Annotated in this window: 55 protein-coding genes (2 of these 55 cut by a window edge); 32 read left to right on the top strand and 23 right to left on the bottom strand. The window is 72.4% G+C overall.

Annotated features, from left to right (window positions below; translation table 11 throughout):
* Positions 1–544: the 3' portion of a sensor histidine kinase gene (locus KZC56_RS01710; RefSeq protein WP_247637706.1), read on the top strand. It extends 506 nt beyond the left edge of the window; only the last 544 of its 1050 coding nucleotides appear in the window; its start codon lies off the left edge, out of view; the stop codon is at positions 542–544.
* Between the two features lie 239 nt (positions 545–783).
* On the opposite strand, the gene KZC56_RS01705 is transcribed toward KZC56_RS01710, so the two are convergent.
* A complete protein-coding gene (locus KZC56_RS01705) occupies positions 784–1527 on the bottom strand; it encodes a GntR family transcriptional regulator (RefSeq protein ID WP_240744676.1) in 744 nt (247 codons plus the stop codon).
* A gap of 169 nt (positions 1528–1696) precedes the next feature.
* On the opposite strand from KZC56_RS01705, the gene KZC56_RS01700 reads away from it, so the two are divergent.
* From KZC56_RS01700 to KZC56_RS01670, 6 genes are all read left to right on the top strand, one after another.
* Complete coding sequence (locus KZC56_RS01700) at positions 1697–2626, top strand: phosphate/phosphite/phosphonate ABC transporter substrate-binding protein (protein ID WP_136036454.1); 930 nt, start codon at positions 1697–1699, stop codon at positions 2624–2626.
* A 119-nt stretch (positions 2627–2745) separates the two neighbouring features.
* Positions 2746–3573, top strand: a complete 828-nt coding sequence (gene phnC / locus KZC56_RS01695) for a phosphonate ABC transporter ATP-binding protein (protein ID WP_247637705.1) — start codon at positions 2746–2748, stop codon at positions 3571–3573.
* Positions 3570–5339 (top strand): phosphonate ABC transporter, permease protein PhnE, encoded by a 1770-nt coding sequence (gene phnE / locus KZC56_RS01690; RefSeq protein WP_247637704.1) that lies wholly within the window; start codon positions 3570–3572, stop codon positions 5337–5339. Before phnC ends, phnE begins: the two co-directional genes overlap by 4 nt.
* Positions 5336–6475 (top strand): TIGR03364 family FAD-dependent oxidoreductase, encoded by a 1140-nt coding sequence (locus KZC56_RS01680; RefSeq protein ID WP_281733181.1) that lies wholly within the window; start codon positions 5336–5338, stop codon positions 6473–6475. Before phnE ends, KZC56_RS01680 begins: the two co-directional genes overlap by 4 nt.
* On the top strand, positions 6472–7179 hold the full coding sequence (locus tag KZC56_RS01675) for an HAD family hydrolase (RefSeq protein WP_247637703.1): 708 nt from the start codon (positions 6472–6474) through the stop codon (positions 7177–7179). The genes KZC56_RS01680 and KZC56_RS01675 overlap by 4 nt, the downstream gene beginning before the upstream one ends.
* A 10-nt stretch (positions 7180–7189) precedes the next feature.
* Entirely contained in the window at positions 7190–8278 is a 1089-nt protein-coding gene (locus KZC56_RS01670; protein WP_247637702.1) for an alcohol dehydrogenase catalytic domain-containing protein, read from the top strand.
* Here the strand turns inward: KZC56_RS01670 and KZC56_RS01665 are convergent.
* Positions 8275–8790 (bottom strand): CinA family protein, encoded by a 516-nt coding sequence (locus KZC56_RS01665; RefSeq protein ID WP_136033179.1) that lies wholly within the window; start codon positions 8788–8790, stop codon positions 8275–8277. The genes KZC56_RS01670 and KZC56_RS01665 overlap by 4 nt on opposite strands.
* A gap of 319 nt (positions 8791–9109) precedes the next feature.
* Here KZC56_RS01665 and KZC56_RS01660 point away from each other — a divergent pair, with 319 nt between their 5' ends.
* Complete coding sequence (locus KZC56_RS01660; RefSeq protein ID WP_168443062.1) at positions 9110–9793, top strand: DUF6766 family protein; 684 nt, start codon at positions 9110–9112, stop codon at positions 9791–9793.
* Here the strand turns inward: KZC56_RS01660 and KZC56_RS01655 are convergent.
* Positions 9766–10299: an FHA domain-containing protein gene (locus tag KZC56_RS01655; protein WP_240744624.1), complete on the bottom strand. Its 534-nt coding sequence runs from the start codon at positions 10297–10299 to the stop codon at positions 9766–9768. The two genes, KZC56_RS01660 and KZC56_RS01655, sit on opposite strands and share 28 nt — an antisense overlap.
* Before the next feature lie 184 nt (positions 10300–10483).
* Here KZC56_RS01655 and KZC56_RS01650 point away from each other — a divergent pair, with 184 nt between their 5' ends.
* The 3 genes from KZC56_RS01650 (at position 10484) to KZC56_RS17760 (ending at position 12793) form a co-directional block, all read left to right on the top strand.
* Positions 10484–10828: a DUF7882 family protein gene (locus KZC56_RS01650; RefSeq protein ID WP_136033177.1), complete on the top strand. Its 345-nt coding sequence runs from the start codon at positions 10484–10486 to the stop codon at positions 10826–10828.
* An 88-nt stretch (positions 10829–10916) separates the two neighbouring features.
* Complete coding sequence (locus KZC56_RS01645) at positions 10917–11816, top strand: SDR family oxidoreductase (RefSeq protein ID WP_136033175.1); 900 nt, start codon at positions 10917–10919, stop codon at positions 11814–11816.
* Positions 11817–11875: 59 nt separating this feature from the next.
* Positions 11876–12793: an EamA family transporter gene (locus KZC56_RS17760; protein WP_136033181.1), complete on the top strand. Its 918-nt coding sequence runs from the start codon at positions 11876–11878 to the stop codon at positions 12791–12793.
* A gap of 8 nt (positions 12794–12801) precedes the next feature.
* On the opposite strand, the gene KZC56_RS01635 is transcribed toward KZC56_RS17760, so the two are convergent.
* The gene (locus tag KZC56_RS01635) at positions 12802–13566 is read right to left on the bottom strand and encodes a YidC/Oxa1 family membrane protein insertase (RefSeq protein ID WP_247637701.1); all 765 of its coding nucleotides are present in this window, start codon (positions 13564–13566) and stop codon (positions 12802–12804) included.
* Between the two features lie 61 nt (positions 13567–13627).
* On the bottom strand, positions 13628–13900 hold the full coding sequence (locus KZC56_RS01630; protein ID WP_136033171.1) for a DUF6412 domain-containing protein: 273 nt from the start codon (positions 13898–13900) through the stop codon (positions 13628–13630).
* 84 nt (positions 13901–13984) lie between these two features.
* Between KZC56_RS01630 and KZC56_RS01625 the strand changes: the two genes are divergently transcribed.
* On the top strand, positions 13985–15133 hold the full coding sequence (locus KZC56_RS01625; RefSeq protein WP_247637700.1) for an NAD(P)H-dependent flavin oxidoreductase: 1149 nt from the start codon (positions 13985–13987) through the stop codon (positions 15131–15133).
* Positions 15134–15359: 226 nt separating this feature from the next.
* Here the strand turns inward: KZC56_RS01625 and KZC56_RS01620 are convergent, their stop codons facing one another.
* Both KZC56_RS01620 and purU read right to left on the bottom strand, forming a co-directional pair.
* Positions 15360–16226 carry a hypothetical protein gene (locus tag KZC56_RS01620; protein WP_136033167.1) on the bottom strand — a complete coding sequence of 289 codons (867 nt, stop codon included), beginning with the start codon at positions 16224–16226 and terminating at the stop codon, positions 15360–15362.
* Positions 16227–16540: 314 nt separating this feature from the next.
* Positions 16541–17392 (bottom strand): formyltetrahydrofolate deformylase, encoded by an 852-nt coding sequence (purU, locus tag KZC56_RS01615; RefSeq protein WP_136033165.1) that lies wholly within the window; start codon positions 17390–17392, stop codon positions 16541–16543.
* A gap of 84 nt (positions 17393–17476) precedes the next feature.
* On the opposite strand from purU, the gene KZC56_RS01610 reads away from it, so the two are divergent.
* A complete protein-coding gene (locus KZC56_RS01610; protein WP_240744622.1) occupies positions 17477–18691 on the top strand; it encodes a cation:proton antiporter in 1215 nt (404 codons plus the stop codon).
* Entirely contained in the window at positions 18688–19158 is a 471-nt protein-coding gene (locus tag KZC56_RS01605) for a glutaminase (RefSeq protein WP_136033161.1), read from the top strand. The genes KZC56_RS01610 and KZC56_RS01605 overlap by 4 nt, the downstream gene beginning before the upstream one ends.
* A 15-nt stretch (positions 19159–19173) precedes the next feature.
* Here KZC56_RS01605 and KZC56_RS01600 read toward each other — a convergent pair whose 3' ends face one another.
* Genes KZC56_RS01600 through KZC56_RS01585 form a run of 4 tightly spaced genes read right to left on the bottom strand, consistent with a single transcriptional unit; the run spans position 19174 to position 22585 of the window.
* Positions 19174–19890 (bottom strand): glutamine amidotransferase-related protein, encoded by a 717-nt coding sequence (locus KZC56_RS01600; protein WP_247637699.1) that lies wholly within the window; start codon positions 19888–19890, stop codon positions 19174–19176.
* Positions 19891–19930: 40 nt separating this feature from the next.
* A complete protein-coding gene (locus KZC56_RS01595; RefSeq protein ID WP_247637698.1) occupies positions 19931–20683 on the bottom strand; it encodes a LysR family substrate-binding domain-containing protein in 753 nt (250 codons plus the stop codon).
* 10 nt (positions 20684–20693) lie between these two features.
* Positions 20694–21005 carry a hypothetical protein gene (locus KZC56_RS01590; RefSeq protein WP_247637697.1) on the bottom strand — a complete coding sequence of 104 codons (312 nt, stop codon included), beginning with the start codon at positions 21003–21005 and terminating at the stop codon, positions 20694–20696.
* Positions 21002–22585, bottom strand: coding sequence for a PspC domain-containing protein (locus tag KZC56_RS01585; RefSeq protein WP_247637696.1), 1584 nt, complete (start codon positions 22583–22585; stop codon positions 21002–21004). The genes KZC56_RS01590 and KZC56_RS01585 overlap by 4 nt, the downstream gene beginning before the upstream one ends.
* Before the next feature lie 114 nt (positions 22586–22699).
* On the opposite strand from KZC56_RS01585, the gene KZC56_RS01580 reads away from it, so the two are divergent.
* From KZC56_RS01580 to KZC56_RS01570, 3 genes are all read left to right on the top strand, one after another.
* Entirely contained in the window at positions 22700–23932 is a 1233-nt protein-coding gene (locus tag KZC56_RS01580; protein WP_247637695.1) for an ATP-binding protein, read from the top strand.
* Positions 23925–24584 carry a LuxR C-terminal-related transcriptional regulator gene (locus KZC56_RS01575; protein ID WP_136033150.1) on the top strand — a complete coding sequence of 220 codons (660 nt, stop codon included), beginning with the start codon at positions 23925–23927 and terminating at the stop codon, positions 24582–24584. The genes KZC56_RS01580 and KZC56_RS01575 overlap by 8 nt, the downstream gene beginning before the upstream one ends.
* A gap of 143 nt (positions 24585–24727) precedes the next feature.
* Positions 24728–26296, top strand: coding sequence for a metallophosphoesterase (locus KZC56_RS01570; protein WP_247637694.1), 1569 nt, complete (start codon positions 24728–24730; stop codon positions 26294–26296).
* Positions 26297–26348: 52 nt separating this feature from the next.
* On the opposite strand, the gene KZC56_RS01565 is transcribed toward KZC56_RS01570, so the two are convergent.
* The 4 genes from KZC56_RS01565 to KZC56_RS01550 all read right to left on the bottom strand — a co-directional run bounded on the left by KZC56_RS01565 (position 26349) and on the right by KZC56_RS01550 (position 33054).
* Positions 26349–26756 (bottom strand): DapH/DapD/GlmU-related protein, encoded by a 408-nt coding sequence (locus KZC56_RS01565; RefSeq protein WP_136033147.1) that lies wholly within the window; start codon positions 26754–26756, stop codon positions 26349–26351.
* A gap of 81 nt (positions 26757–26837) precedes the next feature.
* Positions 26838–27611 carry a DNA-formamidopyrimidine glycosylase family protein gene (locus KZC56_RS01560; protein ID WP_136033144.1) on the bottom strand — a complete coding sequence of 258 codons (774 nt, stop codon included), beginning with the start codon at positions 27609–27611 and terminating at the stop codon, positions 26838–26840.
* Positions 27611–28420: an EI24 domain-containing protein gene (locus KZC56_RS01555; protein ID WP_247637693.1), complete on the bottom strand. Its 810-nt coding sequence runs from the start codon at positions 28418–28420 to the stop codon at positions 27611–27613. Before KZC56_RS01555 ends, KZC56_RS01560 begins: the two co-directional genes overlap by 1 nt.
* 56 nt (positions 28421–28476) lie before the next feature.
* The gene (locus KZC56_RS01550) at positions 28477–33054 is read right to left on the bottom strand and encodes an ATP-dependent helicase (protein ID WP_247637692.1); all 4578 of its coding nucleotides are present in this window, start codon (positions 33052–33054) and stop codon (positions 28477–28479) included.
* 126 nt (positions 33055–33180) lie between these two features.
* Here KZC56_RS01550 and KZC56_RS01545 point away from each other — a divergent pair, with 126 nt between their 5' ends.
* Together KZC56_RS01545 and KZC56_RS01540 are read left to right on the top strand one after the other, a co-directional pair.
* Positions 33181–35169 (top strand): acyltransferase family protein, encoded by a 1989-nt coding sequence (locus KZC56_RS01545; protein ID WP_247637691.1) that lies wholly within the window; start codon positions 33181–33183, stop codon positions 35167–35169.
* Positions 35166–35861, top strand: coding sequence for a DUF1361 domain-containing protein (locus KZC56_RS01540; protein WP_136033136.1), 696 nt, complete (start codon positions 35166–35168; stop codon positions 35859–35861). The genes KZC56_RS01545 and KZC56_RS01540 overlap by 4 nt, the downstream gene beginning before the upstream one ends.
* Positions 35862–35910: 49 nt before the next feature.
* On the opposite strand, the gene KZC56_RS01535 is transcribed toward KZC56_RS01540, so the two are convergent.
* Positions 35911–37605, bottom strand: coding sequence for an ABC-F family ATP-binding cassette domain-containing protein (locus tag KZC56_RS01535; RefSeq protein WP_247637690.1), 1695 nt, complete (start codon positions 37603–37605; stop codon positions 35911–35913).
* Positions 37606–37889: 284 nt separating this feature from the next.
* Here KZC56_RS01535 and KZC56_RS01530 point away from each other — a divergent pair, with 284 nt between their 5' ends.
* Complete coding sequence (locus tag KZC56_RS01530; RefSeq protein WP_247637689.1) at positions 37890–38291, top strand: glycine zipper domain-containing protein; 402 nt, start codon at positions 37890–37892, stop codon at positions 38289–38291.
* On the opposite strand, the gene KZC56_RS01525 is transcribed toward KZC56_RS01530, so the two are convergent.
* On the bottom strand, positions 38264–38944 hold the full coding sequence (locus tag KZC56_RS01525) for an alpha/beta hydrolase (RefSeq protein WP_247637688.1): 681 nt from the start codon (positions 38942–38944) through the stop codon (positions 38264–38266). The two genes, KZC56_RS01530 and KZC56_RS01525, sit on opposite strands and share 28 nt — an antisense overlap.
* 72 nt (positions 38945–39016) lie before the next feature.
* Here KZC56_RS01525 and KZC56_RS01520 point away from each other — a divergent pair, with 72 nt between their 5' ends.
* The 7 genes from KZC56_RS01520 to KZC56_RS01490 all read left to right on the top strand — a co-directional run bounded on the left by KZC56_RS01520 (position 39017) and on the right by KZC56_RS01490 (position 46397).
* On the top strand, positions 39017–39622 hold the full coding sequence (locus KZC56_RS01520; RefSeq protein WP_136044474.1) for a DUF4916 domain-containing protein: 606 nt from the start codon (positions 39017–39019) through the stop codon (positions 39620–39622).
* A 154-nt stretch (positions 39623–39776) separates the two neighbouring features.
* A complete protein-coding gene (locus KZC56_RS01515) occupies positions 39777–41261 on the top strand; it encodes an APC family permease (protein ID WP_136035651.1) in 1485 nt (494 codons plus the stop codon).
* 14 nt (positions 41262–41275) lie between these two features.
* Positions 41276–42049 (top strand): gamma-glutamyl-gamma-aminobutyrate hydrolase family protein, encoded by a 774-nt coding sequence (locus KZC56_RS01510; protein ID WP_247637687.1) that lies wholly within the window; start codon positions 41276–41278, stop codon positions 42047–42049.
* Between the two features lie 32 nt (positions 42050–42081).
* Positions 42082–42846, top strand: a complete 765-nt coding sequence (locus KZC56_RS01505; protein WP_136033124.1) for an SDR family NAD(P)-dependent oxidoreductase — start codon at positions 42082–42084, stop codon at positions 42844–42846.
* Entirely contained in the window at positions 42831–44216 is a 1386-nt protein-coding gene (locus KZC56_RS01500) for a glutamine synthetase family protein (RefSeq protein ID WP_247637686.1), read from the top strand. The genes KZC56_RS01505 and KZC56_RS01500 overlap by 16 nt, the downstream gene beginning before the upstream one ends.
* 1 nt (position 44217) lies before the next feature.
* Positions 44218–45660 carry an aldehyde dehydrogenase family protein gene (locus KZC56_RS01495; RefSeq protein WP_247637685.1) on the top strand — a complete coding sequence of 481 codons (1443 nt, stop codon included), beginning with the start codon at positions 44218–44220 and terminating at the stop codon, positions 45658–45660.
* 14 nt (positions 45661–45674) lie between these two features.
* Entirely contained in the window at positions 45675–46397 is a 723-nt protein-coding gene (locus KZC56_RS01490; protein ID WP_136036287.1) for a FadR/GntR family transcriptional regulator, read from the top strand.
* Between the two features lie 6 nt (positions 46398–46403).
* Here the strand turns inward: KZC56_RS01490 and KZC56_RS01485 are convergent, their stop codons facing one another.
* Positions 46404–47471: a threonine aldolase family protein gene (locus tag KZC56_RS01485; protein ID WP_206252836.1), complete on the bottom strand. Its 1068-nt coding sequence runs from the start codon at positions 47469–47471 to the stop codon at positions 46404–46406.
* A 61-nt stretch (positions 47472–47532) separates the two neighbouring features.
* Between KZC56_RS01485 and KZC56_RS01480 the strand changes: the two genes are divergently transcribed.
* Positions 47533–49002 (top strand): MFS transporter, encoded by a 1470-nt coding sequence (locus KZC56_RS01480; RefSeq protein ID WP_247637684.1) that lies wholly within the window; start codon positions 47533–47535, stop codon positions 49000–49002.
* A 164-nt stretch (positions 49003–49166) separates the two neighbouring features.
* On the opposite strand, the gene KZC56_RS01475 is transcribed toward KZC56_RS01480, so the two are convergent.
* Both KZC56_RS01475 and KZC56_RS01470 read right to left on the bottom strand, forming a co-directional pair.
* Entirely contained in the window at positions 49167–49826 is a 660-nt protein-coding gene (locus tag KZC56_RS01475; protein WP_247637683.1) for an SDR family oxidoreductase, read from the bottom strand.
* Between the two features lie 105 nt (positions 49827–49931).
* Positions 49932–51371: a DUF6421 family protein gene (locus tag KZC56_RS01470; RefSeq protein ID WP_136028651.1), complete on the bottom strand. Its 1440-nt coding sequence runs from the start codon at positions 51369–51371 to the stop codon at positions 49932–49934.
* Between the two features lie 72 nt (positions 51372–51443).
* Here KZC56_RS01470 and KZC56_RS01465 point away from each other — a divergent pair, with 72 nt between their 5' ends.
* Positions 51444–51902 carry an Lrp/AsnC family transcriptional regulator gene (locus KZC56_RS01465; RefSeq protein WP_136037198.1) on the top strand — a complete coding sequence of 153 codons (459 nt, stop codon included), beginning with the start codon at positions 51444–51446 and terminating at the stop codon, positions 51900–51902.
* A gap of 90 nt (positions 51903–51992) precedes the next feature.
* Here the strand turns inward: KZC56_RS01465 and KZC56_RS01460 are convergent, their stop codons facing one another.
* Positions 51993–53018 carry an ArsR/SmtB family transcription factor gene (locus KZC56_RS01460; protein WP_247637682.1) on the bottom strand — a complete coding sequence of 342 codons (1026 nt, stop codon included), beginning with the start codon at positions 53016–53018 and terminating at the stop codon, positions 51993–51995.
* Positions 53019–53063: 45 nt separating this feature from the next.
* Here KZC56_RS01460 and KZC56_RS01455 point away from each other — a divergent pair, with 45 nt between their 5' ends.
* The 3 genes from KZC56_RS01455 to KZC56_RS01445 are packed head-to-tail and all read left to right on the top strand — an operon-like array spanning position 53064 to position 54732.
* Positions 53064–53426, top strand: coding sequence for a cupin domain-containing protein (locus KZC56_RS01455; RefSeq protein WP_247637681.1), 363 nt, complete (start codon positions 53064–53066; stop codon positions 53424–53426).
* Positions 53427–53438: 12 nt separating this feature from the next.
* Complete coding sequence (locus tag KZC56_RS01450; RefSeq protein ID WP_247637680.1) at positions 53439–53729, top strand: DUF4287 domain-containing protein; 291 nt, start codon at positions 53439–53441, stop codon at positions 53727–53729.
* A 34-nt stretch (positions 53730–53763) separates the two neighbouring features.
* Positions 53764–54732: a 1,4-dihydroxy-2-naphthoate polyprenyltransferase gene (locus KZC56_RS01445; protein ID WP_247637679.1), complete on the top strand. Its 969-nt coding sequence runs from the start codon at positions 53764–53766 to the stop codon at positions 54730–54732.
* 88 nt (positions 54733–54820) lie between these two features.
* Here the strand turns inward: KZC56_RS01445 and KZC56_RS01440 are convergent, their stop codons facing one another.
* Positions 54821–55117: a DUF4229 domain-containing protein gene (locus KZC56_RS01440; protein WP_136028656.1), complete on the bottom strand. Its 297-nt coding sequence runs from the start codon at positions 55115–55117 to the stop codon at positions 54821–54823.
* Positions 55118–55161: 44 nt separating this feature from the next.
* Positions 55162–55551: the 3' end of a hypothetical protein gene (locus KZC56_RS01435; RefSeq protein WP_136028657.1), read on the bottom strand. 510 nt of this gene lie beyond the right edge of the window; the window shows 390 of its 900 coding nt (coding positions 511–900); its start codon lies off the right edge, out of view; its stop codon occupies positions 55162–55164.

Below are 55551 nucleotides of genomic sequence, written 5' to 3'. Positions count from 1 at the left end.
CCACCTCACGGTGGTGTCGCTGCACGTGCAGATGCTCGAGGACCCCGGAACCAGTGACGATTCGCGTGAGGCCATCCGGGTGGCCGCGCGCAAGGCCATGACCGATCTCCGGTTCGTGATCGAGCTGGCCGACGACGGGCCCCGGTCGGCAGGCATGCCGACGGGCGACCTCGTCGCGGCGATCGACGAAGCACGCACCGAGTTCGCGGCCGCCGGGCACACGGTGGTGTGCGAAGGCGACCCGGGCGACGAGCGCATCCCGCGCGCCGTGGAGATCGTGCTGGCGCGCATCGTGCGCGAGTCCGCCACCAACATCTTGAAGTACGCCGGCGAGGGCACGGTCGAGATCCGTCTCGCCGTGGACGACGACACCGCGCACCTGACCCTGCGCAGTCCCCTTCCGACCACGCCCCGCCGCGAGCTCTCGTCGAGTCGCACGGGCCTCGGCCGCATGGCCGAGCGCGTCATGGGCGCGAGCGGTGAGTTCAGCGCGGGGGAGGTCGACGGGCACTGGCTCGTGTCGGCCGCACTGCCGGTGGCCTGAGGCGCTACAGTGGCAGAGTGCGCTGCGTGTGCACGAACAGACCTAGACGAAAGTCTAAAAAGGTCTCGACTTTCGGCACTTCAGAGCCCAATTCGTACCGGCATATGCTGAAAGCTCCCCAGATAAAGCGTCCCCAGCGCTGCGATCGCGGGCGCGATCTTTCTGGCTTCTGAACACTCCCGTGCCCGCGATCGCGAATCTGTTTCCGGGCCCTTTCCCCTGCGGCCGAATCCCTCTCCTCACGCACCCACAGCGCGCATGAAGTGCCCATCGGTCGAGATGCCGGACGCCGCCACCGTGAACCGGACCACCTCGCTGAGGTAGCGGTCCTCCGAGGCCTCGAAGACGCGTCCGTCGGCGTCGCGCGACGTGCGCGTGAGTCGCAGGATCGGTGCGCCCCGCGGAACCCGCAGCAGGCTCGCGTCCTGCTCGTCGGCTGCGACCGCATCGATCTCGTGCCGCAGCGTGACGATCGGATGCCCGAGGGAGGCCAGGTACTCGGTGATCGAGACCTCGTCCAGATCGACCTCGAACAGCCGACGCCCGACGTCTTCGGTGTAGGCGAGGCGCTCCAGCATGGTCGGCCGCCCGTCGAGGAGGCGCAGGCGGACGACGCGGACGATGGTGTCGTCGCGCCCCACGCCGAGCGCGGGACCCAGGTCGCCGGCGCGGCGCAGGCTGAGCTCCTGCGTCTCGGCGCCGGGGGTCACGCCGAGCTCGCGCGCCCAGCGCGTGAACGGCACTGACACGTCGACCGCCTGGTTCGCCTTGCGCGCGACGACGCGCGCCGGGCGTCCGCGACCGGTCTCGATCAGCCCCTCGGCGCGCAGCGCCGCGAGCGCGTTGCGGATCGGGCCGCGGGAGGTGTGCCAGCGCTCGGCGAGCTCGGCCTCGGTGGGTACGTCGTCGCCGGGGCGCAGCGTGCCGTCGGTGATCCGGGCGCGCAGGTCGTCGGCGATCTGGGTGTACACAGCTTCGGCCACATAGGTACATTACTTCGCCATCGGGCGGAGGCCGCGGATGGTCGGTGAGTGTTCACCCAGGCGAATGGCGGGTGAACGCGCCCTGAACTCTTCCGAGATAGGTATACATCTGAAGACCGGGCCTGTCAGAGTCGTCGAGGATCACCCCTCCCACCCTGAAAGGTCCACCATGAAGCTCCGTGCTCTCCCCGCCCTCGCCGGCGCTGCGATCCTCGCGCTCGGCCTCGCCGCCTGTGCCGGAACGGCCGAGGCCACCGACGCCCCCGGCGACGCACAGTCCGCCGGCGCGAGCGGGTTCGCCGTCGACGAGAACACGCTGGTCTTCGGCGTCGTGCCCGACTCGGTCGACACCGAGACCAACTACCAGCCCCTGATGGACTACATCGCCGAGGTCACCGGGAAGACCGTCGAGTACCACGAGTCCACCGACTACGCCGCGCTGATCGAGGCCGCCGTCGCCGGGAAGGTCGACGTCGCGTCGTTCTCCGGCTTCACCTACGTGACCGCCACCAACAACGGCGCGAAGCTCACGCCCATCTCGTCGATCATCACCGAGGAGGGCCAGGAGCCCGGCTACTACTCGCAGGCGATCGTCCCCGCCGACAGCGACATCACCAGCCTGAAGGACTTCGCCGGCAAGAAGGTCTGCTTCGTCGACCCGTCGTCGACCTCCGGCTACCTCTTCCCCTCCTACAACCTGCTCGAGGCGGGCATCGACCCCCAGGCCGACATCACGCCGGTCTTCGCGGGCAAGCACGACGTGAGCGTGCAGAAGGTCGGCGAGGGCGTCGAGTGCGAGGTCGGGTTCGCCGAGGACTCCGAGGTCGAGAAGTCCGACAAGGTGAAGGTGATCGACGAGACCATGGTGCCCGGTGCGCCCCTGGTCTACTCCTCGTCCCTCCCGGACGAGGTCGCGCAGGAGCTCGTCGACGCGCTCGGCGAGGTCACGATCGACGACATCATCGCCGCGGGCATCGACGGCGCCGACTCCGACGCGTTCCGCAGCGTGTTCTACGCCACGAAGCCGGTCGACGACGCGTACTACGACCTGATCCGCGACATCTGCGCCGAGACCGAAGCGGAGCAGTGCAAGGCCTGACGGCCTGACACGCCCGTCGTCTCGCCGGCGCTCGCTCAGGAACCCGACTGCGGTTCCTGAGCGAGCGCAGCGGGACGAAGGGCCTCCCACCCGACCCGACCGCACGACAAGGAGATGCCATGACCGCGGCCACCGACACCCTCATCCGCCTCGACGGCGTGACCAAGACCTTCGGCAGCACCACGGCTCTGAGCGACGTGTCGCTCACCGTGGCCCGCGGCGAGATCGTGGTGCTGCTCGGCCTGTCCGGCTCAGGGAAGTCGACGCTCCTGCGACACCTCGACGGGCTCGAGGTGCCCACCGCCGGCACGGTCGACGTGCTCGGCGCCGCGGTCCCCGCGCTCCGCAGTCGGGCGCTGCGCGACCTGCGCAGCCGCGTCGGCTTCATCTTCCAGCAGTTCGAGCTCGTGCCGTCGCTGACCGTGCTGGAGAACGTGCTCACCGGCTCGCTCTCGCGCGTGCGCGGCCCCCGCCTCGGGCTCTGGGGCTACTCCCGCAGCGCGAGGCTGACCGCTCTCGAACACCTCGACCGGGTCGGGCTGCTCGACCGGGCGTACCAGCGCAGCGACACCCTCTCCGGGGGACAGCAGCAGCGCGTGGCCATCGCCCGTGCGCTCATGCAGAAGCCCGACATCCTGCTCGCGGACGAGCCCGTCGCCTCGCTCGACCCCGAGTCCAGCGAGCAGGTCATGGCCCTCATCCGCCGCATCGCCGCCGACGAGGGGCTCACCGTGGTGTGCAGCCTGCACCAGGTGGACCTCGCCATCAGCTGGGCCGACCGCATCGTGGGGCTGAGGCACGGCGAGGTCGTGCTCGACACCCCCACCGACGGCCTCAGCAAGGCGGAGGTCATGGAGATCTACGGACGTGTGGCCACGACGACCGCGGAGATCACGGCCGTGCAGGTCGAGCTCGCCGACGCAGCCACCCCGGCGGGCGTGGCATGACGGCCCTGGACACGGCGGCGGCGCCCGGCACCCGCGGCGGCGCGGCACCGCGCGGGGGCGCACCCACCGGTTCGGGCGGGGCGACCGTCGCGGCCCGTGCGCCCCGGCGCCGGCCCTCGCCGGAGCGCATCGCCGCGGGACTCACGCTCGTCGCGCTGGTCGTGCTCGGTGTGCTCGCGGTGCGCGACGTCGACATCTCGATCCCCGCGATGGTGCAGAGCTGGGGCAACGCGCAGAACTTCCTGGCCCGCGTCGGCGGCCTCTCCTTCCCGGAGCCCGGCGAGCTCCTGTGGCTCATCGCGCTGACGGTGGGCCTCGTGCTCGTGGGCACCCTGCTCGCCGCGGTGCTGTCGGTGCCGATCGCCTACCTCGCCGCCTCCAACACCACCCCGGGAACGGGCTGGCGCGCCGCGGCGCGGTTCGTCGGCGTGCTGACCCGCGCCCTGCCCGACGTGGTGCTCGCGATGGCGTTCGTGCTGATGTTCTCGCTCGGCACCCTGCCCGGCATCCTCGCGATCGGCATCCACTCGATCGGCATGATCTCCAAGATGTTCGCCGACGCGATCGAGCAGATCGACGAGGGTCCGCGCCTGGCGATCCGGGCCGCGGGCGGCTCGAAGCTGCAGGAGTTCACCGCCGGCATCCTCCCGCAGGTGCTGCCGAGCTGGGTCGCGACCGTGCTGCACCGCAACGACATCAACCTGCGCGGCAGCGTCGTCCTCGGCTACGTCGGCGTCGCAGGGCTCGGTCTGGAGATGTCGTACGCGTTCAAGGCGCTCAACTACGGCAAGGGTCTCGGCATCGCGCTCGTGATCTTCGCGCTGTGCATCGCGATGGAGGTCGTGTCGAGCCTCGTGCGCGGGGCCATGCTGGGCGAGCAGCGGCAGACGCGCTCCTGGATGGACCGCCTGGTGCACCCCCGGCTGCGCCGCACGACCGCGCCCACCGCCGCCCGGTCGGAGTGGGCAGCGACACCGCAGACCGCCCTCCGCCGCCCCTGGACCGCGCAGCGCGTGCGCCACACCCTCGCCGGGGTCGCCGCCGTCCTGGTCGTGATCGGCAGCGTCGCGGTGAGCCAGATCACCTGGCTCGACCTCTTCACGTTCTGGGCCAAGCTCCCCGAGGTCGCCGCGCGCTTCTGGCCGCCGTCGTTCGGGAACTACGACGCGCCCGCGATGCTGGAGGCCATGCGCGAGACCGTCGCGATCGCGCTCGCCGCGACCGTGCTCACCCTGCTGCCCTCCCTGCTGCTCGGCTCGCTCGCCGCCCGCAACGTCGCCCCGAACGGAGCCGCGCGAGGGACCGCGCGCCTGCTGCTCGTCGGCATCCGCGGCATCCCGGAGCTCATCCTCGCGATCGTGCTCGTCGTCATCACGGGACTGGGCGCCCAGGCCGGCGTGATCGCGCTCGCGATCGGCGGCATCGGGTTGCTGGGCAAGCTCATCGCCGACTCCCTCGAAGAGGTCGACCGCGGACCGGAGCGCGCACTGCGTGCGGTCGGTGCGACCCGCCTGCAGACCTACGCGGCCGCCACCGTGCCGCAGGGGACCAGGGCGCTGATCGGGCACAGCTTCTACATGCTCGACACCAACATCCGTGCCGCCACCATCCTGGGCATCGTCGGCGGTGGCGGCGTGGGGTACTACCTGCTGAACGCCAGCCAGGGCTCACGCTACGAGACGGTGACCGCGATCGTCCTGATGACCCTGGTGACCGTGCTCGCGGTGGAGGGTCTCGCGATGTGGATGAGGAAGGTGTTCCGATGACCCGCGCGAACGACACCGCCGACGTGGTCGTGATCGGTGCGGGCATCGTGGGGCTCGGCGCCGCGTACGCCGCCGTCCGCCGGGGGCTGCGCGTGATCGTGCTCGACCGCAGCGACCGGCCCGTCGGTGCGACCGTGCGCAACTTCGGGCACCTGTGCATCGGCGCCCAGGGCGGAGACGCGCGGCGCTACGCCGACACCTCGCGCGAACTGTGGCTGCGGCTCGCCCGCGACGCCGGGTTCTGGCTGCGCGAGTCCGGCACGCTCGTGGCCGCCAGGCACCGGGACGAGCTGGACGTGCTGGAGGCCGCGGCGCACGATGGCGGCATCCGGATGCTGGACAGCGCCGAACTGCGCCGCCGGGCACCGCTGCGCGCGGAGGGGCTGCACGGTGGCGCGCTCATCGATGCCGACCTGCAGACCGATCCGCGCACCGCGGCCGCCGCGATCGTGCGCCACCTCGCCGCGAACGGCGTGGACTTCCGCTTCCGCACCGCCGCGACCCGCCTCGCCGACGGACGGGTCGAGACCACGCGCGGTCGCATCGATGCCGGGGTCGTGGTCGTCGCCGTGAACCACGACCTCGACCAGCTGCTGCCCGAGGTCGCCGAGCGGCACGGTGTCGCCCGCTGCGCCCTCGACATGATGCGGGTCGCGGCGACCCTCCCGCGACCGCTCGACGCGCCCCTGCTCACCGGGTGGTCGCTCATCCGCTACGGCCGGTTCGCCGCGACCCCGCAGGCCGCGGCGCTGCGCGAGCGCCTACACGCCGAACGCCCCGACCTCGCCGCGCTCGACCTCAACCAGATGTACACGCAGCTGCCCGACGGCACCCTGATCCTGGGCGACTCGCACGCGACCGCGACCGCTCCCGCGCCGTTCCAGCCCGAGGCCGCGTTCGCCGCGTTCCTCGCGGAGGCTCTGGCGCTGTTCGACATGCCGGAGCCGCGCGTGATCGAGCGGTGGCAGGGCGTGTACGCCAAGGCCCCCGGCGAGTTCCTCGTCGACCGCGGCGACGACGGCACCCTGGTGATCGCCGCGACCACCGGCATCGGCATGACCTGCGGGCTCGGACTCGCCGAGCTCACCCTCGCCTCGGCCCTCGGCCGGGCACCCGCCCTGGAAGGAACACCATGACCACTCCGATCGAACTCGTCGTCCTCGACATGGCCGGCACCACCGTGCGCGACGACGGCGTGGTGGAGCAGGCGTTCCAGCGCGCCGCCGAGCGCACCGGGGTGGCCGCGTGGCTGCCGTGGGAGGAAGCGCTCGACCACGTGCGCGCCACCATGGGGCAGTCGAAGCTCGACGTCTTCCTGCACCTCGCCGACGGCGACCTCGCCGCCGCGCAGCGCGCCACCGCCGCGTTCGAGGACGCGTATGCGGAGATCGTCGCGGAACACGGCGTGACCGAGATCCCCGGGGCCGCGGACGCGATCCAGGGGCTCAAGGACGCCGGACTCGCCGTGGCCCTGACCACCGGATTCGCACCAGTGACCCGGCAGGCGCTGCTCGACGGGCTCGGATGGGGCGACCTCGTCGACGTGGCGCTCTCGCCCGTGGACGCGGGTCGTGGCCGTCCGGCGCCCGACCTCGTGCTCGCCGCGCTGCTGCGCTGCGGGGCCTCGGCGGTGGACGCGGTCGCGGTGATCGGCGACACCGTGAGCGACGTGCAGTCCGGGCGCCGCGCCGGGGCCGGGTTCGTGGCGGGCGTGCTCACCGGCGCGCACGACCGCGCAGCCCTGAGCGGCGCGGGAGCCCACGCCGTGCTCGCCGACGTCACCGCCCTGCGCGGCGCGCTCGCCCAGCGCGACCTGCTGCCCACCGTCTCCCCGCACTGAGCATCCGGCCATGGGAACCGTGCTGATCCGCCCGCCCGGTCACCGGAGGGACGTCGCCCTGCGCCCCGCCGCCACCGCCATGGTGTGGATCGGCGACGGGCACCCGCACGAGACCATCGCGGTGCCCGGCGTCGCCCTCGGCGACCACGACGTGCTGGTCGCTGTCGAGATGTCGACCATCTGCGGCTCCGACGTGCACACCGTGCAAGGGCGGCGCGCGGCCTCCACGCCGCTCGTGCTCGGGCACGAGAGCGTGGGGCGGGTCATCGCGCTCGGTGACGCCGGAGCGGACGCGACCGACGGGGCCCCGCTGCGCCTCGGCGACCGCGTGGTGTGGTCGGTCACGGTGTCGTGCGGCACGTGCGACCGCTGCCGCCGCGGGCTCACCCAGAAGTGCCGCGACCTGGGCAAGTACGGCCACGACAGGGTGGGCGTGCACGGCGACCTCACCGGCGCGTTCGCCAGCCACGTGCAGCTGCGCGCGGGGACGGCGGTCGCGCGGGTGCCGGAGTCACTGCCCGCCGCGGTGCTCGCGCCGGCGGGCTGTGCGACGGCGACCGCGTGGGCCGCGGTGACCAGGGCCGCGCGCGACATGCCCCTCGACGGCGCGACGGTGCGCGTGCACGGCGCCGGGCTGGTGGGGCTCTCCGCCGCGGCGATCGCCGTCGAACACGGGGCGGTGGTGGAGGTGCGCGACCCCGACCCCGCGCGACGGGCCCTCGCCGCGCGCTTCGGGGCCACCGCGCTCGACCGGGAGCCCGACGTCGTGATCGAGGCGTCGGGGCACGCGGTCGCGGAGGCACTGGCCGGGGTCGCGGTGGGTGGCACGGTCGTGCTGGTCGGCAGCGTGTTCCCCGCCGAGCCGGTCCCCGTGGATGCCGAGGCCGTGGTGCGGCGCCTGGTCACCGTGACCGGGGTGCACAACTACACGTCGCAGGACCTCGCCGACGCGGTCGCGTTCCTCGCCGGTCGCGGCCGCGCCTACCCCTTCGCGGACGCGGTCGGCGCCGTGCGCTCGCTGCTCGACATCGACGCGGCCCTCACCGAAGCGGCGGCCCCCGGAGCCCCGCTGCGCATCGGCCTCGTGCCGGGCCGCTAGTCCTCGCCGCCCGACCCGCGGCGGGGCCCCGCGGGGTGCAGGCCCTCGGCGTGGAACGCGAGCAGCCGCACCGCGGCGTCGACGCTCGCCGACAGCACCTCGTCGGGGTCGCCCGTGAGCGCGAGCCGCCGGTGGCCCGAGTCCTCCGCGGTCGCCCAGCCGAGGTACACGGTGCCGGCGGGGTGGCCGCCCTCGGGGCCCGGGCCACCGACACCCGTGGTCGAGACGCAGATGTCCGCCTCGAACAGCCGCAGGGCCCCGGTGGCGAGCTGCTCGGCGCACGCCGCGGAGGTGGGGTCGGTTCCCGGCGTGAGACCGAGCACCCGCTCCTTGACCTCGGTGAAGTAGGCCACGATGCCGCCCGCGAACCAGTCGGACGCGCTCTCCCCGGCGCCGATGGTGTTCGCGAGCCGCCCGGACGTGAGCGACTCCGCCACGCTCACCCGCAGACCGCGGGTGCGGGCGAGCTCGCTCAGCCGCTCCAGCTCGGGCGTCTCGTTCGGCGCGGTCATCGCTCGCTGCTCTCGGACGTGCGCGTCATGGGCGATCCTCTCGTCTCGGTCGTCGCGCCACGCGTCCCGCCGCGGCGCCTGATCCGACGGTAGGGGACGGGGCGACACGGACGCAGGGGATTGACAAGGAGAGCGACGGCGTCAAGCCCCTGCCGGTGGTCGTCCGGCCCGGCCAGGGTCGGTCCATCGGACATCGCGAGGAGGCGGACATGGGAGAGCAGACGCGGGACACCGCGGGGATGCGCGCGGTCTTCTGGACGTGGGCGGGCATCATCGCGGTCGGGCTGGCGATCATGATCGCGCTGCCGCTGGGAGGTCGATGACCGTGCGGAGCCGGATCAGGGATCACGCCCTCAGCCTGTTCTTCCTCGCGCTGTTCGCGGCGGCGCTGATCGGCCAGTCGATCGCCGGATACCTGCGCAACAACGACGAGCTCGTGGAGCACGGGCAGGCCACGATCGGCTTCCTCGACTTCGTGTGGTCGTCGGACTTCGCGGTCGACGTGGCCGAGAACTGGCAGTCCGAGTTCCTGCAGTTCTTCCTGTTCATCGCCGCGACGATCTGGTTCGTGCAGCGCGGTTCACCCGAGTCGAAGAAACCGGGAGACGAGGGTCCGGGGAGCGACGCGGATCAGCTGGTGGGACGCCACGCCCGCCCTGACTCCCCGCGATGGGCCAGGGCGGGCGGGTGGCGCGCCGCCGTGTTCGGCAACTCGCTGCTGATCGTGATGGGGGCGGTGTTCCTGCTGTCGTGGTTGGCGCAGTCGCTCGCCGGGACCGTCGTGATGAACGCGGAGAACGCGCAGCACGGCGCGGCGGCGATCACCTGGCTGGACTACGTGGTCTCGCCCGACTTCTGGGATCGGACGCTGCAGAACTGGCAGTCCGAGTTCCTGGCCGTCGGCACCATGGTCGCGTTCGCGATCTACCTGCGTCAGCGCGGGTCAGCCGAATCGAAGCCCGTGGGGACGCCGCATCACACCTCGGCGTCGGAGTCCGACTGAGGCGCGCGCTCGCCGTCGCCGTCGTAGTCGGGGCGCGGCGGCTGCAGCGGCTGGTCGGAGTACTCCCCGCCGAGGCGTCCGCCGTAGGGGCGCCCGTGGTCGGCGAACTCGTCGCGGGCGAAGACCAGCTCCCACGGGCCGACCGTGAACCGCGAGCCGGTGCGCAGCGTCTCGGTGCGCTCGCCGGGGTGCGTGGCGTCGGCGTCGGGGTTCGAGTTCATCTCGCCGTCGGCGTGCAGCGTCACCACGTACTCGTCGCGGTCGTCGTGCACCACCGTCGCGTGCACGGGCTCGGTGTCGGCGAGGCGCAGCTCGTTGCCCGCCGCCGATCCGATGCGCACCTCGTCGACGTCGAGGGCGAACTCGGTGCGCTCGTCGTCGCGGCGCACGCGCAGGCGCGGGTTGCCGGCGCCCCGCTCGGCGTGGGTGGTGCCGGGCGTGTAGCCCTCGTCGGGACGGTCGTCGATGTGGCGTGCGTTCATGGCGGTGCCCTCCTCGGGTGTCATGGCCCCGAGGCTAGTCCGCTCCGGAATCCCGCGCGCGGGGCTTGACTTCCGGCCCCCGCGCGCTCCAGCAGACCGCTCGACCCGCGGAGTTGCGGCCCGCCCGGGGCGAGGGCTTACGCTACCCCCAGGGCATGATCCCGGCGGTGGCCGGGTGGGAACCGGATCGACCGAGGAGCATCACCCGATGGGCAAGTTCATCTACGAAGGCAGCGTGAAGAGCGAGATCGAGGATCGCGCCCTCACGCACCTGCAGCTCGTGATCACGGCGAAGCTGCGCCGGGGGGAGCCGTTCCCGTTCAGCTGGCGCGAGGACGCGAGCGTGGGCGGCGGACGCACCACGGTGTGGATCCAGCCGGGCAGCTCGCTCGTCTTCAAGTACTTCGGCAGCCGGCAGCCCTCGATCAACCGCGCCTGGATCGAGGCGCTCGCCTTCACCGCCAACGCCCCCAGCGGCCTGTACCTGGTGCCGGAGCCCGCGGAGGCGGGCGAGCAGCCGGGCGGAGACACCCCGGTCACACCGCCGCTCTGAGGTGTCAACCCCCTGCCCCCGGTCGGCGGTTGCCGTGATGCTCGATCCGAGCACGACACGACAGCCACTCGACACAGGAGGAGCGGACATGACCGACACCACCCGCGACAGCGGCCTCACTGACCCCCGGCACGCGCACCGCGAGGAGGGCTTCCCGGCGCAGAGCCAGGATCAGCCCGGACTCACCGAGCGCACCACGCCCGAACCCGACCACGGCGAGTCCTCGTACGTGGGCCACGGACGGCTCGAGGGGCGACGCGCGCTCATCACCGGCGGTGACTCGGGCATCGGTCGCGCGGTCGCGATCGCCTTCGCCAGGGAGGGTGCCGACGTCGCGATCGTGCACATGCCCGAGGAGCAGGACGACGCGGAGGACACGCTGGCCCTCGTGCGCGAGGCCGGACGCACCGGCGTCAGCATCCCCGGCGACGTGCGGGACGAGGCGTTCGCGACGGAGGCGGTGCACCGGGCGCGGACCGAGCTCGGGGGACTCGACGTGCTGGTGCTGAACGCCGCCTACCAGCACGACATCGACGGCTTCGAGAACCTCGACACCGAGAAGATGCGTCGCGTGTTCGACACGAACCTGGCCGGGCTGATCTTCTCCGCGCGCGCCGCCTTCCCCGACCTGGAGCCCGGCGCCAGCATCATCGTCACCTCATCGGTGCAGTCGGCGCAGCCCTCGCCGGGACTGATCGACTACGCCATGACGAAGGCCGCGCAGGTCGCGTTCGTGAAGGCGCTCGCCGAGGAGGCGGGCCCGCGCGGTATCCGCGTGAACGCTGTGGCGCCCGGGCCGATCTGGACGCCGCTGATCCCCGCTACCGGGTGGGGTCCCGAGCGCCTGGAGACCTTCGGGCAGGACACCCCGCTCGGACGCGCCGGACAGCCGGCCGAACTCGCCGGCGCCTACGTGTTCCTCGCGTCGGAGGAGTCGTCGTACGTCTCGGGCACGGTCGTCGCGGTGACCGGGGGCAAGGCCCTCTGAGGCCCCATCGAGCTGCGTGGGCGGCGGGGCGACGGGCTCCCGCCGCCTAAGCTCGTATGGTGCAGAAACCCGCGGCATCCGGCACCCTCGTGGGGGTCGCGCTCGTCATCGGCTCGTGCCTCTCGCTGCCGTTCGGGGCCGCCGTCGCCGCGCAGCTCTTCCCCGTCCTCGGCCCCTGGGGCGTGACCTCGCTGCGGGTCGCGATCGCCGCGGTGCTGCTGGTCGTGCTCGTGCGCCCGAGGGTGCGTGGGTGGACGCGGCAGCAGTGGCTCGCGGCCGTGCTCTTCGGGGTGTCGCTCGCCGCGATGAACGGCTTCTTCTATGCCGCCATCGACCGCATCCCGCTCGGGCCGGCCGTGGCGATCGAGTTCCTCGGCCCGCTCGTGCTCGCGGCCGTGCTCACCCGGCGGCTCGCCGATGCCGTCTGGGTCGCGGTGGCCCTGCTCGGCATGGCGCTGCTCGGCATCGACGGCCTGATCGGCGCGGAGCCCCTCGACCCGCTCGGCGTGGTTTTCATCCTGATCGCGGCCGGCTTCTGGGTGATGTACATCCGGATGAGCGCCCGCGTCGGAGCCCTCATCCCCGGCAGCAGCGGGCTCGCGATGGGGCTCGTCGTGGCGGCGGTGCTGCTGATCCCCGTGGGGGTGCCCGCGGCCGCGACGGTCGCCGCCGACCCGTCGCTGCTGCTGCTGGCCGCGGTGACGGCCGTGCTGTCGTCGGTCATCCCGTACAGCTTCGAGCTGGCGGCGCTGCGTCGCCTGCCGCAGCGGGTGTTCGGGGTGCTCCTGAGCCTGGAGCCCGCGTTCGCGACCCTCGCCGGATGGCTCCTCCTGGGGCAGGACGCGACGGTGCTGCGGCTGCTGGCCGTCGCGCTCGTGATCGCCGCGAGCGTGGGGACGACCCTCGGCGTGCGCCGGGACCGGAGGGGTGAGGAGCCGTCCGGCCCCTTCACCGCCCCGATCCCGCTGCCCGACTGACCCCGAGGTCACGCGCGGGCGGCGGCGGGCTCCGGCAGGGGGAACCGCTGGCGGAGCACCACGCGCTGCACGAGCGTCCACACGACCGTGACCGTGAGGTAGAGCGCGGCCGCGAGCGGGACGAACGCCGCGAACACGGCCGTGAGGTAGTGCAGCGCCGACATCGCCCGCAGCACCCCGGGCGAGCTGAGCGGCGAGTCGTCGCCCTCGACGGGCGCGGGGCGGAACACGCGCCGGGTGACCTCGGCGACCGCGATCATCACCGCCAGCAGCACCCCGAACACCGCGAACGTCGCCGGGGTCGCGGTGCCGCCGAACAGTGCGGAGACCAGGCTCGTGCCCAGCGGGGCGCCGAACAGGTCGTGCGCCAGCAGGTCGTTCGGGTGTCCGGCGATCTCCGGCCGCAGGAACAGCGTGTAAAGCAGCCCGACGACCGGGGCCTGGGCCAGCACGGGGAGCATCCCGGCGAACGGCGAGGTGTTCTCGGAGCGGTAGAGCTCCATCATCTCCTTCTGCAGCCGCTCGGGGTTCTTCTTGTGCCGACGCTGCAGTTCGCGCAGCCGGGGAGCGAGGCGCGCCCTGGTCTGCTCGGCCCTCGCCTGCGAGATGCCGACGGGGATGAGGACGGCACGCACCAGGAGCGTGACGAGCACCACGGCGAGGGCCGCGGCGGACGGGCCGGCGAGGGGCTCGAGGGCGGTGGAGAGGCCGGTCAGGGCCGTGTAGGCCGCGTTCAGGAGCGCGGCGAGGGGAGGGAAGGCGAAGATGTCCACGGGTGTCCGTTCGTGAGGTCGGGAAGGGTCGGCGAAGGCCGCGCGCTCCCGTCGGAACGGGCTACGCGGCGATCGCGACTCCCGGCGCCCGCGGACGCGGATGCCCCGCGGCATCCGGGTCGCTCTGCGGCAGCAGAGTGCCGACGTCGATGGCGCGGAGGGGATGCGGGGCGTCGGCCTCCGGTCGCTGGCGCACGCTCAGCACGACGGCGAGGGTCAGCGCGGTGACCGCGAGGAGGGCCACGGCGAGCCCGAGCGCGGTGGCATCGGGAAGAGCGACGAGCCCGAGCGCGGTCGCGACGATGCCGAGCATCTGCCCGATCCACTGCCGCATGTGCACACCCCGCTCTCTGCCACCGAGGCTAGCAGGGGGCGTCGTCCCGCCCGCGGCCGTCCGCCGCGGGCGTAACGTCGAAGCATGAGCGACCTGCGCACCCTGTTCGGCATCACGCACCCGATCGTCCTCGGTCCCTTCGGCGGGCTGTCGTCCGTCGCGCTCACCGCGGCCGTGAGCAACGCCGGGGGCCTGGGGTCGTTCGGCCTCTATGGCTACGACGGCGACCGTATCCGGGCGACCGGGTCCGAGCTGCGCGCCGCGGCCGACCGGGCGTTCGCGCTGAACATCTGGTTGCCGACCGGCGACGAGGTCGAGCCCAACCCGCAGCACACGGTCTTCGCCCAGGCGCTCCAGCCGTTCTACGAGGCCGTGGGGGTCGCCGTGCCGACGCGGCCGGAGCGCTACGTCCCGCCGCTCGACGAGCAGCTCGACGCGATCTGGGAGGTCGCCCCGGCGGTGCTCAGCGTGGTGTTCGGCGTGCCGTCGCCCGAGGTCGTCGCGGAGGCTCACGACCGGGGCATCCGGATCGTCGGCACGGCCACGACGGTGGCGGAGGCCGTCGCGCTCGCCGAGGCCGGTGTGGATGCGGTGGTGGCGACCGGAGCGGAGGCCGCCGGACACCGGGTGTCGTTCCTGCGTCCCGCCGAGGAGTCCCTGGTGGGGACGTTCGCGCTCGTGCCGCAGGTAGTGGATGCGGTCGGGGTGCCGGTGATCGCGGCGGGCGGCATCGCGGACCGCCGCGGCGTCGCGGCCGCCCTCGCCCTCGGTGCCGCCGGCGTGCAGGTGGGGACGGCCTTCCTCGCCACGGACGAGTCCGCGGCGACCGCGGCGCACCGGGATGCGATCCGCGCGACCGCCGCGGACGACACCGTTTTGACCCGGGCGATGAGCGGACGGCTCGCGCGCGGCGCCCGCAACCGCGCCGTGCGGGCGATCGAGGCGAGCGGCACCATCGCCCCCTTCCCGATGCAGAACTGGCTCACGGGGCGCTTCCGCACGGCGGCCGGGGAGCAGAACCTCGGCGAGCTGCAGTCGCTGTGGCTGGGTCAGGCGGCTCCGCTCGCCCGCGGCACCACCGCCGCCGACGTGTTCGCCGAGCTCGCCGCCGGGCTTGTCGATGGGCGTGTCCTCGTCGAGTGGATCCGGGACGAGAGGCTGCCTGATCGACTATCCCGTGCGACCTCTGAGCTTGATAGCCGGATTCGGGAGAACCGGCATGCCTGGGAGTGATTCGTTGGCGATCTCAGTGCACCCGTGTCGGTCTGTGCAGCAAAACGCCCGCACTTCCGTCGGGCGGAAGCGCGGGCGATCGCTGCGGAACTACGCCCACTGCCGGCTCTACTCGCGCGGCGTACGTCGGTTCTTGCGGTGCTTCTTATGTGACCTGCTCGCGATGGCGAAGAACACCACCAAGAAGAACATCGCAGACATCATCACCCAGAGCATGCGGGCAAACCTAACACTTCACGCTCGTGGGAATGAACGACGGGACGTCGAGCTTGAGGCAGCGACCTTCGCCGGACGCGTTGCCTGCCACGGTCGCGATCGCCGCAACTGCGCCCGCACCAACCGTGTACAGCACGGCGCTGACAGCTACCCCGCCAGGCAGCGCTGCGATCGCTGCACCCGCGGCGAGAATGAACCCGACAACGGCGCCTGTGTCTCGCATGCTTCGGGTTTCGGACTTGTTGTAATAGATCGAGAAGTAGTAACCGTGGCCAACGACGCGAGGATCAGCGGTCACGGGGAAAGCGGTGTTCGCGTCCGGTTTGATTCTCTGCAGGAGTTGGTTCCCGACGAGCTCGAAGGACGTTGCAACTTCCGCGCCGTTGGCATCGACGGCCCAGGGAGCGTCGATTGTTGCCAGAACGAATTCGCCGCTGAGTCCGTGCTTTCCCAGAGCGTCACGGAGAACAGGGCCGGGAACGATGTCGTAGCCTCCATCTGAACGCTTCTGAGCAGCCCACCCTTCCGGAATCTCGGTAGCGTACTTGGACACGAGATTCGAATCAGCGTCAGTGAATACCGTCAGAAGCCGCGCGCTCCCATCGGAGAGCACCTGCGCGGTGGTATCCGCGCCGTCTGAACTTCTGCTGTCCTGAGCTGTGAGCGTGAGCGACGGTCCCGAGTCGAGGTCGTACGAAATGCTCGCTTCCTGATGGTGTGCGTTCTCCGCCACCAGGGCGCCCTCCCCTGTGCTCAAGTCGACCGAAGCCGACTCGTGCTGATCGTTGATGACCTGTGCGTTCAGCGGCGCTTGTGCGATGGCATCCGCTACAGGATCACGTTCCTCCGCGCTGGCCGCCGTGACTCCGGATGCCACGAGCGCACCGGAGAGAAGCGCAGCATAGATCGCCAGTCTCGTCGTTCTTTTTGTCCTCATCGTTTCGTCCCCATTTCTGATACGGAGGCCAGGTCGACTCTCCGTTCCCATTCTTAGACGGGAGCCAAAAACTGTATGTAGGGTCTTCGGCCTACAGACATATCACCTGTAACGTGATACTGGGCGGCCGACTTCAGTCGTTGTATGCCGCTCCTATAGGACTCGGCATGAAGGTACGACCGTCACTCCCCACCGCGGCGTCCCACGGTCTCGCCGTCGACGTGCTCGCCGGGCTCCCGGGGGAGTGAACCTGGTCAGAGGATGACGGTCGAGCGGCCGTGCACGATCACGCGGTCCTCGGCGTGCCACTGCACGGCCCGGGCGAGCACGAGGCGCTCGACGTCGGCGCCGCGGCTCTGCAGTTCGGCGGCGGACTCGGAGTGCGTCACCCGCGTGACGTCCTGCTCGATGATCGGCCCCTCGTCGAGGTCGGCCGTGGCGTAGTGCGCGGTCGCCCCGATCAGCTTCACGCCGCGCTCCTTGGCCCTGGCATACGGGTTGGCGCCGATGAACGCGGGCAGGAACGAGTGGTGGATGTTGATGACGGGGGCATCGAGGCGCGTGATGAAGTCGTCCGTGAGGATCTGCATGTAGCGGGCGAGCACGACCAGGTCGACGTTGCCCTGCAGCAGTTCGAGCTGTCGCTCCTCCATGGCCTGCTTGTCGCCCGAGGGGATGTGCACGAACGGCACGCCGAACGAGCGCACGGCCTCGGCGAGGTCGGGATGGTTCGACACGACCATGGTGATGTCGATGTCGAGCTGCCCGCGCTGCGTGCGCCACAGCAGCTCCATGAGGCAGTGGTCGTACTTCGACACGAAGATCGCGACGCGCTTGCGCCGGGACACGTCGTGCAGCGACCACTCCATGCCGAAGCGCTCCGCGACGTCGGCGATGTCGGCCTCGAGGGCGGGGCGCGCGGCGGCCAGACCGGGGAGGTGGATGACGGTGCGCTGGAAGAAGCGTCCGCCCTCGGAGTCGGTGGAGTGCTGGTCGAGCGAGATGATGTTCGCACCGTGCCGCGCGAGCACACCGGCGACCGCGGCGACGATGCCGGGCTGGTCGTCGCAGGCGATCAGCAGGCGGGCGGTATCGGGCTGGCTCATGGGGGCTCCTCCAGGGTGTGCCTCGATTCTGCCGTGTCGCGCGGGCGGGGAGCGAATCGCCGGGGGCGTCGCTACCCTGAGACCGTGGACGCGAGCGACGTCGGCCTGGTGCTGATCCCCCTGCTGGCGGTCGCCGCCCCTCTGCTCGCCCGGGGCGTCCGGCCGCTCGTGCGCGTGCCGATCATCGTGTTCGAGCTCGTGCTGGGGATCCTCGTCGGCCCCGCCGTGCTCGGCTGGGTCGAGCCGGGTCCGCTGCTGGAGAAGCTGAGCGACTTCGGCCTGGCCGTGCTGTTCTTCGTCGCCGGCTCCGAGATCGACTTCCGCACGGTCGCCGGGAAGCCGCTCGCGCGGGCGTCGCTCGGGTGGCTGCTCAGCGTGCTGCTCGGGATCGGGCTCGGGTTCTTCTTCGCGCCGGGGGAGGGCATGGTCGTCATCGGGATCGCCCTCAGCTCCACCGCCCTCGGCACGCTCATGCCGATCCTCCGTGACGCGCGGGAGCTGGACAGCCCGTTCGGCCGGGCGATCAGCACGATCGGGGCGGTCGGGGAGTTCCTGCCGCTGATCGCGATCTCCCTGTTCCTCAGCACCAGGACCACGCCCCTGGCGACCGCGGTCCTGCTGACCTTCGTGGTGCTCGCCGGACTCGCCGTCCTGATCGCCCACCGCATGCCGCACGGGCGACTGCACGGCATCGTGCGGGCGACGCTGCACACCTCCGACCAGTTCGGGGTGCGGTTCGTGATCCTGCTGATCGCCGCCCTGGTCGGACTCAGCGTGATGCTCGACCTCGACATGCTGCTGGGGGCGTTCGTCGCCGGCGCGATCTGGCGGATCATCATGGCGCGGGCCCCGAAGAAGGACGCCGAGGAGGTCGAGAGCAAGATCGAGGCGATCGCGTTCGGCTTCCTCGTGCCGATCTTCTTCCTCTACACCGGCGTCACGTTCGACCTCGACGCGCTGCGGTCGTCGCCGACGGCACTGGCGCTGGTGCCGGTGTTCCTGGTCGCGCTGCTGGTGTTCCGCGGGTCGGCCGCACAACTGTCCGCGCCGGCGGGAGCGGGCCTGCGCGACCGCACCGCCCTGGGCCTGCTCGCCGCGACCGGTCTGCCCATCATCGTGGCCGTCACCGGCATCGGCGTGGATCAGGACATGCTCGATACGGGCACGGCCGCGGCGCTCGTCGGTGCCGGCATGCTGTCCGTGCTGCTGTACCCGCTGATCGGCATGACCCTCCGCGGCGACCGCGCTCCGGTGGTCGGGCCCGCCCTCGCCGACCGCACCAGGCAGGGGGAGCTGTGACCTCCGCCTCCGCCCTGCTGACCGACGCGGTGGCCGCGCTCGCCGGGGTGCCGCGCGAGGGGCTCGGCGAGGAACGGGAGTCGCGCTGGCGGGGTCGCCGCATCGTGCGCGTGGGGGACGCCTGGCATCTGGGCGTGCTGCTGCTCACCGACACGCACGCCCTCGCCACCGCCGAGGTGCTGCGGGCGGCCGACCCCGGACGCCGCGGCTACACGGCCGAGTCGGCGCGGGCGCGCGCCGAGCGCCGAGCGGAGGCTCTGCGCGGTGGCTTCCGGGAGGGCGAGGTGGTGCACGTGGGCTGGAGCGTGATCGACGTCGCCGGGGTGGACGCGGGCGGCTCATCGGGCCCGCTCGCCCTCGTCGACGGGGTGCCGTCGGTGCGGTGGAGCACCGCGGGCGGCTTCATGCCCCTGGAGTCGTATCTCCGCGAGCGGATCGAGCTGCTGCGCGGGGGCGCCACCGCGTGAGGGCGCGGTGACGGCTCAGGCGAAGGTCTCCGCGAAGCGTCGCAGCAGCGCGGCCCCCTCGGTGACCGACGCCTCGAGCACCTTCCGCTGCACGGCGTCGAACCGCTCGGGGTCGAAGTAGCCCGTGGTGCGGTAGAACGTCATCCGGTCGGCGAAGTCGCGCGGCGTGGGCTCCGGGTGGAACTGCGCCGCGTACAGGTGCGACCCCACCCGGTAGGCCTGCACGGGGCAGGCGTCGTTCGTGGCGAGCAGCACCGCGCCCGGAGGCACGGCCGCGGCGCTCTCCTTGTGCGCGGTGAACACCGTGAGCGCGGGCCCGCTCGGCCCGAACACGGGGTCGGCGTCGCCCTCCGCCGTCGTGCGGATCACGGTCGCGCTCGCCGGCTCCGGCATGGTCGTGACCACCTCGCCGCCCCGCATCCGCGTGAGCACGCCGATGCTGAAGCACGTGAAGAACGCCGCCACGGTGGCCGCGGTCGCGGCGTGCGCGATCGTCTCCAGATCGGCCTCCACGCGCTCCTGCGTCGGGCTCTTCACCCGGTCGCTCACGTTGAACGGCGATCCCCCGATCACGATGCCCCGGTAGCGCTCCAGATGCGCGGGGCTCAGCGGCTCATGCAGGAGGTCGAGCCGGTCGACCACGTCCACGCCGAGCGCCCGGCGGAAGGAGGCGTGCTCGGCGTCGGCCGCCCCGACCTCGGGACGCACGCAGACATAGAGGAGCGAGGCCATCAGGAGATTCTAACGAGGGGCCGGGACGGCGCCGACGCGCTCAGCGGGACGAGTTCGCGGTGCGTCCGCGCACGATCCCGACGAACGCCTCGACGTCGGGCGTCGTCCGGTCGCGGCGCCAGGCCAGCGCGACGGTCGACACGGGGCCGCCCGCCAGCACGCGGTGGTCGGCGTCTTTGCGGTGGTGCAGGCGTGCAAGCGACATCGGCACGATCACCACGCCCACGCCCGAGGCGGCGGTGGCGATCGCGTCGGACGTGGCGAGGGGTGCGAACCGCGCGGCCGTCGTCCCGGGGAGCGCGAGGCCGCCCCACACGTCGTCGCTCAGCGCGATGAGCACCTCGCCGTCCAGGTCGTCCGGGGTGAGCTCGTCCGCGGCCATCAGGTGGGAGTCCGCGGCGGCCACGACCACGGGCACCTCGTCGTACAGCGGGATCACGTGCAACGACGCGTCGTCGAGCGGCAGGCGGACGAGGGCGGCGTCGAGGTCGTCGAGAGCCGAGCGCTGCGCGGCGACCTCGATCGGGACGAGCTCGAGCGGCACGTCGGGAAGGCGCTGCTTCCACCGGTCGATCCAGGTGCCGGGAGTGGCCCCCGGCACCGCGCCCAGCCGGAACGTGCGCGGCTCCTCGGCCGCGGCGGGTGCGGCGTCGAACACGACCTTGCGGGTCGCGGGCGCCGGGGCCTTCTTCGACGCCCCGGGGCGCGGACGCGCATTGGGGACGGCCCGGTTCCGGCGCGGGGGCGTGCCCTTGCCGGAACCCTTCGCGGGTCGTCGTCCCTGGTGCGCCATGCCGTCCAGGCTACTCGGCGGTGTGCGCGACCGGCGCCTCGGCTGCATCGGGGGCGAACGCCGCGACGCCCTCCGTCCGCCGGCGTTGGCCCCGCCGCACGAGCCCGGCGGCTCCACCCACCAGCAGCAGCGCACCGGCGCTCAGCAGCACCACGGTGAGGATGGTGGCGGGCGTGAGGGTGGCCACACCGTCGGCGAGGGCGGCTCGGCGGTCGTCGTCGGCGAGCACCCAGAGGGCGGCCCCGGCGATCGCGGCCAGCACCACGCCCCAGATGATGGCGGCCCAGCGGGTGCGCGGGGCGGTGATCGTGTCGGTGCTCATCGGTCGTCCTCCGGTGATTCCTGGACCGTGATGGCGATGACGCCGCTGGTCTGGTGGATGGTGACGGGTTGCACGGTGGTCGGCGAACCGGAGCCGGACGTGATGTCCTCCGACACGGTCCAGGTGCCATCGTCGCGCGTGAGGGGCCAGGTGCCGCTGTCGGTGATGCGGCCGGCCTCGGGGTCGACGCGGATCCAGCTCACCTCGACGTCGTCGCCGACCGTGCCGCGCAGCGCCAGGCGCACTCCCTCGTCCACGAAGATCTCGGTGCGACCGGAGCCCTTGTCGATCAGCATGGGCCGCGGTCCGTCGTCGTGCGCGTGCAGCTGCACGTACAGGTCGCCGAACGGCTGACGCACCTGCGCCGGCTGGTTGTTCGAGATCGACGCGTACCCCAGCGTGGTGCCGGGCACCGCCGCGACGCCGCCCGCGACGAGGCCGCCGACGAGCGTCGCGATGGTCGCGAACGCGAGGAAGCCGCTGCGGCGCCGGAGTGCCCCGGCGACGATCATCGACACCGCGAGCACGAGCGCGGCCGACAGCAGCCCGAGCGCTCCGCCTAGGCCCTCGCCCACCGCGAGCCCCACGCCCGCACCGACAACGATCGCGAGTCCGAGCGCGGCCATCACCGCGGCGAAACCGGCACGCGGGTTCGACGCCCGGCGGACGCGTCGTCGCTCGGCGGCCTCCGCGGCGAACACCGCGGCCTCGGCCTGGCGCTCCCGTCGCAGCTGATCCCTGGCGGCACGCTCCGCATCCTGCTGCTGGCGCCGCCACGCCTGGTCCTGCTCCTTCCAGGCCGCGTGCTGCGCGCGCCACGCCTCCAGCGCGGCGGGGTCGTTCGCTCCGGGCGGCAGGGGCGCGGGAGGGGCGGGCGGGAGGAGGCCGGTGTCGGCGAGCGGCACGGTGTCCGCGGGGGTCACCGCCGCGGAGTCGAGCGTCGACGGCGGGACGGAGGTGGCGTCCGCCCCCTCGGCGGGACCCGAACCCGCGAGGGGGGCGGACGCGCCCGGGGCCGCCTGACCTGCGGAAGCCATCGGCAGGTCCGGCGCGGAAGCGCCCGGGGTGCGGCTCGCAGCGCGCACGATCAGGAAGAGCAGGCCGGCCGCGAGCACCAGGCCCACGATCCAGCTGAAGAGGGACAGCGCCGACCAGCTCTCGTAGCCCAGCCCGAACAGCCGCCCGGTGAGCGGTGCGGTGGGCAGGAGGCCGACGATCGCCATCGCGAGGATGCCCAGCTGCACCGGCTCGTACCGGCGCTCCAGCAGGTCGCGCAGGTGCACACGGCCGTCGGTGTCGGGCAGCAGCGCCCAGGCGACGGCGTAGAGGAAGATCACCGGCAGTCCGAACAGCGCGGCCACCACGAGCACCCCGCGCACGATCAGCGGGTCGATGCGCAGCCGTGCGGCGATGCCGGCCGCGACGCCGCCGAGCCACCCGTCAGAGCGCGCGACCCCGAGACCGGCGACCCACAGCAGGAAGCGCTCGGCGCCGCGGGGAGCGGTGCGTCCGGAGGGCGCGGCGCCGTCGACCGGGGTGTCGGGATCGGCGGGCGGCGGGGGAGCGGTCGGAATCGTCATGCGTCGATCCTGCCGTCCGCCGCGGCCGGCCGACCATCGGGGGAACCCCTGAGCGGACCCTGGTTCCGCGTCGGGGGAGCCCCCGGACGGCGCGAGGGATGATTGGATGACGGTATGTCCTCCTCGGCGTCCGCCCCCGCGCCCGCCGGTCGCGTCCCCGTGTCGACGCGGCCGCCGTTGACGCGCGACCGCGACTGCCTGGTCGCCGGGGTGAGCGCCGGGCTCGCGCGCCACCTGGGTGTGCGCGCGTGGATGGTCAGGGCGCTGTTCCTCGCGCTCACGCTGTGCGGCGGCGCCGGCGTGCTGCTGTATGCGTGGTGCTGGGCCTTCATGCCGTGGGCGGAGGGGGAGGCCGCGCCCACCCGTCGCGTTCCCGTCGCGTGGCTGCTGCTCGCCCCGGCCGCGGTGGGCGCCCTCGTGATCGTGGTGTGGCGGGGTGGGAGCGAGGCGCTCGACGGGTCGATCCCGCCCTCGGTCGCCGCCGTGGTCGTCGGCGGCACCGCCCTCGGGGCCACCGCCGCCGGGCTCTGGGCCACGCTGATCGACCGCACCGACACGGCCCGCGGCCCCCGGCACACCGTGTGGGTGCGGATCCTCGCCGTGCTGCTCCTCGGGCTCGTCTCGCTGCTGCTGCTGTCCTGGCCCATCGCCCGCTCCGGGGTGGCCCTGGCGCTGCTGCCGCTCGGCGGGCTGATCGCGGTGGTCGCGTCGTCCCTGATCCCGCGGTGGCGCGAGCTGGCGGGCGAGCGCATCCGGCGCATCAGGGAGGAGCAGCGCAGCGTGATGGCGGCGCACCTGCACGACTCCGTGCTGCAGACGCTCGCGCTCATCCAGAACCGCGCCGGCGCATCGAGCGAGGCCGCCCGGCTCGCCCGCGCGCAGGAGCGCGAGCTGCGCGCCTGGCTGTACGACGGCGACGCCCCGGCCGACAGCGACCTGTCCACCGACCTGCGCGACTACGCCGCCGCGCTCGAGCTCGACCACCCGGTGCGCATCGAGGTGGTGTCGGCCGGGCTGTCCGCGGAGCGGGCGAGCGGGGAGCTGGCGGCGGCCGCCCGCGAGGCGATGCTGAACGCGGCACGGCATGCGGGCGGCGAGGTCGCGGTGTACATCGAGGGCAGCGCGCGGGGTGTCGACGTGTACGTGCGTGACCGCGGCAGCGGCTTCCGCCTCGACGACGTGCCGGGCGACCGCCTGGGCGTGCGCCAGTCGATCATCGGCCGCATGCGCAGGGCGGGCGGGTCGGGCGCGGTGCGCAGCGACGACGGCGGCACCGAGGTGCACCTCACCCTGCCGGCGGTTCCCGCGCAGGACCGGACCCCGCTCGGACAGGAGACCCGTGGCTGACAGCATCCGCGTCGTGATCGTCGACGACCACTCGATCTTCCGCTCCGGGCTGCGCGCCGACCTCGACGCGAGCGTGACCGTGGTGGGCGAGGCGGCGGACGTGCCATCCGCGGTCGCGGTGATCGCCGAGACGCAGCCCGACGTGGTGCTGCTCGACGTGCACCTTCCCGGTGGTGCGGGCGACGACGCGACCGGGGGAGAGGCGGTGATCCGCGGATCGCTGCCGTCGAGCACGCGGTTCCTCGCGCTGAGCGTGTCGGATGCCGCCGCCGATGTGGTGCGGGTGATCCGTGCCGGGGCCCGCGGCTACATCACCAAGGGCTCGTCGGGCGGCGAGGTGAGCGCGGCCGTGCACGCGGTCGCGGAGGGCGACGCGGTGTTCTCGCCGCGCCTGGCCGGGTTCGTGCTCGACGCGTTCGGCGCGGTCGCCGGGGAGACGGCCACCGCGACCGACGAGCTCGATCGGCTGTCGGCGCGCGAGCAGGAGGTCATGCGGCTGATCGCCCGCGGCTACGCCTACAAGGAGGTGGCCGCCGCGCTGTTCATCTCCATCAAGACGGTCGAGACGCACGTGTCGTCGGTGCTGCGCAAGCTCCAGCTGTCGTCCCGGCACGAGCTCACCGCGTGGGCGTCGGAGCGCCGACTGCTCTGATCGGGCGTGGTCCTGTCATACTGCCCGTTGTGCATTCGGCGTCCGACCTGTGACCCTGGATGCACCTCCGCTGTGGGACGGAGAGGGCGGGCGGTCGATCGTGGGGATCGACGGCGAACGGGGGTGGGGAGATGCGCTCTGCGATGCGCAGGAGCCGCGGTGTGCGGGTGCTCGGCGGGGTGCTCGCCGTGCTCGGGGGACTCGTGCTGGCCTCCCCGGCGGCGATCACGAGCGCGGGGAACGACGAGCGCGAGCGCCCGGAGCCCTTCACGATCGTGGTGCTGCCCGACACGCAGAAGTACACCGTCTCGGACGAGCTCGCGCAGAGCCTGAACGCGCAGACGCAGTGGATCGTCGACACCCGTGAGCAGCTCAACACGAAGTTCGTGATCCAGGTGGGCGACCTCGTCGACTCCTGGCCCGACGTGCACCAGTGGGAGCGCGCGAGCCGCGCGATGGCGATCCTCGACGACGCCGGGGTGCCCAGCTCCGTGCTGCCGGGCAACCACGACCTCGACGTGACGACGGGCGAGTCGAGCACGTACGACGAGTACTTCCCGCCGAGCCGCTACGCCGATGCGACCTGGAACAGCGCGACCGTGTCGTACGGCGGGTACCTCGGCCAGGACCGGTTCGGCCAGGACGGCATCGACCGCCAGAACAAGGACAACTACAGCCTGCTGACCGTGGGCGACACGAAGCTGCTGCTGCTCAGCCTCGAGTACGAGACGCCCGCGTATGCACTGGAGTGGGCGCAGCGCGTGATCGACGCGCACCCCGACCGGACGGTGATCCTCGCCGTCCACGGTCTCATCACCACGGGCGGCGCGCGGTCGACCGCCACCGAGCGCACCGACGTGACCCCGGTGACCGAGGTCGACCTGTGGCGGGACTTCATCTCGCAGAACTGCTCCATCGCGATGGTGGTCAACGGGCACTGGGCGGTGGGAGACGCGGGCGAGGCGCGGCGCAGCGACCTCAACGCCTGCGGGCGCCCTGTGCCGCAGATCCTGTCGAACTACCAGGGCCGCGCCAACGGCGGCGACGGGTGGCTGCGGTACTACACCGTCGACCCGGCCGCGGGCACGGTCGACGCCCACACGTACTCGCCCACGCTGCGGCAGTACGAGAAGGACGACGACGGCCGCTTCACGCTCCCGCTCGACCTCACGCCGATGGACGACCGGGTGCTGCTGCGCGGCGGGTCGGACTGGAAGGTGTGGAACGAGCTCGGCGCGTGGCCGCGCGGGTGGAAGAGCGCGGCGTTCGACGACGACGACTGGCAATCCGGCACGGCCCCGCTCGGGTGGGGCAAGGGCGTGCAGACGCCGATCGACCTCGGCCCGCCGCCGGAGAACCGCGCGCGGGCGATGCTGTTCCGGAAGACGGTGGAGCTGGACGACGTCGAGGAGCTGTCGACGGTGACGGTGAGCACGAGGGCCGATGACGGCGTCGCGGTCTGGGTCAACGGCACCCTGATCGGCACCTCGCACCTCGCGTCGAAGAAGCCCACGAGTGAGACGTTCGCAGACGTCGGGCGTTCGACCGACAACGCCACGGACGACCCCGTGACGTTCACCGTGCCGCGAGGCCTGCTGCACGACGGCGAGAACGTCGTGGCCGCCTCCGTCCACGTGAACTACCTGGGCACGAACAGCAGCACGTTCGACCTCGTGATGACGGGTCGGCGATCCTCGTCCGACGGCGAGTGACCGGCCGCCGGACGGTAATGCCCGGTGCGGCCCGGCCCTGCCCGAGTCGCGGTCAGGCGGCCAGCCAGAGGCCCTTCTGATCCGTGGCGACCGTGAGGCCGGCGGCGACCGTCTCGTCGTCGCCGATGCGGGCGCCGGGAACGATGCGGGCGCCGGGTCCGATGTCGGTGCGGACGCCGACGTGCGCGTGGTCGCCCACCGCCGCCCCCGGTCCTACGTGCGCGTGCGCGTCGATGTACGCGCCCTCGCCGATCACGGCGTCTTCGTCGATCCACGCCCCGCGCGCGATGATGGCTCCCGCCCCGACGCGCGCGCCGGGTTCGATGTAGGCGCCCGCCTCGATGTGTGCCTTGGGGTGCACCTTCGCGCCGTGCGCGACGAGACCCCGACCGTTGGCGTGCTTGCGGTACCGCAGCGTCGCCCCGTGGTCGTTCTCGATGTCGACGTAGTTCTTGCCCACGATTCCTCCCGTGTTCCGGAGTTCTCCGGATATATCAACAACCACGGGCGGGGTGTTTTCATTCCCCCGGATGGATGCGGCTCAGCGCTGGCAGCGCGGGCACCAGAACGTGATGCGCTCGCGGGTGGGATCGGCACCCTGCTCGCCCCGTCGGATGAGGGTGCCGCAGCGGCGGCACGGGCGTCCGGCACGTCCGTACACCCATGTCCCCTGGCCCGGACGATCGATGCCGGTGAAGGTGCGGTGGCGGCGGTCGCGGTTCGCGCGGATGGTGCGCACACCCAGGTCGAGCAGCGCGGCCACATCGACGTCCGCCGTCGGCGTCGTCGGGAGGATTCCGCGCAGGAACAGGAGTTCCGCGGCGTACTCGTTCCCGAACCCGGCCACGTTTCGCTGGTCGAGCAGCGCCACGTGGATGCTGCGGGTGTCGGCACCGAGTCGTCGCACGGCCTCGGCCGCATCCCAGTCCGCGGCGAGCGGATCCGGTCCGAGGTAGCCCACCAGCTCACCCTCGTCGCGGGTGGGGACGACCTCGACCTCCGCGATGTCCACGCCGACGGCCTCACGCTCGGCGGTGCCCACGATCGCGCGCACCTTGAAGGCCGGGTGCCGCCACCTCTCGCCGGCGCGGTACACGAACCAGGCGCCGTCCATGCGCAGATGGGAATGCAGCGTGCTGTCACCGATGCGCAGCAGCAGATGCTTGCCGCGCGGCACCGCCGCGTGCACGCGCTGTCCGGTCAGGTCGACCGTCGCGAAGCGGGGCACGCGCAGGTCGAAGCGCGTGACCTCGGCACCCGCCAGTGCCTCGTCGAGACGCCGTGCGGTGCGGAAGACGGTGTCGCCCTCGGGCATCAGCGCCTCCCGTCCGGTGAGGGCGGCGCCACGGCGGGCGGAGCGGCGGCGTCGGACGGGGCGGTCGCCGCGGGCAGGGGCCGGCGGGTCATCATGTCGCGGGCGAGCATCGTGCTCCCGGCGACCGCAGCGGGCATCACCGCGATCGCGCCGCCGGGGATCAGGAAGCACAGCTGCGTCGCCACGCCGAAGCCCAGCACGCGCGCCCTGCTGCCGGAGAACAGGACAGCGCGGTCGGACGGGCTGAGCTCACGCGCATCGAACGCGCGCCCGGTCAGCTCGCGCGCCAGCAGCCGTCCGGTCAGGATCACGCCCATCACCGGGGCCAGGACGCCGCCGACCGCCGGGATCAGGCCGAGCACCAGCACGAGCAGCGCGATCAGGATGCCGAGGACCACCAGCCGCAGGCCCTCGCCGACGGTGGTCCAGAACCCGCCGCCGTCCGTCGCGGGCGGGTGGCCGAGGTCGACCTCGACCGCGTGCCAGATGCGCTGGTAGAACGGGTCGCCGATCGTGAGGGTGAGGGCGCTGAACACCGAGCTGGCCAGGGCCAGGGCGGCCGCGACCACTACGAGACCGACGGCCGTGCGCAGCAGACCGCGCCAGGGCTCGTCCCACCGGTCGGCGAACGGCGTCAGCCAGGACGAGATCGACGGCATCCCGATGATGAGCGGGATGATCGCGGCGGCCAGCACGATCACGGCGATCACCGCGGGGATCAGCCCGAGCGCCATGAGCCCCGGGCGCGTGCGCCATACACCGAAGCCGCGGAACAGGGTGCGGACGCCGGCGCTGAACTCTCTGACCATGGCTCCAGGGTAGGTGTCGGGCGGGCGGGGTGGCGGCGACGAGCGCGCGGGAGTGCTCAGACGGCCTTGCGGAGCGTGAACCCCCGCGGTGTCTGCACGAACCCGGCCTCCTGCAGGGCGGCCGCGAGCTCGGTGCCGTAGACGCCCTCGCCGTTGACCTTCTCCACCGTGAGGGTGTCGAGGCGGCGGTCGCGGGCGGTCGCCGCGAGGTCGGCGGTCGCGGCGCGCAGCACCTCGGGGTCGTCGGTGAAGCACAGCACCGTGCGCCCGCCGCGCTCGAGCGACAGCACCAGCGCGCCGTCGACCAGCACCACGAGACCGCCCGCCTTGCGCCCGGGCCGGTGCGACACGCCGTCGAGCTTCGGCCAGCCGAGCGCGGCGCCATAGGGGTTCGCGGGGTCGGTGGCCGCGAGGGTCACAGCCGTGCGGGGCGGCGGATCCGCGAGCCCCGCGTAGGTGCGCAGCCGGTCGACCGTCGCCGAGGCCGCGAACTGCGCGGCGCCGAGCTTCTCGATCACATAACCGCGCCGGCAGTGTCCCGCCTCCTCGAAGCCCGCCAGCACGCGGTACGCCTGGGCGAAACCGCCGGGCACGCCCTCCGCCTGCACCGCGCCGCGGGTCACCACGCCGTAGCGGTCGAGCAGGAGCCCGGCGGTCACGGTGGCGCGTCGCGCGGCATCCGTCTCGATCGCCGGCAGCAGAGACCAGCGTCCGCCGATCGAGGTCGGCCGTGGTGCCGTGCGCGTGAGCGACATCCCGCGGTAGGTGCGCGCGCGGGGGGCACGCCGCTTCACCTTGTGCGCCTGCGACCCGCCCGCGAGCAGCGAGCGGATGGGCGCGAACGTGTCGTTCGTCACGTGCCCCGACCAGGTCAGGGCCCACAGCGCCTCGAGCACCGACTGCTCGTTCTCGGCTCCGGTCATGTCCTTCAGCTGCGCCGCGAAGTAGGCGCCGCCCGCGGCGAGGGCGTCGAGCAGCCGGGCCTCCAGGGAGTCCGCGGCGATCTCGGCGTCGGGCTCGGGAAGCGTGAACGGGGCGAGGTCGACGGGGTGCAGCGACACCCAGCCGTCGCGGCCCGGAAGCGTGCCGTGGCCCGACCAGATCACCTCGCCCGCGGCCGTGAGCTCGTCGAGCATCGCGGGGGAGTAGTCGCGCACCCGCGACGGCAGCACGAGCGACTCCCACGCGCTCGCGGGGATCGGCACACCCGCGAACTGCTCGATCACGGTGAGCACGCCGTCGATGCCCTCCAGCGGCCGACCGAGGTGCTGCCAGTCGGGCAGGAATCGCGCGTAGGCCTCCGGCGACACCGGCTCGACGGAGCCGCGGATTGCTGCGAGCGAGCGCATGCGCAGCCGTCGCAGGACCTCGGTGTCGCACCACTCGAGGTCGTCGCCGCTGCCTGCCGCGGTCGGCAGGAAGTAGCCGCTGGTCAGACGACCGTTCGTCTCCAGGCGCTGCAGCGTGTGCCGGGCGACCGCGGCGCCGAGACCGAACCGGGTCGCGACCGCCGTGGTCGTGAAGGGCCCGTGCGTCCGGGCGTACCGCGCCACCAGGTCGCCCAGGGGATCGGCGACCGGCTCGAGGAACGCGACCGGGATCCCCGTGGGCAGGGCCGCGCCGAGGGCGTCGCGCAGCCGACCGGCGTCTTCGATCGCGGCCACCCTGGCGACACCGGCCACGGTGACCGGGATGGCACGGCGGGCGCCGATCAGCTCGTCCAGCAGCGTCGCGGCGCTGGCACCGGCGGTCGAGTCGGGGTCGAGTCGCGCCGACACCTCGTCGGCGTCGAGCGGGCCCAGCATGCGCAGCAGGTCGGCCACGCCCTCCAGACCGCGCACCCGCCGCTCGGGGTCGAGGCGCTGTGCCTCGCGCTCGAACTGCGCGATCACGTCGGGGTCGAGCAGCTCGCGCAGCTCCACCGTGCCCAGCAGCTCGCCCAGCAGTGCGGGGTCGACGGAGAGGGCGGCCGCCCGGCGTTCGGCCAGCGGCGAGTCGCCCTCGTACATGAACGCGCCGACATACCCGAACAGCAGGTCGCGGGCGTAGGGGGAGGGCTGGCCGGGCTGGGTCTCCACGAGCCGGACGCGGCGGTCGCCGATCGCCGTCGCGAGCTTGCGCAGGGACGGCAGGTCGTACACGTCCTGCAGCACCTCGCGCAGCGTCTCCAGGATCACCGGGAACGTGGGGTGCCGGCGGGCGACCTCGAGCAGCTGCGCCGACCGCTGCCGCTGCTGCCACAGGGGCGTGCGCCGGTTGGGGTTCGTGCGGGGCATGAGCAGCGCCCGCGCCGCGCACTCGCGGAACCGGGAGGCGAACAGCGCCGAACCCCCCACCTCCTGCGTGACCAGCTGCTCCAGCTCGTCGGGGTCGAACACGAACAGCTCGGCGCCGGGCGGCTCGGCCTCGGCGTCGGGGATGCGCACGATGATGCCGTCGTCGCTCGCCACGGCGGAGCCCTCGACGCCCAGCCGCTCGCGCACCCGCGCGTTGATCGCGAGGGCCCAGGGCGCGTGCACCTTCATGCCGTACGGGGAATGGAGGATCACGCGCCAGTCGCCGACCTCGTCGTGACCGCGTTCGACCGTGAGGGTGCGGTCGGTCGGGAGGGTGCCCGTCGCCTCGCGCTGCTCGGTCAGGTGCGCCATCAGATTGGCGCGCGCCTGCTCGTCGAGCCCGGCCTCGATCAGCCGCTGCTGCGCCTTCTCCGGCGAGGCGGAGGAGACCTCGCGGGAGAACGCGCCCAGGGCCTCACCGAGCTCGAACGGCCGGCCGATCCCGTCACCGTGCCAGAACGGCACCTTGCCCGGCTGGCCGTATGCGGGGATCACGTTCACGCGGTCGTGCGTGATCTCGGCGATGCGCCAGCTCGTGGTGCCGAGCGTGAACACGTCGCCCACGCGCGACTCGTACACCATCTCCTCGTCGAGCTCGCCGACCCGCGCCCCGGTCGACTCGCCCGCGACGAACACCCCGAACAGCCCGCGGTCGGGGATCGTGCCGCCGCTGGTCACCGCGATGCGCTGCGCCCCGGGGCGACCGGTCAGCGTGCCCGCGTCGCGATCCCACACCAGACGCGGCCGCAGCTCGGCGAACTCGTCCGAGGGGAAGCGGCCGGCGAGCAGGTCGAGCGTGGCCTCGTACGCCGAGCGCGGAAGGGACTGGAACGGCGCGGACCGCCGCACGGTCTCGAACCACTCCTCGACGCTGATGGCACCGAGGGCGCTCGCCGCCACGGTCTGCTGCGCGAGGATGTCGAGCGGGTTGCGCGGCACCTGGATGGCCTCGATCTTGCCGGCGAGCATGCGCTCCGTGACGATCGCCGTGTGCAACACGTCGCCGCGGTGCTTGGGGAACAGGGCGGCGCGACTGATCTCGCCCACCTGGTGCCCGGCGCGCCCGACGCGCTGGAGCCCGGAGGCGGCGGACGGCGGAGCCTCGACCTGGATCACCAGGTCGACCGCGCCCATGTCGATGCCCAGCTCCAGGCTGCTGGTCGCGACGACGCAGCGCAGCACTCCCGACTTCAGCTCCTCCTCGACCTGCGCCCGCTGCTCCTTCGACACCGAACCGTGATGGGCCTTGGCGAGCACCGGATCCGCTCCCGCGGTCGCCCCCGCCTGCGCCATCATCGCCGCGGGCACGGACGCCTCGGGAAGCGCGACCCCGATCCGCTCGGAGTAGATCTCGTTGAGCCGTCCGGTCAGCCGCTCTGCGAGGCGGCGGGAGTTCGCGAACACGATGGTCGAGTTGTTCTGGAGGATGCGGTCGACGATCGCCTCCTCCACGTGCGGCCACACCGAACCCGTCACCTCGGTGTACTCCGCGTCGATCCCCGGTGCCTCGGGCGGCGCACCGGGGGGCGGCGGCGGGTTGGTCATGTCGTCCATCGGCACGACCACGCCCAGCTCGAACGTCTTGGACGCCGGCGGGGCCACGATCTCGACCGGGTCGGCTCCGCCGAGGAACCGCGCGACCTCGTCGATGGGTCGCACGGTGGCGGACAGCCCGATCCGCTGCGCCGGCTTCTCGTTGCCGTGCGCGGCCCGCAGCGCGTCGAGGCGTTCCAGGCTGACCGCCAGATGCGCGCCACGCTTGGTGGCTGCCACGGCGTGCACCTCGTCGATGATCACGGTGTGCACGTCGCGCAGGGTCTCCCCGGCGCGGCTGGTGAGCATCAGGTACAGCGACTCGGGTGTGGTGATGAGGATGTCGGGCGGGTCGGACACGAGCTTGCGCCGGTCGCTGGAGGTGGTGTCGCCCGAGCGCACCCCGACCGTGACCGCGGGGGCGGCGAGCCCCAGTCGCCGCGCGGACTGCCCGATCCCGATCAGCGGGGACCGCAGGTTGCGCTCGACGTCGACGCCCAGCGCCTTCAGCGGGGAGATGTAGAGGATTCGCGTGCGCCCGGCGTCTGCGTCCACGGGCGCCTCGGTGCGCTCGCGGAACACGCTGTCGATCGCCCAGAGGAACGCCGACAGCGTCTTGCCCGAGCCCGTCGGCGCGACCACGAGCGCGTGCTTGCCCGCCGAGATCGCCTCCCACGCCCCCGCCTGAGCGGGAGTGGGCGCGGTGAAGGCGCCTCGGAACCAGTCCTGGGTGGCGGGCGTGAAGCGTTCGAGCACATCGCTCATCCCCCCATCTTCGTGGACGCCGCCGACATTGGGGCCGACGGGCGCTCGCCCCAGAGCGACAGGAGGGCACTCAGGAATACCGGGTAACGTCTAGCGTGTTACCGTCCGAATCGAAGTGACATCCTCATGCCTTTCCTCGCCTCCTCCTCCGCCGCCTCGGCGTCCCCCTCCTCTCGCGTCTCCGGGCTGACCGGACTGCGCGCCCTGGCCGTCGTCGCCGTCCTCGGCTACCACCTCCTCCCCGCCGCGGTGCCCGGCGGATTGATCGGCGTCGACGTCTTCTTCGTCGTGAGCGGCTTCATCGTCACCCGACTCCTGCTGCGCGAACGCGCGCGCACCGGCCGGGTGTCGCTCGGCGCGTTCTGGGCGCGGCGCGCCCGACGCATCCTGCCCGCCCTCGCGCTCGTGCTGGCCGTCTGCATCCCGCTCGCCTTCCTGGTCGCTCCGCACCTGCTGTCGGGCATCCGGCGTCAGTTGATCGGCGCTCTCACGTTCAGCTCGAACTGGCTGGCGATCGCCGCGGACGGCGACTACTTCCAAGCCGACCAGCCCGACCTGTTCACCAACCTGTGGTCGCTGGCGGTCGAGGAGCAGTTCTACCTGATCTGGCCGTTGCTGCTGGTCCTGCTGCTGGTGGTCGTGCGCTGGCGCCGCCGCGCCGTCGTCGTCCTCGCCCTCGTGCTGGCCGTGCTGTCAGCGGGGGCGATGGTGCTGCTGTCGGCGCCGCCGCTGGGATCGCCGACCCGCGCCTACTTCGGCACCGACACCCACGCGTTCGGACTGCTGCTGGGCGTCGCTCTCGCCGTCGGGATGGGAGCGGGAGAGGTGCGCATGGCCACCGGTCGGCGGGCCGTGGCGCGGACGGCTCTCGGCGTCGCCTCGCTCGGCGTGCTGGTCGCGCTCGCCGTGGTGCTGTCGGACGCATCTCCCGCTGCCGCGCACGGCGGCCTCGCGCTGGCCAGCCTCGCCGCACTCGGCCTGATCTGGTCGGCGGCGACGGTGCCGCCGCTCGGCCGTGTGCTGGATGCGGCCCCGCTGTCCTGGCTGGGCGAGCGCTCGTACGCGGTCTACCTGTGGCACTGGCCGCTGCTGCTGATCCTGGGGGCCACTCCGCTCGCGGCGCAGCCACTGCTCGTCGCGGTCGTGACGGCGGCGCTGTCCATCCTCGTCGCCGCGCTCTCCTACGCCTTCGTCGAGACACCCTTCCGGCGCGGCCTGCGCGTGCATCCGCCGCTTCCCCGTCGACACGTCGTGCTGCCGGCGCTCGTGGTCGGGGTGCTGGCGGTCGCGAGCGCGGGCATCGCGATCGGTCATGACGACGCCTCGGCGGCCGAGGCCCTCGTCGAGCGCGGCCGCGAGGCGATCGCCCACGCCGCCCCCGCCCCGGCCGCGTCGCCGCAGACGGGTTCCGGCGCCGACTCCGGTCCGACGCCCTCGCCCTCGCCCTCGCCGACCAGCACCGCGGCGACGCCGCCGCCCATCCTCGGCACCGACATCACGGCGGTCGGCGACTCGGTCATGCTCGCCGCCGCGCCCGAATTGCAGAACGCGCTGCCCGGCATCGCCATCGACGCCCAGGTCTCGCGCAGCATGTGGCCGGCCACGGGCATCCTGTCGTCGCTCGCGAACGACGGTGCCCTGCGTCCGACGGTCGTCGTGGGGCTGGCGACCAACGGCGGCGTCGATCCCGACCTGCTCGCCGACATCCTCGGGATCGTCGGCCCGGACCGCACCCTGGTGTTCGTGAACGCGCACGCGCAGCGCAGCTGGATCCCGGGCGGCAACGCGACGCTCGCCGACTTCGCGGCCGCGTATCCGAACGTCACGGTCGCCGACTGGGACGGTGCCATCACGCCCTACCCTGACGACCTCGCCGGCGACGGCATCCATCCGCAACCCGCGGGCGGCGACATCTATGCGGCGGTCGTCACGGGGGCGATCGCCCAGGCGCACCTCGACGAGGCACAGGCCGCCGACGCAGCCGCGAAGGCCGCGGCCGATGCCGCCCGGGAGGCGGCGAAGGCGGCGAAGAAGCCCGCGGCGGCGACCGCTCGTCCCGATGACACGCAGCACGACGATTCGCACGCCGTCCCGACCCCCACGCCGACGCCGTGACGGCGGTCCTGCTGATGGGGGCGGGGGTGGTCGCCCTGAACCTGTATGCGCTCGCCCTGGTCCTGCTGCGCGCGCCGGTGTATCGCGTTCCGCTGTATCGGCCTATGGTGCTGAACCTGGCGCTGTCTGCCGCGCCGGCCCTGGTTCTGGCGGCCACCCTCGCCATCGAGGTCGCCGTCGATGCCCGCGCCTCGTCGCCCGTCCCCTGGATCATCCTGGTGATCGGGGCCGTGGTGTGGCTACTGCTTCTGCCGAACTCGGCCTACCTGATCACGGAGCTCAACTTCACGCACCGCCGCGAGGGCGAGGTGGTGCCGCTGTGGTTCGATATCGTCGCGACCCTGGCACTGGCGATGTCCGGGGTGTTGAACGCGCTCGTCAACGTTTTCGTGGTCCAGATGCTCGTGGTGGCGATCTGGTACGAGGACGACGCGGCCCCCTTCACCCGTGCGGACTCTTGGCTGGTGGTCGCCGCCGTTCTCGTGCTCGTGTCGTTCGGCATCTATCTCGGCCGTCACATCCGCTTCAACTCATGGGACCTCGCGCGCCCGATGAGGTTCGCGCGGCTGCTCGTCGCGCACTTCGCGGCGCCGGGACGAGTGACCGAGGCCGTGGGCTTCTGCGTCGTGCACACCCTTCTGCTCGGCATCCTCTACGCCGTGGTCGCCCTGCCTCTGGCGGTGTCGGTCTGAGTCGCGTGCGGGTCCCGCGCCGCCGGACGACGCCGCGGGACCCGGGCGTTCACGACGGGGGGAGCGCCGTCTCCTGCAGCGCACCCTCCGCGTCGATCTCGAGGGTGAGGTCGAGGTCGAGTCGCCGCAGGAACGCATCATCGTGGCTGACGATGAGCACGGCGCCGCGATAGGTGCGCAGCGCCTCGACCAGCTGATCGACCGTGTCCAGGTCGAGGTTGTTGGTCGGCTCGTCCAGCACCACCAGGTGGGGCGCCGGGTCCGCCAGGAGGAGTCCCGCCAGGGCCACGCGGAACCGCTCGCCCCCGGACAGCGCCGCGACCGGGCGCTCGACGGTCGCTCCACGGAGGAGGAACCGGGCCAGGCGGTTGCGCAGCTCCTTCTCCGGCACGTGCGGGGCCCGGCGGGCGATGTTGTCGAACACCGACGCGCCCTCGTCGAGACCGTCCACGCGCTGCGGAAGGTAGCCGATCCGGTCGGTGAACGCCTCCGCCCGCAACTCCGGCCGGTCGTCCCTCGGGAGGTCCGGCCCGGAATCGGCCGCACCGGGTGGAGCCGCCGCGATAGGGTCGCGATCTCCTGTGTCGCGAACACCGCTGGCGACGAGCCGTTCGAGCAGGGTGGTCTTGCCGGCGCCGTTGCGACCGATCAGTGCCACGCGCTCGGGGCCCTGCACGATCCAGGAGCGCTCGCCGTCACCGAGCTCGGCGATGCGGCGCGCGCGGGAGACCTGCGGGTCGGGGAGCTCGATCTTCATGGTGTCGTCCGAGCGGATCCGGCGCCCGGCCTCGTCGTGCGCGGCGCGGGCCGCCTCCTCCTTCGCCCCGACCTCGGTGCGCAGCTTGCCCGCCGAGACCTCAGCGGCCATCTTCCTGCCGTGCGCGATGATCTTCGGCACGCGCTTCTCGACCTCGGCCTTCTTGGCGGTGCGGGCGCGGTGGGCGAGCTTGACCTCCGCCTCGATGCGCTGCCGCTTCTCCTTGCGCAGCGCCTGCGCCGCGGCGACCTCGGCCTGCCGCGCCGCGTCCTGCTCGGCGTCCAGCCACGCGCGCCACTCGGAGTACGGCCCGCCGAACACGCTCAACGTCTGCCCGTAGAGCTCCGCGGTGTCGTCCATCAGCTCGAGCAACGACAGGTCGTGGCTGACCACGATGAGCGTGCCCTTCCACGCCTGCACCATCGCGCCGAGCGTCGCCCTGGCGTCGCGGTCGAGGTTGTTGGTCGGCTCGTCCAGGAGCGTGATCGGCGCGCGCCGCAGGCGGATCCCGGCGATCGCGACGAGGACGGCTTCGCCGCCCGACAGCTCACCCACGGTGCGATCGAGGAACGCGGGGGCGAGTCCGGCCTCCGCAAGGGAGGCCTCCGCGCGCGCCTCGATGTCCCAGTCGTCGCCGACCGCGTCGAAGTGCGCGGGATCGACGTCGCCCGCGGTGATGGCGCGCACCGCGTCGAGCGCGGTGGAGACGCCGAGCAGCTCCGCCACGCGGCGGTCGACGTCGAGCGTCAACTGCTGCGGCAGGTACGCCACCTCGCCGGAGGTGGAGACGGATCCGGACGTGGGGGTGAGCTCGCCGGCGATCAGGCGCAGCAGGGTGGACTTGCCGGCGCCGTTGCGTCCGACCAGGCCGGTGCGCCCGGACCCGAAGGCTCCGGACACGCCGTCGAGTGCGACCGAGCCGTCGGGCCACGTGTAGGTGAGGCGGTCGAGCACGACCGAGGGGTGAACGGTGGTGGGGTATGACACGGGGTGTCTCCTGTCGAGTGCGGGGGTGCACTGACACCGGGGCCCGGGGTGGCGCGAACGGGTCGCACCCGGAGGGCGGGGTCTGCCGGGGAGTCGGCGATCGTCGGGTCAGCGCGCGGAAAGAGGAGCGCGGAGGCGACGATTCAGATCAAAGGACTTCCAGACACGGCGGACAGGACGCCACGACGATACCCGGGCGTGTCGGCGTTCGCAACTCCCGGGCGTGTCGCGCCTCCGTCGCACGGGGGATGCCGGCACCGCGACGGATGCGTAGCGTGGAAGGCATGGCGGATCGGAACCCCAGCCCGGAGGAACTCCGGGCACGCACCGGCCTCGGCGTCGGCCTCGCGCTCGGCGTGGCGATCGGCGTGTCCCTCGGCATGGCGATGAAGAACTGGGCCCTCGGCATCGGCATCGGTCTGGCGATCGGCGTGGCTCTCTCGGTCGCTTTCCGCGGCTCCGGGCGGGCGGACCCGAGCGGGCCGGACGGCGAGCGAGACCCGGGGCATCCGGAGGACGGGGTGGACGGGGGTGAGCGGGAGCGCCCGGAAGCTGCGGCGGACCCGGGAAACTCGGGAGCTGCGGCGGAACCGGGGGCTCCCGGAGCTGATGCGGACCCGGGAACTCCGGTCGACCCGGGAGTCCCGGGGGAGCGCGGTCAGGACGGGCGGGACCCCTCCGCCTGATCCGCGTCGATCCCGTCGACCCAGGTCGTGAGGAAGCGGTGCACGTCGCCGAGCTCGTCCTCGGAGATGCTGTGCGTGAGGCCGCTGTAGACGCGGCCGGACAGCTCGGCGTGCGACGGCAGCCACTGGGCCGTGTGGTCGATGAGCGCCGGAGGGATCACGTCGTCGTGCGTGCCGCGACCCCAGAACACGCGGGGCCGGAGCTCCGTCAGGGTGTCGTCGCCCGGCAGCGGCTCCGGTGCGACATAGCCGCTCAGTGCGACCACGGCGTCGAAGCGCTCCGGCGCGAGCCGCAGTGCCTGCAGTGACACGGCCGCGCCCTGCGAGAACCCGAGCAGCGCGACCGACGGGGCGTCGCCCGCCGCGGCGTCGAGCCAGCGGAGGAACGCCTCCGCCGCGAGCGTCACGGCGGTCGAGCTGCGCCCGTCCAGGCCCTCGATCGGGTACCAGGAGCGTCCGGGTTGGGGCCACGGCGGCGCGAGCGGTGCGGCGACAGAGGCGACGGCGAGTCCGCCGGGCAGGTAGGGGACGAGCCCGAACAGGTCGTGCTCGTCGGCGCCGTACCCGTGCAGCAGGACCACGAGGGGGAGCCCGGCGCGCTCCGCCGTCGACCAGCGGGTGGCGGTGTCGTCGATCGTCAGAATCTCACTCACCCCGTCATCCTGCCAGGCGACACCGACGCGCCGCCGGTGTCCCTCGTCGGAGGGTGCTGATAGAAAGGACGCATGGCGGTGCGCACACCCGATCCCGATCCGGAGCCCGACGACGAGGGCCTCGGCGCGTTCCGCGACGCCACTCCGCCGGCGCCGGACGCGAACCCCGGCTGGCTCAGCGACGTGGAACTCGAGGAGGCGCGTCGACGCCTTCCCATGCTGTACGTCGAGGCGATCCCGGTCCGCACCGACGGCTCCGGTCAGGTCACGGAGATCGGCATCCTCCTGCGCTCCACGCCGATGGGGGAGATGACCAGGACCATCGTGTCGGGTCGCGTGCGCTTCGGGGAGACGATCCGCGACGCCCTGTTCCGTCACGTCGAGAACGATCTGGGGCCCATGGCCTTCCCGCTCCTTCCCCCGCAGCCGCTGCCGTTCACGGTGGCGGAGTACTTCCCGATCCCCGGGGTCAGTGCCTATCACGACGACCGCCAGCACGCGGTGTCGCTGGCGTTCGTGGTGCCGGTGACCGGGACGTGCGAGCCGCGGCAGGACGCGCTGGAGGTCACCTGGTTCTCTCCCGAGGCCGCCGCGTCCGACGCGGTCGCCGCCGAGATGGAGGGCGGCCGGGGCACGCTCATCCGGCACGCCCTGGCGAGCCTGGGCCTGCTGCGCTGACCGCGCGCTGACGGCCCCGGGAGCGGGGCGTCGCGCTGTTCGTCGTGCCTCGGCGGACGGGGATGATCGCCGTTCCGTGGAAAAGTCTTGCGCTGTCGCCGATCAATGGGCTAAAGATTAGACCATTGATCCAATCGGCAAAGGATGCTTCGACATGGATGCTTCGACAACGACGTCGCCCTCCGCAGAACAACCCCGCGAGCGCAACCTCCGCGGCAACCTCGGGGCGGTGGCCGTCACCTTCATGGTGATCGCCGCCGCCGCGCCCCTCACCGTGGTCGGCGGCATCGTGCCGATCGGCTACCTGCTCGGCAACGGGATCGGCTTCCCGGTCATGTTCCTCGTGGCCACCGTGATCCTGCTGCTCTTCTCCGTCGGCCTCACCGCGATGAGCCGCTACCTGCCCCGCGCCGGCTCCTTCTTCGTGTTCATCACGCACGGACTCGGTCGCACCCCCGGCCTCGCCGCCGCCTACCTCGCCCTGGTCTGCTACACCACCGTGCAGATCGCGGTGTTCTCCTACCTCGGCGCCACCATCTCATCGAGCATCGCGCTGCTCGGCGGGCCCGAGATCCCCTGGTGGCTGCTCACCCTGGTCTCCGTCGCGCTGGTCGGTGCGCTCGGGTACCGGCAGATCGAGCTCAGCTCGCGCGTGCTCGTCGTGGTGCTGCTCGCCGAGATCGGGATCGTCGTCCTGCTGGGGCTCGTCATCCTCGTCACCGGCGGAGCCGACGGCGTGACCTTCGGCTCGTTCGTCCTGCAGAACGTGCTCTCCGGGGCACCCGCGCTCGGGCTGATGTTCGCCATCGCCAGCTTCATCGGGTTCGAGTCCACGGTGGTGTACCGCGACGAGGTGCGCACGCCGGAGCGCACCATCCCGCGCGCCACCTACGCCTCCGCGATCGTGATCGGCGTCTTCTACGCGTTCGCCGCCTGGACCGTGGTGGTCGGCGTGGGGGAGGGAGACGTGATCGGCGAAGCCGCCGCCGACCCCACGACCCTCATCACCCGCGTCACCGAGCAGTACCTCGGCCCGGTCGGCTCGGTCGCCGTGGCCCTGCTGTTCCTGGGCAGCATGTTCGCGGCGGTGCTCTCGCTGCACAACGTGCTCACCCGCTACCACCACGCCATGGCCAACGCCCGCGTGCTGCCCGACCGTGTCGGCAGCGTGCACACCCGACACGGATCGCCCCACGTCGCCTCGCTGGTGCAGGTCGCCACCTCGGGCGTCGCGATCGCCCTGCTCGCCATCCTCGGCTTCGCGCCGGAGAACATCTTCTCCTGGTTCGCCGGCATCGGCACCCTCGCGATCGTGATCCTCATGGCCGTGACCTGCCTCGCCGTGATCGTGTACTTCGCCCGCACCCGCGCCCTGCGCAGCCCCTGGCACACCGTGATCGCCCCCGGCCTCGGACTGCTCGGGCTGGCGGTGTCCGCCGTGCTCATCGCCGCGAACTTCCCGCTGCTCGTCAGCGACGTCGACGCCGACGGCAACCCGGCGTGGGGCGTCATCAGCATCACCCTCGTCGCCGTCGTGATCATCGCCCCGGTGATCGGCCTGGTGCAGGCGGCGATCATGCGGGCGAGCGCACCGGCGGCCTACGCCCAGATCGTGCGGCGCTTCGACGAGAACGCCTGACCCCGAACCGAAGGATGGACATCATCAGTCTCCCCGCCCTGCCCCGGCCCCTGATCGGCATCTCCGGTCGTCGCACCAGCGGCGCGGCGATCGGCGCCCCGTACGGCTTCGCCGACGCCCCGCTGGAGGCGTACCTCAGCGAGTACGCCACCTCGGTGCTCCGCGCCGGCGGCCTGCCCGTGCACCTGCCCATGGATGCCGACCCGGCCGAACTCGTGGCGCGGCTCGACGGCGTCGTCATCGTCGGCGGCGACGACGTGGACCCGCGCCGGTACGGGCAGACCCCCGGCCCGTTCACGCCCCTCGTCGACCCGCAACGCGACGAGTTCGAGTCGGGGCTGATCCTCGCCGCGATCGAGCGCGCGCTGCCGCTGCTGGGGGTGTGCCGGGGAGCGCAGCTGCTCAACGTGGTCCGCGGCGGCACCCTGCATCAGCACCTCGCCGCGGGCGAGGGCGAGTCGCACGGCTCGTACGCCTACCCCCGCGCCCACCGGGTGCACGAGGTGCGCACGGCAGAGGGCAGCGTCGTGCACGGCCTCTACGGCGAGAGCACCCGCGTGAACTCGTTCCACCACCAGGCGGTCGACACCCCCGGCGCCGGGGTAACCGTGACCGGCTGGGCGCCCGACGGCGTCGTCGAGGCGATCGAGCTCGACGGGCTGCCGGTGGTGGGCGTGCAGTGGCACCCCGAGACCTTCGGCGGTGACCCGGTCTTCGACTGGCTCGTCGATCAGGCGTCCGCGCACACCGCGGTCGCCCCCACCCCCGCGACCGAGAGCGTCGCCTAGGCGCCGCAGACGCACGAACAAGGAGAGACACCATGCGACACGCAGACAGGAACGCCTTCATCACGGGCGCAGGATCCGGGATCGGCCGCGAGACCGCCCTCCGCCTGGCGAGCGAGGGAGCACGCATCCTCGTCACCGACGTCTCGGCCGAGGGCGCCGCCGAGACCGTGCGCCTGATCGAGGCGACCGGCGGCACGGCGCTCGCGGCGGTGGTGGACGTGCGCTCGCGCGAGCAGATCCGCGCCGCGGTCGCGCAGGCCGCCCAGGCGTGGGGAGCCCTGCACCTGCTCGTCAACAACGCCGGCGTGGTCACCGAGCACTCGTTCGAGACGCTGACCGAGGAGGCGTGGGACTTCGTCTTCGACATCAACCTCAAGGGCCAGTTCCTCGTGGCGCAGGAGGTGGCGCCGCTCATCGCCGAGTCGGGCGGCGGCGCCATCGTCAACCTCTCCACCGTGGAGGCACTGGTCGTGGTGACCAGCACCGGCACCGCGCAGCCGCACTACAACGCCAGCAAGGGCGGCGTGCCCATGCTCACCAAGGCGCTCGCGGTCGAGCTCGCGGCCAAGAACATCCGCGTCAACTGCGTCGCCCCCGGCCCCATCGCGACCGACTTCTTCGACTACGAGAGCGTCACCAGCCCCGAGGCGCTGGAGTTCATGAAGCAGCGGCTGCTCGTGCCGCGGGTGGGCCTGCCGAGCGACATCGCCGCGGCCGTATCCTGGCTGCTCAGCGACGAGGCGTCCTGGATCGACGGCATCCAGCTCCCCGTCGACGGAGGGTGGCTGACGCGATGATCGACGACGTGCGCCTGGCGCCGGACGAACTGGAGGCCGCGGGGATCCGCACCGTGATCGTCGCGACGCCCGACCTCCAAGGTCGGCTCGTCGGTCGCCGCATCCCCGTCGAGGGCTTCGGCCGGGTCGTGGCGAACGGTGTCGACATCTGCACCTGCGCGTGGGCATGGGACATCGATCAGGGGCTCGAGCTGATCGACCAGAACCGCTTCGCCCTGTGCGGCATGCACAACGGCGTGCCCGACGTCACGCTGCTCCCCGACCTCGACACCCTGCGTCCTGCGGCGTGGCTGGAGGGTGTCGCGATCTGCCTCGCCGACCCGGTCGACGTGCACACGCACGAGCCGATGCCGCTGTCGCCGCGGGTGATCCTAAAGCAGGAGCTGGCGCGCCTGCGCGACCTCGGTCTCACGCCGCTCGCGGGCACCGAGCTGGAGTTCTACCTGTTCCGCAACGACCCGCGGGAGCTGCGCCGCTCGGGGTTCCGCGATCTCGATCCGACGACCCTCACCCCCTCCGACTTCATGATCCACGAGGGCAACCTCTACGAGCCGTTCTTCCAGAGGCTGCGGTCCGACCTGCGCGCGAGCGGCATCCTCGTCGAGGCCGCGCAGAGCGAGTGGGGTCTCGGGCAGTGGGAGATGACGTTCGAGTACGGCGACCCGCTGGAGATGGCCGACCGGCATGCGCTGTACAAGCTCGCGGTGCGTGACACCGCCGCCCGGGCGGGCATGTCGGCGACCTTCATGGCGCGTCCGCTCAACGACCAGCCGGGCTCGTCGTGCCACGTGCACGTGTCGTTCGTCGACGACGAGGGCACGGCGCTGTTCTGGGACGAGTCCGACCCCGATCACCTCAGCCCCCGCATGCGCTCGGCGATCGCCGGGGCGCTGGAGCACGCGCCGGCGCTGATGGCGTGGTACGCCCCGACGGTCAACTCGTACCGCCGCAGCAACTCCACCGACGTCGCCGGCAGCGGGCGCACCTGGGGCTTCGACAACCGCACCACCACGGTGCGTGTGGTCGGCCACTCGCCGCAGGCGCTCCGGTTCGAGTTCCGCCTGCCCGGCGCCGACACCAACCCGTACTTCGCGCTCACGGGCATCCTCGCGTCGGCCCGCGACGGGATGCGGACGGGGGCCGAGCTCGGCGATCCGGTGCGCGGCAGCGCCTACGACCTCCCCGGCGACGGCGCCATGCCCGCTGACCCGCGGCAGGCGGGAGCGCTCTTCGCCGAGAGCGCGTTCGTGCAGGAGCTGCTGACGCCGGAGCTCATCTCGCATCAGCGCATCCTGCTCGACCACGAGTGGTCCACCTTCATGTCCCGCGTCACCGACTGGGACCTGCACCGCTACTTCGATCGGATCTGAGATGACCTTCCCCGCCCTGCGCACCTGGATCGGCGGCGTCGCCGAGGAGAGTCCGGAGGCCGACGGCTCCTGGCTGCACGACCCGAACACCGGCGAGGCCCTCGTGCCCACCGCCTCCAGCTCCCTGGAGCAGGTCGACCGGGCCGTCTTCGCCGCCCGTCGGGCGCACGACGATGGCCGCTGGCGCGGACTCGCCCCCGAGGAGCGCGCGGTCCGGCTGGGGGCGCTGGCCGCGTGGCTGGACGACCGTGCCGAGGAGATCGCCCGCCTCGACGCGCTCAACAGCGGGGTGCCGCTCGCGGTGACACGGCTCTTCGGCGGAGCCAACGGTGCGACCCTGCGTGACGCCGCCCGCCGAGCCGTCGTCCGAGGGGACGTCGCGGAGCTCCCCGCGGAGCAGGGCGGCGTGCGACTGCACCGTGTGCCGTGGGGACCGACCGCGCTCATCCTGCCGTGGAACGCGCCCAGCGCCATGGCCGTGAAGAAGACCGCGTTCGCGCTCGCCGCCGGAGCGACCGTGGTGCTCAAGCCCTCGTCGTTCTCGCCGTGGAGCGCGCAGCTGCTGCTGGAGGGTGTGCACGAGGCGGGCATCCCCGACGGTGTCGTCGGACTCGTGCAGGGCGGTGGCGGTGTCGGCCGCGCCCTGGTCGCCGACGAGCGCATCGCCGCGATCTCGATGACCGGCTCCACGCCGACCGGCCGCGCCATCGCCGCCGCGGCCGCGCCCCGGTTCGCCCGGCTGCAGCTGGAGCTCGGCTCGAACAACGCCGCGATCGTGCGGGCCGACGCCGACCTGGAGCAGGCGGCGCAGGCGCTCGCCGACGGCGTCCTGAAGCTGTCGGGGCAGTGGTGCGAGGCTCCGCGTCGTGTGCTGGTCGACCGCGCCCGGCGTGACGAGCTGGCCCGTCTGCTCATCGCGGCGTTCGCCCGCCGGACCATCGGATCCAGCCTCGACGACGCGACCGAGGTCGGTCCGGTGGCCTTCGCCGCCCGACGGGACGAGCTCGACGACCAGCGGGAGCGGCTGGCGGCCGCCGGCGCCGAGCTGCTGCGCGTGTCCGCGGTGCCGGAACGGGGATGGTTCTTCGCCCCCACGGTGGCGGTGCTCGACGGCCCGGGGCTCGCGGACGAGGTGTTCGGGCCGATGCTGCTCGTGGGCGGCTACGACGACGAGGACGAGGCCGTGCGCCTGGCGAACACCGGCCAGGTCGGGCTCGCCGGTTACGTGTTCGGGGCGGATCAGGAGGGGGCCGCGGCGCTGGGCACCCGCCTGGTCGCGGGCGAGGTGAAGGTCAACGGCACGAGTGTGCTCGACATGTCGCCGGCCTCCGCGCAGAGCTTCTTCGGCGCGAGCGGCCTCGGCGGGCACGGCGACGACGATGTGCTTGACTTCTTCACGGGGAAGCAGGTCGTTGGCACGGACCGCGCCGGTCTTCCCCTCTGACCGGAGGAGTGGCCATGGGCGAGCGTGACGACGCGCCGCACGACTTCTCCCGCGCCGTGCTGCACCCCGTGTCGGGCTATCAGGCCGTGGCGGGGTTCCTGCGCCGGGAGATGGCGCTCGGCCGCATCCGCCCCGGCGACCGCCTGCCTCCGGAGCGGCGTCTGGCGGAGCAGCTCGGCGTCTCGCGCGAGACCCTGCGGCAGGCGCTGCGCATCCTGGAGGGGAGCGGCCAGATCGTCATCACCCGGGGAGCGTCCGGCGGGGCGATCGTCCAGGACGCGGCGCTGGATCCGCGGCTCATCCGCGACGAGGTGCGCACGCGCTCGGCCGAGATCGGCGAGCTCACCGAGTTCCGCGAGATCGTCGAGTCCGGTGGGGCGGCGCTCGCGGCGGCGCGACGCAGCACGGCGGATCTGGAGGCGATGGCCCTCGCCCAGAGCGAGCTGGCGGGGGCGGCCACCAAGGCCGAGTCCCGCATCGCCGACACGCACTTCCATCTCGCGCTCGCCGCGGCGTCGGGCAACACGTTCGTGCGCGACGCGGTGGAAGAGGCGCGCGTGCGGATGTTCGAGCCCGTCGACCTGATGAGCTTCGACTTCGTGAAGGAGTCCAGCTGGCACGCGCACGAGCGCATCCTCGATGCCGTGCGGCGGGGCGACGCCGACGCGGCCGATGCGGCGATGCGCGCGCACCTGCGCACCACGCGCGAGGAGTTCACGCGCGTGGTCGACGACTGAGACCGCTCAGGCGGTGGTGAGGCGTCCGAGCGCGTCGACGAAGGCGTCCACGTCGGACTCCTCGGTGTCGAAGCCGCACATCCACCGCACCTCGCGCCGGGCCGCGTCCCAGTCGTAGAAGCGGAACACGTCGCGCAGCCGGTCGGCAACGCCCTCGGGCAGCGTCGCGAAGACGCCGTTGGCCTGGGTGGGCTGGGTGAACTCGACACCGGCGACGGAACCGTCGGCGAGCCCCGCCTCGATGCGGGAGCGGAGCCGGGCGGCCATGGCGTTCGCGTGCCGGGCGTTGCGCAGCCACAGGTCGCCCTCGAGCAGCGCGATCAGCTGCGCCGAGACGAAGCGCATCTTCGACGACAGCTGCATGTTGAACTTGCGGGCGTAGGGCAGCCCGTCGGCGGCGGAGGGGTTCAGCACCACGATGGCCTCGCCGAGCATGGCCCCGTTCTTCGTGCCGCCGAAGGTCAGCACGTCCACGCCGACGTCGCGCGTGAAGGCGCGCAGCGGGAGGTCGAGTGCGGCGGCCGCGTTGGACAGCCGGGCGCCGTCGAGGTGCAGCTTCATGCCCCGCTCGTGCGCGTGGTCGGCGATCGTGCGGATCTCGTCGGCCGTGTAGAGGGTGCCGAGCTCGGTGGACTGGGTGATCGACACGACCAGCGGCTGCGCGCGGTGCTCGTCGCCCCAGCCCCACGCCTCGCGGTCGATGAGCTCGGTGGTGAGCTTGCCGTCGTCGGTGGGCACGGTGAGCAGCTTGAAGCCGCCGATCTTCTCGGGCGCGCCACCCTCGTCGACGTTGATGTGCGCGGTCGATGCGGCGATCACGGCACCCCAGCGCGGCAGCATCGACTGCAAGCCGGTGACGTTCGCGCCGGTCCCGTTGAACACCGGGAACGCCTGGACGCCCTCGCCGAAGTGCTGCTGGAAGACCTCCTGCAGGCGGGCGGTGTAGGCGTCTTCGCCGTACGCCACCTGGTGGCCACCGTTCGCGGCGGCGATCGCGGCGAGGACCTCGGGGTGGATGCCGGAGTAGTTGTCGCTGGCAAAGCCCCGCAGAGCGGGGTCATGGGGGATGCTCACCGGTCAAGCCTAATCGCGGTTCCCCTACCGGATGTCCGAGCCCCGCCCTACCCTCGAACCCATGGAGCGCACCGCGGCGAAGACGGCCTTCGCGAACGTCCTCGTCAACACGTTGATCGCCAACGTGACGACGAGCTTCCTCTGGTTCGCCCTCACGTTCTGGGTGTACATCGAGACGCGGTCGGTGCTGGCCACCGGGATCATCGGCGGCGCCTACATGCTGTTCGTCGCGTTCTTCGCGATGTTCTTCGGCACGATCGTCGACCGGCACCGCAAGCACCGGGTCATGCTGCTGTCGAGCGTCATCTCGGCGGTGGCGTTCCTGGTCGCGGGCGTGCTCTACGTGTGGCAGCCCGAGGCGGCGCTGCTCGACCTGGGCGGCCCGTGGTTCTGGCTGTTCTCTGGCATCATCCTGTTCGGCGGCGTGATCGAGCAGCTGCGCAACATCGCGCTGTCCACGACGGTGACACTGCTGGTGCCCGAGGAGAAGCGGGCCAACGCGAACGGTCTGGTCGGCACGGTGCAGGGCATCGCGTTCCTCGTGACCAGCGTGTTCTCCGGCCTGTCGATCGGGTTCCTCGGCATGGGGTGGACGCTGGGGATCGCGATCGTGGCGATGGCGCTCACCTTCGCGCACCTGCTGTTCATCCGCATCCCGGAGTCCGAGCCGGAGGTCGACCCCGAGGCGAAGAGCGCGGTCGACTTCCGCGGCAGCGTGCAGGCCATCCGGCAGGCGCCCGGGCTGTTCGCCCTCATCGTGTTCTCCACGTTCAACAACCTCATCGGCGGCGTCTACATGGCGCTCATGGACCCGTACGGCCTCACGCTGTTCGATGCGCAGATGTGGGGCTTCGCGCTCGCGTTCTCCTCCACCGGCTTCCTCATCGGCGGCGGTCTGGTCGCGAAGTTCGGCCTGGGCAAGAAACCGGTGCGCACGATGCTGCTCGTGGTGATCGCGATGGGGCTCCTCGGCGCGATCTTCATGCTGCGCGAGTGGTGGCCGCTGTACGTGCTGGGCATGTGGGTGTACATGGCGCTGGTCCCTCCGGTCGAGGCCGCCGAGCAGACGGTCATCCAGAAGGTCGTGCCGTTCACGCGACAGGGGCGGGTGTTCGGCACGGCGGCGGCGATGGAGGCCGCGGCCGCCCCGATCACGGCCTTCCTCATCGCGCCGATCGCGGAGTACGTCGTGATCCCGTACATGGACACCGCCGAGGGGCAGCGGCAGTGGGAGTGGCTGCTCGGCGAGGGTGAGGCGCGCGGCATCGCCCTCATCTGCCTGTTCGCCGGACTGATCATGGTCGTCGCGGCGACGCTGGCGTTCTTCACGCGGTCGTACCGTCACCTCACCGAGCTGTACGCGACGGCGCCGGATCAGGCGCCCGACGCGACGGACGAGGGCACCGGCCCCGCGGCACACGATCCTCTCGGTGAGCGGCAGGAGACGGGCGACGCGCGCGACCGCCGCGCGCACGGCCACCACCCCGATGCGCCCCCGGTCGTCCGCGGCATCCCGCCCGAGTCCCGCTGACCCACACGGACGCAGCCCCGCCCGGAGCCCGCCCGCCCGCAGCCCGCCCGCCCGCAGCCCGCCCGTCCGCCGTCCGCAGCCCGCCGTCCGCAGCCCGCGCGTCCGCAGCCCGCGCGTCCGCAGCCCGCCCGTCCGTCGCCCGTAGTCCGCGCGACGTCAAAGAATCAGCCCAGGTCGATGATCCGGTCGTTGAGCTCGGCCGCGTCGTCTTCCCACAGCGCGGCGACCCGGGCCGCGAGGGCTGCGGGGTCGAGCGCCTTCGCGCGGAACACCACCGCGGCGGCGCGCAGCGGCTCGCCGGCGTCGCGCGCAGCCTTCGCGTACCCGTGCGCCACCGCGCGCGTCCACGCCTCGCTCGCCGCCTTCACCGCCGCGTAGTTCGCGCCACCGGCGAGGGGGCGCGCGACCGCCGTCGACGACACGACCGCGAACCGCCCGGCCGTCGAGGCGCGCAGGGCCGCATCGAACGCCCGGCTGGTGGCCCGCACGGCCCCGAGTGCCGGGAGCAGCGCGTCGAAGTCCTCGTCGCTCTGTCCCGCGAGACCTCCGCCGCCGCGCCAGCCGCCCACGAGCGGCACCACGGCATCGACGGGTCCGAGCTGCTCCGCGAGCGCGGTCATCTCCGCGAGGGAGGTCGCATCGGCCACCCGGGTCTCGGCTCCCGCGTCGGCGAGAGGGGTGAGGCGTTCGGCCGAGCGGCCGGTGGCGACCACCCGCGCGCCGGCGTCGTGCAGGGCCCGGGTGACGGCGAGTCCCGCGGCGCTGGTGGCCCCGGCCAGGAGCACGGTGCGTCCGCGCGGTCCGTGCGGCGTGATGTCGGTCATGCGATCACTCTCCTCCTGCCGAGAAGGCCTCTGCGGCCGGACCCGGATTCGGGTCTCCGGCCGCAGAGGCTGTGCGCCCCAGCGTCACAACGGTGGCGGTGCGGATCAGTCGTCCGTGCCGCGGATGCCGACCGTCGATTCGATGACGGGCTTCATCTTCTTGTCGAGCGTCTCGAAGAACATCGACAGGGGGAACTCGTCGTCCATCACCGCGTCGGTGTAGCCCTTCGGGGCGCCGGCGAGGATCTCGTCCGAGAGTCCGCGTGCCCACTGCGAGGCGGGGTGCGGGGTGAGCGTGCCGCGCACGAGGTCGTAGGCGGCGAGCCAGTGCGCGACCTTCGGACGGTCGATCGAGTGCCAGTACAGGTCGTCGATCGCATCGCCCAGCGCCACGACCGCGTCGGGTACGCTGTCCCAGTCGAACGCCAGGGCCGTGTCGGTCCAGTGCAGCACGCCGCGCTGGTGCAGCCACGCGAACAGCAGCTGGCCGCCCACCGCGTCGTAGTTGCGGACGCGGGTGCCGGTGATCGCGAAGCGGAAGATGCGGTCGAAGATCACGGCGTACTGCACCAGGTGCGCGTACTCGTGCATCTCGCGCTCGGTCTCGGTGAGCTCCTCGCCCGCCGCCACGCGGGCGTCGAGGGCGCGCTCGATCTTGACCGACTCGCGGAACGCGGTCATGTCGCAGCGCATCTCCTCCAGCGAGTAGAGGAAGAACGGCATCCGCTGCTTGATCATGAACGGGTCGAACGGCAGGTCGCCGCGCATGTGCGTGCGGTCGTGGATGATGTCCCACATCACGAACGTCTTCTCGGCCATCTCCTGGTCGTCGAGCATCGCGGCGGCGCGCTCCGGCAGCTCCAGGTTCGTGATCCCGGCGGCGGCGCGGACGACCCGGCGGTAGCGGGCGGCCTCGCGGTCCTGGAAGATGGCGCCCCACGTGAACGTCGGGATCTCGCGCATGGCGACGGTCTCGGGGAACAGCACGGCGGAGTTGGTGTCGTAGCCCGGGGTGAAGTCGACGAGTCGCAGCGAGACGAACAGCTTGTTGCCGTAGTCGCCGGCCTCGAGCGCGGCGATGAACTCGGGCCAGATGGTCTCGACGATCAGCGCCTCGACCAGGCGATCGCTGGAGCCGTTCTGGGTGTACATCGGGAAGACCACGAGGTGGCGGATGCCGTCGATGCGGTGCTGCTGCGGCTGGAAAGCCACGAGGGAGTCGAGGAAGTCCGGCACGCCGAAGTCCTCCGACGCCCACCGCTCGAAGTCGGCGACGGACGCGGCGAGGTAGTCGGCATCGTGCGGGAAGGCGGGGGCGAGGGCCTGGATGCTCGCGGTGATCGCGCCGACGAGCGCGCGGGCGTCGTCGTGGTGCGCGGCCTCGGGGATCGAGCCGTCTTTGATCTGCAGCTCGCGCAGCGCGATGGCGGCCGACTTCAACTGGGTCCAGGCGGCGGACTGCTCCGCGGTCGACGCGTCCTCGACGACCTCGGGTTCGCCGACGATGGCCTGGACAGCGGAACTGTTGGCGGAAACGAGGGACATCGGAACCTCCGATCGCAGTGTTTAACGGAAAGATTCCGGCGAATACGGAATCCTGACGATAATCTTACAGCCATGGATGATTCTGTCGACCGCGCGATCCTGGCCGCGATCTCCCGTGACGGCCGCGCCACGCTGTCCCAGCTGTCCGAGGCCGTCGGCCTCTCGGTCTCCGCCGTGCAGTCCCGCCTGCGCCGCCTGGAGACGCGCGGGGTGATCTCCGGCTACCGAGCGATCCTCGACCCGGAGCAGGTGGGCACTCCGCTGTCGGCGTTTATCGAGATCACCCCGCTCGACCCCGCCCAGCCCGACAACGCGCCGGAGCTGCTCGAGCACCTGGGCGCGATCGAGGCCTGTCACTCCATCGCGGGAGAGGCGAGCTACATGCTGTTCGTCCGCGTTCCGACCCCCCGCGACCTGGAGCAGCTCGTGCGCGACGTCCGGCTCGCCGCCAACGTGAGCACCCGCACGACGGTGGTGCTGCAGACCTACTACGAGCACCGCCCGATCATCCCGGTCGGCGCCGGGGAGTAGTCCACCGCCGCAGCGCGCACCGTCGGCCGGCATCCGCGTCGCGTCGCCGCGGTCTGCGCCGTCGAACGACCGCGCGCTGACCCGCCCGTGTCAGAGCGCCGCGCCGACCACGGCCTCGCCGAGCGGGGTGCGCAGGTGCAGCATGCGGCTGCCGCGGCGCTCGCTCGCGATCAGCCCCGACTCCCGCAGCACGGTCAGGTGGTGCGACGCCGTCGACACCGCGATCCCGGCCTCCGCGGCGACCTGCGACGTGGTGCGCTCGGCGCCCGCCCGCAGCAGGATGCCGGCCCGGGCCGGGCCGAGCAGGGCACCCAGGGCCGACTCGACCTCGGTGGTGTCGCGCGCCCACCCGGCCGTGACCCCGCGGGCCGGATAGAAGAGGGTCGGCTGCGCGGGCGGCTCGGTGAGCACCATGCAGCCCCACGACGACATCACGGAGGGCACGAGCACCAGTCCGCTGCCGCGGCAGTCGACCCGCTCGCTGTGCCGCCGCAGCGACACCCGCACGGCGCCGTCGCCCCACGACACCTGCCGATGCAGGTCGCTCGCCATCCCCGCGATGCCCGACGTGGCGATCGCGCGTGCCCGCACCGCGATGTCCGCGCGCAGGAGCCGTTCGAGCTGCGGCCAGACCGGGTCCAGCACCACCTCCCACAGCTCCGACCAGGCGTCGGCGATCCGCGCCCTGGCCCGCGCCGGATCGTCCCGCATGTCCCGCAGCGCCTCGCGTCGACGGCCGGCGGAGCGCTGCACCATCTTCCCGAGGTCCACGCGCATGGGCTCCAGCGCGGTCGTGCGGAGCGCCGCGAGCTCCGCCTCCGGGGTGAGGTCCCACCGCGGGGTCGTGGTGAGGAAGTCGGGAAGGTAGCCGTCGTCGCCGATCACCGCGGCGAGCAGCGCGAAGCCGTCGCGCGGCAGCCGTTCGCGCACGACGCGCAGCCACCCCCACTGGAGCGGATGCGCCGCCGGGCGGAGGAGGGCGCGGACGGCGTGGGCCAGTTCGTGGCCGGGGGAGACACCGAAGCGCACCGCCTCCATGTCACCGGGACTCAGGTGGAACTCGACCCGGTGGTCAGGATGCTCCCGCCCCTCGATGGGCGTTGAGTTTCGATCCACATCGAAACACTAGGGGCCCGCGGGTGCGCTGTCGAGACTGGGCACATGACCACCACACCCGCTCCCTCGTCGCTCGTCCGCGACGCCGACCTCCGCATCGGCACCGGCCGCAGCCGCCGGTTCGTCGGGGCCGAGCACGGCGCCGACGTGTCCTATTTCTTCGTCGAGAATCAGCCGGGCGAGGGTCCAGGGCTGCACTGGCACCCGTACTCGGAGACCTGGGTGGTCCTCGAGGGGACCGTCCGCCTCCGCGTCGGCGACCGGCTCCTCCTCGCCGGACCGGGCGACACCGCCACGGTCGCCGCCTTCACGCCGCACGGCTTCACGAACGCGGGGGAGGGGCTGCTGCGCATCCTGTGCATCCACGCCTCCGCCACCATCGTCCAGACCTTCCTCGACAACGACTGATCAGGAGAACCCATGTCCTTCCAGGCCTACCTCGACAAGGTCGAGACCCAGACCGGGCTCACGCCCCGCCAGTTCATCGAGCTCGCCCGCGCCCAGGGCTTCGACGAGGGCACGAAGTCCACGGTCGTGCTCACGTGGCTCAAGCAGGAGTACGGCCTCGGCCACGGTCACGCGCAGGCCATGACCCACGTCATCCTCAAGGGACCGAAGATCAGCGACAAGCACGTCGGCACGGCAGGCTCCCACAGCGACGCCTCCGACACCCTGTGGCTCGACGGCAAGGACAGCAACCCGCACCGCTGAGGGTCCCCTCGCCGCGCCGACTAGGATTTCGTGCGTGGCAGCATCCTCCCGGCGCAAGAAGAAGAGCGGCACCCGAACCCGACCGCACACCAGCGGAAACCCGGCCAAGCGGCCCGTGGTCGAGGCCGGTCCGGTCACCGTCTCCGACTGGATCGGCGCCGCACGACTGCGCACCCTGCCGCTGGCGGTCGCGCCGGTCGTGATCGGCACGGGCGCCGCGCGCAGCACGGGGCCGGAGTTCCACTGGGTCATCGCCCTCGCCTGCCTCGCGGTCGCGGTGCTGCTGCAGATCGGCGTGAACTTCACGAACGACTACAGCGACGGGGTCCGCGGCACCGACGCCCACCGTGTCGGTCCGGCGCGGCTGACGGCCTCCGGGCGGGTGAAGCCGCGCACCGTGCTGATCATCGGGCTCGTGTTCTTCGCGCTCGCCGCGGCGGTCGGCCTCGCGATCGTGGTGCGCACGGAGCAGTGGTGGATGCTGGCCGTCGGCGCGGCGTGCATCGTCGCGGCGTGGTTCTACACGGGCGGCAAGCGCCCCTACGGCTACTACGGCCTGGGCGAGGTGTTCGTCTTCGTGTTCTTCGGGCTGGTGGCGACGCTCGGCACCACGTGGGTGCAGATCTTCGCACTCCCGCAGCAGGCGTGGCTGGGGGCGATCGCGGCCGGCCTGTTCGCGTGCGCGGTGCTGCTGGCGAACAACCTCCGCGACATCGAGCAGGACCGCGCCGTCGGCAAGCGCACGCTCACGGTGCTGATCGGGCGGCGTGCGACCCAGGTGCTGTTCACCCTGTTCGTCCTCGCGCCGTTCGGGATCGCGGTGTTCCTGGCGCTGCTGTTCCCGATCGCGTGGATCGCGCTGCTCGCGCTGCTGGCGGGGCTGCCCGCCGTGCTGATCGTCTGGACGTACCGTCAGCCGCGGGAGCTGGTGACGGCACTGGCCCTGACCTCGCTCACGTCGCTGCTCTACGCGGGCGCGCTGTTCTGGGCGTTCGTCGGCTGATCTGGACGTTCATCGGCTGGTCTCGGCGTCCGTCGTGATCCGGGCGTCCGTCGCGATCTCCGCGTCCGTCGGTTGACCGCGGAAGGGCTCAGTCGCGGCGGGTCTCGTCGGGGGCGGCGTCGATCGCCTCGTCCTCCGCATCGGCATCGGCCTGCTGACCCGACACGCGGCCCTCGCGCCGCTCGTGCAGACGCGCCGAGGCGTCGGACAGCGGCGTGCGCAGGAACAGCATCGAGATGCTCGCCCCGATGAGGGCGGCGAAGATGGCGGCGAGCCACCAGAACTCGCGGAAGATCGGGAAGAAGAACCACAGGATCGCCAGCGGGACGAGGAATGCCAGCAGGCGCAGCACGGTGTAGACGAGGAGGGGGGCGGGCTTCTTCACTCCCTCAGTCTACGTTCGCCCGCCGATGTGCCAGCCGCCGCCGCTCACCCGGGGAGGTCGAGCGCGGAGAAGGGGATGCCGCGGACGACGCGTCGCCACGGGTGCTCGCCGAGCGTCCACAGCACCCCCGCCTCGGGGTCGAGGGCGAGGTCTTCGCATCCGGCGGGCAGCGGAACGGGGTGTCGCCGCCAGGAACCGTCGCGATCGGTCCACAGGGCTCCGGGGTGCAGCAGATCGGACTGCGACACGAAGCGCGTCTCACCCCAGCGCACGGCGCCCTGCAGGTGCCGGAGGCCGGGCGCGACCCGGTCGCGCTCCACGAAGCGGGGCTGCGCGGCGCTCGGGATGTCGAACTCGCCGACCACGCCGCGGTCGTTCCCGCGGTACTCGCCGATGAGCACACGGGGCAGGGGAGTGCCGTCGGCCGTGAACAC

This window comes from Microbacterium sufflavum, from assembly GCF_023091155.1.
GTDB classification, from domain to species: Bacteria; Actinomycetota; Actinomycetes; order Actinomycetales; family Microbacteriaceae; genus Microbacterium; species Microbacterium sufflavum.
This window is presented reverse-complemented; position numbering and strand designations above follow the sequence as displayed.

Excerpts from the sequence above, each read along its gene's own strand:
- KZC56_RS01700 (WP_136036454.1), top strand. The coding sequence starts at position 1,697 with ATGAAGCTCCGTGCTCTCCCCGCCCTCGCCGGCGCTGCGATCCTCGCG.
- phnC (WP_247637705.1), top strand. The coding sequence starts at position 2,746 with ATGACCGCGGCCACCGACACCCTCATCCGCCTCGACGGCGTGACCAAG.
- phnE (WP_247637704.1), top strand. The coding sequence starts at position 3,570 with ATGACGGCCCTGGACACGGCGGCGGCGCCCGGCACCCGCGGCGGCGCG.
- KZC56_RS01680 (WP_281733181.1), top strand. The coding sequence starts at position 5,336 with ATGACCCGCGCGAACGACACCGCCGACGTGGTCGTGATCGGTGCGGGC.
- KZC56_RS01675 (WP_247637703.1), top strand. The coding sequence starts at position 6,472 with ATGACCACTCCGATCGAACTCGTCGTCCTCGACATGGCCGGCACCACC.
- KZC56_RS01670 (WP_247637702.1), top strand. The coding sequence starts at position 7,190 with ATGGGAACCGTGCTGATCCGCCCGCCCGGTCACCGGAGGGACGTCGCC.
- KZC56_RS01665 (WP_136033179.1), bottom strand. The coding sequence starts at position 8,790 with ATGACCGCGCCGAACGAGACGCCCGAGCTGGAGCGGCTGAGCGAGCTC.
- KZC56_RS01660 (WP_168443062.1), top strand. The coding sequence starts at position 9,110 with ATGACCGTGCGGAGCCGGATCAGGGATCACGCCCTCAGCCTGTTCTTC.
- KZC56_RS01655 (WP_240744624.1), bottom strand. The coding sequence starts at position 10,299 with ATGACACCCGAGGAGGGCACCGCCATGAACGCACGCCACATCGACGAC.
- KZC56_RS01650 (WP_136033177.1), top strand. The coding sequence starts at position 10,484 with ATGGGCAAGTTCATCTACGAAGGCAGCGTGAAGAGCGAGATCGAGGAT.
- KZC56_RS01645 (WP_136033175.1), top strand. The coding sequence starts at position 10,917 with ATGACCGACACCACCCGCGACAGCGGCCTCACTGACCCCCGGCACGCG.
- KZC56_RS01630 (WP_136033171.1), bottom strand. The coding sequence starts at position 13,900 with ATGCGGCAGTGGATCGGGCAGATGCTCGGCATCGTCGCGACCGCGCTC.
- KZC56_RS01625 (WP_247637700.1), top strand. The coding sequence starts at position 13,985 with ATGAGCGACCTGCGCACCCTGTTCGGCATCACGCACCCGATCGTCCTC.
- purU (WP_136033165.1), bottom strand. The coding sequence starts at position 17,392 with ATGAGCCAGCCCGATACCGCCCGCCTGCTGATCGCCTGCGACGACCAG.
- KZC56_RS01600 (WP_247637699.1), bottom strand. The coding sequence starts at position 19,890 with ATGGCCTCGCTCCTCTATGTCTGCGTGCGTCCCGAGGTCGGGGCGGCC.
- KZC56_RS01595 (WP_247637698.1), bottom strand. The coding sequence starts at position 20,683 with ATGGCGCACCAGGGACGACGACCCGCGAAGGGTTCCGGCAAGGGCACG.
- KZC56_RS01590 (WP_247637697.1), bottom strand. The coding sequence starts at position 21,005 with ATGAGCACCGACACGATCACCGCCCCGCGCACCCGCTGGGCCGCCATC.
- KZC56_RS01585 (WP_247637696.1), bottom strand. The coding sequence starts at position 22,585 with ATGACGATTCCGACCGCTCCCCCGCCGCCCGCCGATCCCGACACCCCG.
- KZC56_RS01580 (WP_247637695.1), top strand. The coding sequence starts at position 22,700 with ATGTCCTCCTCGGCGTCCGCCCCCGCGCCCGCCGGTCGCGTCCCCGTG.
- KZC56_RS01570 (WP_247637694.1), top strand. The coding sequence starts at position 24,728 with ATGCGCAGGAGCCGCGGTGTGCGGGTGCTCGGCGGGGTGCTCGCCGTG.
- KZC56_RS01560 (WP_136033144.1), bottom strand. The coding sequence starts at position 27,611 with ATGCCCGAGGGCGACACCGTCTTCCGCACCGCACGGCGTCTCGACGAG.
- KZC56_RS01555 (WP_247637693.1), bottom strand. The coding sequence starts at position 28,420 with ATGGTCAGAGAGTTCAGCGCCGGCGTCCGCACCCTGTTCCGCGGCTTC.
- KZC56_RS01550 (WP_247637692.1), bottom strand. The coding sequence starts at position 33,054 with ATGAGCGATGTGCTCGAACGCTTCACGCCCGCCACCCAGGACTGGTTC.
- KZC56_RS01545 (WP_247637691.1), top strand. The coding sequence starts at position 33,181 with ATGCCTTTCCTCGCCTCCTCCTCCGCCGCCTCGGCGTCCCCCTCCTCT.
- KZC56_RS01530 (WP_247637689.1), top strand. The coding sequence starts at position 37,890 with ATGGCGGATCGGAACCCCAGCCCGGAGGAACTCCGGGCACGCACCGGC.
- KZC56_RS01520 (WP_136044474.1), top strand. The coding sequence starts at position 39,017 with ATGGCGGTGCGCACACCCGATCCCGATCCGGAGCCCGACGACGAGGGC.
- KZC56_RS01515 (WP_136035651.1), top strand. The coding sequence starts at position 39,777 with ATGGATGCTTCGACAACGACGTCGCCCTCCGCAGAACAACCCCGCGAG.
- KZC56_RS01510 (WP_247637687.1), top strand. The coding sequence starts at position 41,276 with ATGGACATCATCAGTCTCCCCGCCCTGCCCCGGCCCCTGATCGGCATC.
- KZC56_RS01505 (WP_136033124.1), top strand. The coding sequence starts at position 42,082 with ATGCGACACGCAGACAGGAACGCCTTCATCACGGGCGCAGGATCCGGG.
- KZC56_RS01495 (WP_247637685.1), top strand. The coding sequence starts at position 44,218 with ATGACCTTCCCCGCCCTGCGCACCTGGATCGGCGGCGTCGCCGAGGAG.
- KZC56_RS01490 (WP_136036287.1), top strand. The coding sequence starts at position 45,675 with ATGGGCGAGCGTGACGACGCGCCGCACGACTTCTCCCGCGCCGTGCTG.
- KZC56_RS01480 (WP_247637684.1), top strand. The coding sequence starts at position 47,533 with ATGGAGCGCACCGCGGCGAAGACGGCCTTCGCGAACGTCCTCGTCAAC.
- KZC56_RS01475 (WP_247637683.1), bottom strand. The coding sequence starts at position 49,826 with ATGACCGACATCACGCCGCACGGACCGCGCGGACGCACCGTGCTCCTG.
- KZC56_RS01470 (WP_136028651.1), bottom strand. The coding sequence starts at position 51,371 with ATGTCCCTCGTTTCCGCCAACAGTTCCGCTGTCCAGGCCATCGTCGGC.
- KZC56_RS01465 (WP_136037198.1), top strand. The coding sequence starts at position 51,444 with ATGGATGATTCTGTCGACCGCGCGATCCTGGCCGCGATCTCCCGTGAC.
- KZC56_RS01455 (WP_247637681.1), top strand. The coding sequence starts at position 53,064 with ATGACCACCACACCCGCTCCCTCGTCGCTCGTCCGCGACGCCGACCTC.
- KZC56_RS01450 (WP_247637680.1), top strand. The coding sequence starts at position 53,439 with ATGTCCTTCCAGGCCTACCTCGACAAGGTCGAGACCCAGACCGGGCTC.